The sequence below is a fragment of the Kitasatospora sp. NPDC057940 genome, from assembly GCF_042887425.1.
GTDB lineage: Bacteria > Actinomycetota > Actinomycetes > Streptomycetales > Streptomycetaceae > Kitasatospora.
In genome coordinates, this window is sequence record NZ_JBHVPH010000021.1 from 57672 (window position 1) to 101426 (window position 43755).

Annotated in this window: 30 protein-coding genes, 2 tRNA genes and 1 pseudogene (1 of these 33 cut by a window edge); 20 read left to right on the forward strand and 13 right to left on the reverse strand. The window is 73.2% G+C overall.

The window, feature by feature from the left end:
• From ACFVTF_RS27235 to ACFVTF_RS27290, 12 genes and pseudogenes are all read left to right on the forward strand, one after another.
• Positions 1 to 979 carry the 3' end of an amino acid adenylation domain-containing protein gene (locus ACFVTF_RS27235; RefSeq protein WP_387817076.1) on the forward strand. The gene continues 7646 nt to the left of window position 1, outside the view, so only the last 979 of its 8625 coding nucleotides appear in the window; the start codon falls outside the window, past its left edge; its stop codon occupies positions 977 to 979.
• 100 nt (positions 980 to 1079) lie between these two features.
• A complete protein-coding gene (locus tag ACFVTF_RS27240; protein ID WP_387817077.1) occupies positions 1080 to 6605 on the forward strand; it encodes an SDR family NAD(P)-dependent oxidoreductase in 5526 nt (1841 codons plus the stop codon).
• Entirely contained in the window at positions 6602 to 9763 is a 3162-nt protein-coding gene (locus ACFVTF_RS27245; RefSeq protein ID WP_387817078.1) for an amino acid adenylation domain-containing protein, read from the forward strand. Before ACFVTF_RS27240 ends, ACFVTF_RS27245 begins: the two co-directional genes overlap by 4 nt.
• A 74-nt stretch (positions 9764 to 9837) precedes the next feature.
• A complete protein-coding gene (locus ACFVTF_RS27250; RefSeq protein WP_387817079.1) occupies positions 9838 to 11658 on the forward strand; it encodes a non-ribosomal peptide synthetase in 1821 nt (606 codons plus the stop codon).
• A complete protein-coding gene (locus ACFVTF_RS27255) occupies positions 11655 to 12857 on the forward strand; it encodes an argininosuccinate synthase-related protein (RefSeq protein WP_387817080.1) in 1203 nt (400 codons plus the stop codon). The genes ACFVTF_RS27250 and ACFVTF_RS27255 overlap by 4 nt, the downstream gene beginning before the upstream one ends.
• 1 nt (position 12858) lies before the next feature.
• Entirely contained in the window at positions 12859 to 14175 is a 1317-nt protein-coding gene (locus ACFVTF_RS27260) for an acetyl-CoA carboxylase biotin carboxylase subunit family protein (protein WP_387817081.1), read from the forward strand.
• A 99-nt stretch (positions 14176 to 14274) separates the two neighbouring features.
• On the forward strand, positions 14275 to 16812 hold the full coding sequence (locus ACFVTF_RS27265) for a penicillin acylase family protein (protein ID WP_387817082.1): 2538 nt from the start codon (positions 14275 to 14277) through the stop codon (positions 16810 to 16812).
• A 5-nt stretch (positions 16813 to 16817) separates the two neighbouring features.
• Positions 16818 to 17225: a hypothetical protein gene (locus ACFVTF_RS27270; protein ID WP_387817083.1), complete on the forward strand. Its 408-nt coding sequence runs from the start codon at positions 16818 to 16820 to the stop codon at positions 17223 to 17225.
• A gap of 342 nt (positions 17226 to 17567) precedes the next feature.
• A complete protein-coding gene (gene alaS, locus ACFVTF_RS27275) occupies positions 17568 to 20231 on the forward strand; it encodes an alanine--tRNA ligase (RefSeq protein ID WP_387817084.1) in 2664 nt (887 codons plus the stop codon).
• A gap of 550 nt (positions 20232 to 20781) precedes the next feature.
• Complete coding sequence (locus ACFVTF_RS27280; protein WP_387817085.1) at positions 20782 to 21513, forward strand: SMI1/KNR4 family protein; 732 nt, start codon at positions 20782 to 20784, stop codon at positions 21511 to 21513.
• Between the two features lie 90 nt (positions 21514 to 21603).
• Positions 21604 to 21870: pseudogene (locus ACFVTF_RS27285) on the forward strand (DUF6193 family natural product biosynthesis protein); the annotation flags it as partial.
• Between the two features lie 114 nt (positions 21871 to 21984).
• Complete coding sequence (locus ACFVTF_RS27290; protein ID WP_387817086.1) at positions 21985 to 22401, forward strand: hypothetical protein; 417 nt, start codon at positions 21985 to 21987, stop codon at positions 22399 to 22401.
• A 21-nt stretch (positions 22402 to 22422) separates the two neighbouring features.
• On the opposite strand, the gene ACFVTF_RS27295 is transcribed toward ACFVTF_RS27290, so the two are convergent.
• The 3 genes from ACFVTF_RS27295 to ACFVTF_RS27305 form a co-directional block, all read right to left on the reverse strand.
• Positions 22423 to 23061 (reverse strand): flavin reductase family protein, encoded by a 639-nt coding sequence (locus tag ACFVTF_RS27295; RefSeq protein ID WP_387817087.1) that lies wholly within the window; start codon positions 23059 to 23061, stop codon positions 22423 to 22425.
• Between the two features lie 158 nt (positions 23062 to 23219).
• On the reverse strand, positions 23220 to 24152 hold the full coding sequence (locus ACFVTF_RS27300) for a hypothetical protein (RefSeq protein ID WP_387817088.1): 933 nt from the start codon (positions 24150 to 24152) through the stop codon (positions 23220 to 23222).
• 74 nt (positions 24153 to 24226) lie between these two features.
• Positions 24227 to 24655: a hypothetical protein gene (locus tag ACFVTF_RS27305; RefSeq protein WP_387817089.1), complete on the reverse strand. Its 429-nt coding sequence runs from the start codon at positions 24653 to 24655 to the stop codon at positions 24227 to 24229.
• 350 nt (positions 24656 to 25005) lie between these two features.
• Between ACFVTF_RS27305 and ACFVTF_RS27310 the strand changes: the two genes are divergently transcribed.
• Positions 25006 to 26931, forward strand: coding sequence for an RICIN domain-containing protein (locus ACFVTF_RS27310; protein ID WP_387817090.1), 1926 nt, complete (start codon positions 25006 to 25008; stop codon positions 26929 to 26931).
• Positions 26932 to 27255: 324 nt separating this feature from the next.
• On the opposite strand, the gene ACFVTF_RS27315 is transcribed toward ACFVTF_RS27310, so the two are convergent.
• A complete protein-coding gene (locus ACFVTF_RS27315) occupies positions 27256 to 28155 on the reverse strand; it encodes an alpha/beta fold hydrolase (protein ID WP_363622745.1) in 900 nt (299 codons plus the stop codon).
• Between the two features lie 82 nt (positions 28156 to 28237).
• Between ACFVTF_RS27315 and ACFVTF_RS27320 the strand changes: the two genes are divergently transcribed.
• On the forward strand, positions 28238 to 28918 hold the full coding sequence (locus tag ACFVTF_RS27320) for a TetR/AcrR family transcriptional regulator (RefSeq protein ID WP_387817091.1): 681 nt from the start codon (positions 28238 to 28240) through the stop codon (positions 28916 to 28918).
• 40 nt (positions 28919 to 28958) lie between these two features.
• Here the strand turns inward: ACFVTF_RS27320 and ACFVTF_RS27325 are convergent, their stop codons facing one another.
• The 3 genes from ACFVTF_RS27325 to ACFVTF_RS27335 are packed head-to-tail and all read right to left on the reverse strand — an operon-like array spanning position 28959 to position 31648.
• Entirely contained in the window at positions 28959 to 30416 is a 1458-nt protein-coding gene (locus ACFVTF_RS27325) for an MFS transporter (RefSeq protein ID WP_387817092.1), read from the reverse strand.
• Positions 30413 to 31240 carry a glycerophosphodiester phosphodiesterase gene (locus ACFVTF_RS27330; protein WP_387817093.1) on the reverse strand — a complete coding sequence of 276 codons (828 nt, stop codon included), beginning with the start codon at positions 31238 to 31240 and terminating at the stop codon, positions 30413 to 30415. Before ACFVTF_RS27330 ends, ACFVTF_RS27325 begins: the two co-directional genes overlap by 4 nt.
• Positions 31241 to 31288: 48 nt before the next feature.
• Positions 31289 to 31648, reverse strand: a complete 360-nt coding sequence (locus tag ACFVTF_RS27335) for a hypothetical protein (RefSeq protein WP_387817094.1) — start codon at positions 31646 to 31648, stop codon at positions 31289 to 31291.
• Between the two features lie 110 nt (positions 31649 to 31758).
• On the opposite strand from ACFVTF_RS27335, the gene ACFVTF_RS27340 reads away from it, so the two are divergent.
• The 3 genes from ACFVTF_RS27340 (at position 31759) to ACFVTF_RS27350 (ending at position 35204) form a co-directional block, all read left to right on the forward strand.
• Positions 31759 to 31830: transfer RNA gene (locus tag ACFVTF_RS27340), tRNA-Gln, on the forward strand.
• Positions 31831 to 31833: 3 nt separating this feature from the next.
• Positions 31834 to 34248, forward strand: a complete 2415-nt coding sequence (locus ACFVTF_RS27345) for a hypothetical protein (protein ID WP_387817095.1) — start codon at positions 31834 to 31836, stop codon at positions 34246 to 34248.
• Positions 34249 to 34520: 272 nt separating this feature from the next.
• On the forward strand, positions 34521 to 35204 hold the full coding sequence (locus ACFVTF_RS27350) for an esterase/lipase family protein (protein WP_387817096.1): 684 nt from the start codon (positions 34521 to 34523) through the stop codon (positions 35202 to 35204).
• Positions 35205 to 35333: 129 nt separating this feature from the next.
• On the opposite strand, the gene ACFVTF_RS27355 is transcribed toward ACFVTF_RS27350, so the two are convergent.
• The 3 genes from ACFVTF_RS27355 to ACFVTF_RS27365 all read right to left on the reverse strand — a co-directional run bounded on the left by ACFVTF_RS27355 (position 35334) and on the right by ACFVTF_RS27365 (position 36844).
• Positions 35334 to 35882, reverse strand: coding sequence for a GNAT family N-acetyltransferase (locus ACFVTF_RS27355; protein ID WP_387817098.1), 549 nt, complete (start codon positions 35880 to 35882; stop codon positions 35334 to 35336).
• An 84-nt stretch (positions 35883 to 35966) separates the two neighbouring features.
• Positions 35967 to 36566 carry an SMI1/KNR4 family protein gene (locus tag ACFVTF_RS27360; RefSeq protein WP_387817099.1) on the reverse strand — a complete coding sequence of 200 codons (600 nt, stop codon included), beginning with the start codon at positions 36564 to 36566 and terminating at the stop codon, positions 35967 to 35969.
• A gap of 207 nt (positions 36567 to 36773) precedes the next feature.
• A tRNA-Cys gene (locus ACFVTF_RS27365) sits at positions 36774 to 36844 on the reverse strand.
• A 194-nt stretch (positions 36845 to 37038) separates the two neighbouring features.
• On the opposite strand from ACFVTF_RS27365, the gene ACFVTF_RS27370 reads away from it, so the two are divergent.
• Positions 37039 to 37851: a hypothetical protein gene (locus ACFVTF_RS27370; protein WP_387817100.1), complete on the forward strand. Its 813-nt coding sequence runs from the start codon at positions 37039 to 37041 to the stop codon at positions 37849 to 37851.
• 93 nt (positions 37852 to 37944) lie between these two features.
• Here ACFVTF_RS27370 and ACFVTF_RS27375 read toward each other — a convergent pair whose 3' ends face one another.
• Together ACFVTF_RS27375 and ACFVTF_RS27380 are read right to left on the reverse strand one after the other, a co-directional pair.
• Positions 37945 to 38604, reverse strand: coding sequence for a polysaccharide deacetylase family protein (locus ACFVTF_RS27375; protein WP_387817101.1), 660 nt, complete (start codon positions 38602 to 38604; stop codon positions 37945 to 37947).
• A 290-nt stretch (positions 38605 to 38894) separates the two neighbouring features.
• Positions 38895 to 39827: a hypothetical protein gene (locus tag ACFVTF_RS27380; RefSeq protein WP_387817102.1), complete on the reverse strand. Its 933-nt coding sequence runs from the start codon at positions 39825 to 39827 to the stop codon at positions 38895 to 38897.
• Between the two features lie 421 nt (positions 39828 to 40248).
• On the opposite strand from ACFVTF_RS27380, the gene ACFVTF_RS27385 reads away from it, so the two are divergent.
• Entirely contained in the window at positions 40249 to 41364 is a 1116-nt protein-coding gene (locus ACFVTF_RS27385) for a serine hydrolase domain-containing protein (RefSeq protein ID WP_387817103.1), read from the forward strand.
• Positions 41365 to 41582: 218 nt separating this feature from the next.
• On the opposite strand, the gene ACFVTF_RS27390 is transcribed toward ACFVTF_RS27385, so the two are convergent.
• Entirely contained in the window at positions 41583 to 42380 is a 798-nt protein-coding gene (locus ACFVTF_RS27390) for a DUF2785 domain-containing protein (RefSeq protein ID WP_387817104.1), read from the reverse strand.
• Positions 42381 to 42635: 255 nt separating this feature from the next.
• Between ACFVTF_RS27390 and ACFVTF_RS27395 the strand changes: the two genes are divergently transcribed.
• The gene (locus ACFVTF_RS27395) at positions 42636 to 43631 is read left to right on the forward strand and encodes a hypothetical protein (RefSeq protein WP_331744827.1); all 996 of its coding nucleotides are present in this window, start codon (positions 42636 to 42638) and stop codon (positions 43629 to 43631) included.
• Positions 43632 to 43755: the final 124 nt, after the last annotated feature.

Sequence of the window (43755 nt, forward strand, 5' to 3'; positions counted from 1 at the left end):
GGGCTCGGCCCGGGCGCTGGACCGGGCGCTCTACAGCGAGGCCAACGGACCGCTGCTCGACCAGGCCGGCTTCGCCGTCTTCCTGGTCTCCCGGACCGCCGCGATCGCCCCGGTGTACGGCGAACTCGCCGACCGCTTCTGCCTGTTGGAGGCCGGGGCGATGGCGCAGCTGCTGCGTCACCGCGCCGCCGACTGCGCGGTGGCGCTCTGCCCGATCGGCGACGTCTTCCCGGAGCCGCTGCACGAGGCGCTGCGGCTGGAGGACGGCCAGCGCGTGCTGCACACGCTCGTCGGCGGCCGGCCGCTGAACGCGGCCGCCGAGGAGCCCGGCTCCGGCACCGACTGGACGGCCGCGCTGCGCGACGCGCTCGCCGAGCGGCTGCCCGGCTACATGGTTCCGCAGCAGGTGCGGGCGGTGGAGGCGCTGCCGCTGTCCGCCAACGGCAAGGTCGACCGGGCGGCGCTCGCCCGGCTGGGCGCCGCGGTGCCCGCCCCCGCCGTCGTCTCCGCCGTCCCCGTCGCCCCCGCCCTCGCGGCGGCCCCTGCGGCCCCGGCGGCACGACCGGCGGCGCACGGGCCGGGCGCGCTCGGCGCGATGGAGCGGCTCACCGAGCTGTGGCGGGAGGTGATGGACGGGGCGGAGGTCGGCGTCGACACCAACTTCTTCGAGGCCGGTGCCAACTCCATCCACCTCGTCCGGGTCCAGCGGCGGATCGCCGAGGACTTCGGGCAGGAGCTCTCGGTGGTCGAGATGTTCGACCGGCCGACCATCCGCCACCTGGCCGAGCTGCTGGACCGCCCGGCCGCCGCCCCGGCGCCGCAGGCCGCACCGGCCGCACCGGCCGCGTCAGCACCCGCGCCCGCCCCGGACACCACCGCACCCGACACCGCGCAGCCCGCCGGCGGCGACCGCCGGCAGCACCACGAACGGCGCCGCGCCGCCCGCCGGGGCGGCTCCGGCACCGGCCCGACCGGCTGACCCCGACGGCCGGCGGCCGACACCCCGCACCCCGTGCCGGGCGTCGGCCGCCGGACCCCCGCGAGCCGCGTCGCATCACCACCCATGAGGAGAAAGCCCGATGACCACCCACGCCCCCGGGGGCCCGGCCGCCGCACCGCCGGACCTGCCGGACGCGATCGCCGTGACCGGCCTCGCCTGCCGGTTCCCCGGAGCTCCCGACACCGGGGCCTTCTGGGCCAACCTGGTCGCGGGCCGCGAGAGCGTCACCTTCCGGAGCCCCGAGGAGCTGGCGGCCCTGGGCGTCCCCGCCGAACGGCTGGCCGACCCCCGGTTCGTCGGGGCGGGCGGCGTGCTGGAGGGCCTCGCGGAGTTCGACGCCGAGTACTTCGGCATCCCGCCCCGCGACGCCGAGCTGATGGACCCCCAGCACCGGCTGTTCCTGCAGTGCGCGGTCACCGCGCTGGAGGACGCCGGGCAGCTGACCGACGGCGTCGAGGGCGGCGTGGGCGTCTACGCCTCGGCCGGCTTCAACTCCTACCTGACGCACCACCTGCTGCCCAACGCGGCCCACCTGGCCGACCGGGCCGACGTCCAGTGGCTGGCCGCCGGGGACAAGGACTACCTCGCCACCCAGACCTCGTACCGGCTGGGCCTGACCGGCCCGAGCCTGAGCGTGCAGAGCGCCTGCTCCTCCGCCCTGCTCGCGGTCCACCTGGCCGCCGAGGCGCTGCTCAGCGGCGAGTGCGACGTGGCGCTGGCCGGCGCCGTCTCCGCCGGCATCGGCCAGGGGCTCGGCTACCTGCACGCCGAGGGCGGCATCCTCTCCGCCGACGGGCACTGCCGCCCCTTCGACGCCGACGCGACCGGCACGGTCTTCGGCAGCGGCGTCGGCGTGGTGGTGCTGAAGCGGCTGGCCGACGCGGTCGCCGACGGCGACACCGTGCGGGCCGTGCTGCTCGGCTCGGCGGTCAACAACGACGGGAACCGCAAGGTCGGCTTCACCGCCCCGAGCCTGGACGGACAGGTCCGGGTCGTCTCGGCGGCCCAGTCCGTGGCCGGGGTCACGCCCGGCGAGGTCTCCTGCATCGAGGCGCACGGCACCGGCACCGCGCTCGGCGACCGGATCGAACTCGCCGCGCTGGGGCGGGTGTTCGCGGACGCCCCGGACTCCCGCCGGGTGCTCGGCGCGGTCAAGTCGAACGTCGGCCACCTGGACACCTGCGCCGGGATGGCCGGGCTGATCAAGACGGTGCTCGCGCTCCAGCACCGCACGCTGCTGCCGACCGTGCACTTCGAGAGCCCCAGCCCCGAGCTGGCCCCCGGCCTGTTCCGGGTGCTGACCGAGGCCGAGCCGTGGACCGGCCGCGACGGCGCCCGGATCGCGGGCGTCAGCTCCTTCGGCATCGGCGGCACCAACGCCCACCTGATCCTCCAGGACGCGCCGTCGCTGCCCGCCGAGCCCGCCGCCGAGCCCGCGCAGTGGGAGCTGCTGCCGCTGTCCGCCAAGAGCGAGCGGGCGCTCGACCGGGCCGCCGAGCGGATCGGCGCGGCGCTGGCCGCCCCCGGTGCGCCCGGCGCGGGCGACGCCGCGTTCACCCTCCAGACCAGGCGGCGCCACCACCCGTGGCGGCGCGCCGTCCTGACCGGGCGCTCGGGCGAGGCGTCCCCCGCCGCCCAGGCCGTCCAGGCCGCCGGGACCGGCCGGAAGGTGGCCTTCCTCTACCCCGGGCAGGGGGCCGGCCACCCCGGCATGGCGGCCGAGCCGTACCGCGCCGAGCCGCTCTTCCGCGCCGCGCTCGACCGTTGCCTGGAGGCCCTGCGGCCGTGGACCACGGCGCCGCTGCGCGAACTGCTGCTCGACCCGGCCCACCCGGACCTCTTCGACCGGACCGAGACCGCCCAGCCGGCCCTGTTCGCGGTGGAGTACGCGCTCACCGCGTGGTGGACGGGGCTCGGCATCCGGCCGGTCGCACTCGCCGGGCACAGCGTCGGCGAGTTCGCGGCCGCCTGCGCCGCCGGGGTCTTCGACCTGCCCGGCGCCGCCCGGCTGGTGGCCGAACGCGGCCGGCTGATGGGCACCATGGCGCCCGGCGCGATGCTCAGCGTCCCGCTGCCCGAGCCGGAGCTGCGCGCCCTGCTGGACGACCCGGCCGGGCCGGAGCTGGCCGCCGTCAACGCGCCCGACCGCTGTGTGGTGGCCGGCGCCCCCGAGGCGGTGGCCCGGCTCGCCGAGCGGCTGGCCGCGCGCGGTGTGGCCGCCCGGCAGCTGGCCGTGCGCCACGCCTTCCACTCCCGGGACGCCGAACCGCTGCTGGAGGAGTTCGCCCGGCTGGTCGCCACCGTCCCGGTCCAGGCGCCCGCCGTGCCGCTCGTCTCCGGCCTGACCGGGCGTGAGCTCACCGCCGAGGAGGCCGCGTCGCCGCAGTACTGGGCGCGCCAGCTGCGGCACACCGTCCGCTTCGCCGACGCGCTCGCCGCGCTGCCGGGCGACGGCCCGCTGCTGGAGCTCGGCCCCGGCCGGGGGCTGAGCGGCTTCGCCGTGCGGACCCTGGGCGCCGGACGCCCCGCGCTGCCCACCCTCGGCGGCGCCGCCCCCGCCCCGGAGCAGCCGCCGGCCCGGCTCACCGCGCTGGCCCGGCTGTGGGAGCGGGGCGCCGAGGTCGACTGGTCCGCCCTCGGCGAGCGCGCCGGGCGCCGGCACGTCCCGCTGCCGGGCTACCCGTTCGAGCCCACCCGGCACTGGTTCGAGCCCGCCGCCGAGCCCACCACCGCCGCGCCCGCCGCCGTCACCGTCCCGGGCCCCGCCGGGCCCGCCCAGGTCTCCGACGGCGCGAGCGGCGTGGACGACTGGCTGCACGTCGTGTCCTGGACGCAGGCCCTGCCGCCGTCCGGCACCGGGCCGCTCCCGCCGTCGGTGCTCCTGCTCGCCGACGAGTCCGGCCTCGCCGAGGCCGTCGCCGGGGAGCTCGCCGCCGCCGGCGCCCGGGTCAGCCTGGTCCGCGCCGAGACCTCCACCGCACTCGACACCCCCTTCACGCTCGACGCCGACGACCCCGCCGCCTTCCCCGCGCTGGCCGCCGCCCTGGCCGCGCGCGGCACCGCGCCGGACGCCGTCCTCTCCTGCTGGGCCCTGGACACCCCGCCGCTGCACCGGGCCACCCCGGGCGAGGCGGCCGACGGCGCGCTGCGCGCCCTCACCGTCCCGGTCCAGCTGGCCCGGGCCCTGGGCGAGGCGTTCCCCGGCCGTCCGCTGCGGATGCTGCTGGTCACCGACGCCGCCCACGGGGTGCACGGGCAGCCCGCCCGCACCCCGCAGGCCGCCGCCGGGCTGGGCGCGGTGCGGGTGCTGCCGCAGGAGCTGCCCGGCGTCACCGTCCAGGCCCTCGACCTGGACTGCCCGACCCGGGAGCCCGAGGAACTGGCCCTGGCGGCGCAGACCGTGGTGGCGCAGCTGCGCGCCGGGCAGGCTGCGGCGCCGCTGACCGCCGTCCGCGGCCGGGCGCACCTGGTGCCGGCCCCGGAGCGGCCCGTCCTCACCGACCCGGCCGGGCCGCAGCCCGCCGCGCCGTCCGGCGTGTGGCTGGTCACCGGCGGCCTGGGCGGGATCGGTCTGGCCGTGGCCGGCCACCTCGCCGGGGACGCCGACCGGACGCTCGTCCTGCTCACCCGCCGCGCCGTCCCCGACGGCGCCGGCTGGCGGAGCCTGCGCCCCGAGGGTGCGGCGCCCGCCGCGAGCTGCCCGCCGGAGCTGGCCGAGGCCCTCGCCGGGCTGACCGCGCACGGCGCCCGGCTCTGCCTCGTCCAGGCGGACGTCACCGACGAGGCCGCGCTCGGCGCCGCGCTCGACCTGGTCCGGGCCGCGTACGGCCCGATCGCCGGGGTGGTGCACGCCGCCGGGGTGCCCGGCGGCGGTGTCACCGCCCTGCGCAGCGCCGGGGAGATGGCGCGGGTGCTCGCCCCCAAGGTGCTCGGCACCGTCCTGCTGGAGCGGCTGACGGCCGTGGACCGGCCGGTGCTGGTGCTCTGCTCCTCGGTGCTGGCGGTCACCGGCGCGGTCGGCCAGGCCGACTACACCGGCGCCAACGCCTTCCTGGACAGCTTCGCCTCCTGCTCCCGGGCCGCCGTGTCGATCGGCTGGGACCGCTGGTCGCAGACCGGCATGGCGCTGCGGTCCGGCCGGCGCGACTGGCTCGACGGCGGCGAGGCGCTCGACCACGCCCTGTTCGACGCCCGCCGGGCGGAACCGGACGGGACGGTGGAGCTGCGGCTGCGCCGCACCGGGCAGAGCCTCTGGCCGGCCGAGGAGCACCGGATCGGCGACGTCCCGGTCCTGCCCGGCACCGCGCTGCTCGAACTCGCCGTCGCCGGGCACCGGTTGGCGGTCGGGGACGGGCCGGTCGAGCTGGACGCGGTCTTCACCCACCCGCTGCGGATGCCCGCCGACGCCCCGCCCGAGGTCACCCTACGGCTGCGCCCGGCGCCCGACGGCGGGCACCTGTGGGAGGTGCACTCCACCGCCGCGCCGTCCAGGCCGCACGCCCAGGGCCGGATCGCGCCGTACGGGGGCGACTCCCCCGAGCGCCTGGACCTCGACGGCCTCGCGGCCCGCTGCGCCCCGGTGCCGCAGGTCGCGGTGGCCTCCGCCGCCGGGGAGCGGCCCGGCGGCGCCAGCGGGCTGCGCACCGGGCCGCGCTGGGAGAGCGTCACCGAGGTCCGCGAGGACGGGAGCGGCCAGGCGATGCTGCGGCTGCGCCTGCCCGAGGCGTTCCACGGCGACCTGGCCGCGCACCCGCTGCACCCCGCGCTGCTGGACACCGCCACCGGCGCCGTCACCGCCCGCACCGGCAGCCACCTGCCGGTCGCCTACCGCCGTCTGGTGGTGCTCGGCCCGCTCGGCCCCGAGGCCGTGGTGCGGGTCGACCGCCGCTCCGGTGACGCCGGGGCGGGCGACACGCTGGTCGTCGACGTGGTCGTCGCCGGGCCGGACGGCACTGCGGCCGTGCTCGTCGAGGGCTTCGTGCTGCGCCCGGCCCCGGCCGCCCCCGGCCCGAACGCTCCCGGCCCGAACGCTCCTGGCCCGGACATGGAGGGCGGCATCCCGACCCGGCAGGGCCTGCTGGCCTTCGACCGGATCCTGGCCAACCGTCACCTCCCGCACGTGCTGGTCAGCCCCCGCGCGGCCGGGCCGGCCGCGCCCGTCCCGTTCGCGTCGCAGGCCGCGCCGTCCGCGCCGCAGGCCGCCCCGGCGACCGGCCCCGAGGGGCTGGAGGAGCAGATCGCCGCAGTCTGGTCCCGGCTGCTGGGCGTCCCCCGGATCGGCCCCGAGGACAGCATCTTCGAACTCGGCGGCGACTCCCTGCTGATCGTCCAGATCACCGCCGAACTCCAGCGGCAGGGCCTGACCGTCTCCCCCGGCGACCTCTTCGCCCACCCCACCGTCGGCCGGCTCGCCGCCCGGCTGCGCGCGGACCGCGCGCCCGCCGCCGCACCGGCGTCCGACACCCCCGCCCCGCCCACCGCTCCCACCGAGCCCGATCCGGCCCCCGCGAAGGGGTCGGGCGAGGCGTTCTCGGACGCGGACCTCAGCGAAGACGACCTGGCCCGGGTATTCGCCCTGTTCCGGTCAGGAGAGGACACCAAGTGAACGACATCGAGGACATCTACCCGCTCTCGCCGACCCAGGAGGGGATGCTCTTCCACAGCACCACCTCCCCCGAGCACGGCCTGTACGTCGAGCTGACCACCTTCCGGGTGCGCGGCGAGCTGGACCTGACGGAGCTGGGAGCCGCCTGGCAGCGGGCGATCGCCCGGCACCCGGTGCTGCGCACGGCCTTCGTCCGCGAGCGGATCCGCACCCCGCACCAGGTGGTGCTGCCCAAGGCGGACCTGCCGATCGAGTTCCGCGACCTGTCCGGGCTGGACGAGCCGGCCCGGGAGCGCGCCGTCGCCGAGGAGCTGGAGCAGCGCGCCCGCGAGCGCTTCGACCTGGCCCGGCCGCCGCTGATGCGGCTGCTGGTGCTGCGCCTGCCCGACGAGCACCTGGTGGTGTGGACGTACCACCACCTGCTGCTGGACGGCTGGTCCGCCGCGCTGCTGCTGGCCGAGGTCACCGCCGGACTGTCCGGTGACGCCGCCGAGCGGCCCGCGCCGCCCGCCTTCCGCGAGTACATCGCCTGGCTGGGCCGTCAGGAGGCCGAGCGCGACCGTGCGTTCTGGACCGGCTACCTGGCGGGCTACCGCGAGCCGGCGACGCTGAGCCTGCCGGGCGTGCGCCCGGGCGCCAAGCCGTCGGGCGACTTCCGCACGGTGCGCGCCGAGCTGCCCGCCGGGACCGTCACCGCGCTGCGGCGGCTGGCCGCCGGCAGGGCGACCACGCTCAGCAGCCTGGTCGAGGCCGCCTGGGCGGGGACGGTCGCGCGCCACAGCGGCCGCGACGACGTGGTGGTCGGCGTGACCGTCTCGGGCCGCCCCGTCGACCTGGACCGGGCGGACCAGATGCTCGGGATGTTCATCAACACCGTCCCGGTGCGGGTGCGGATCGACCGGGAGCTGTCCGGCGACGAGTGGCTGGCCCGCCACGCCGCGACCCGCCACCCGCTGCTGGACCACCAGCACACCCCGCTGACGGACATCCAGCGCTGGGCCGACACCGCGCCCGGCGTGCCGCTGTTCGACACCGTCGTGGTGGTCGAGAACTACCCGGACCGCACCGAGGCGGTGCTCTCCCACGGCGCCGTCACGGTCAGCGACGTCCGCTACGAGACCCGGACCAACTACCCGGTCACCCTGGTCGTGCGGGCCGCCGCCGAGATGCAGCTCCAGGCGGTGGTGGACGCCGGACGGATCACCCCGGAGGAGACCGGCGCGCTGCTCGACCACGTCGTCGCGGTGCTGACCCGCATCGCCGAGCAGCCCGGCCGCCCGGTCCGCGAGCTGCTCGCCGTCCCCGAGGCGGCCCGCGCCCGCCAGCTCGACACCTGGAACGGCAGCGAGATCGACCGCGGCGAGCCGTCGGCCCTGCTGTCCGGGCTGATCGACGACGCGGTCCGCAGCCGCCCGGACCACCCGGCGGTGGTCGACCAGCAGACCCGGTACAGCTACCGGGAACTCGACCGGCGGGCCGACGCCCTGGCCCGGCAGCTGGCCGCGCGCGGCGTGCGCCCCGGCGACCGGGTGGGCGTCTGCCTGGGCCGCAGCGCCGACCTGGTGACGGCGATGCTGGCCGTCGCCCGGGCCGGGGCCGCGTTCGTCCCGCTGGACCCGGCCCACCCGGTGGAGCGGATCGGCCTGGTCCTGGCGGACGCCGCCCCGGCCGTGGTGCTCACCGACGCGACCGGCGCGCCCGCGCTGGCCGGCTGGGACGGCACCGCCGTCGACCTGGCCTCCCTGGACCTGACCGCCTCCGATCCGACCGCCGCCGAACTGCCGGGCGCCGCCCCCGACAGCCTCGCCTACCTGATGTTCACCTCCGGCTCCACCGGCCGCCCCAAGGGCGTCGCCGTCGGCCACCGCGCGCTGGCGAACCTGGTGGACAGCCTGGCCCGCCGGCACCCCGGCCTCGACGGCGACACCCGCTTCCTCGCCCTCACCACGCTCAGCTTCGACACCTCGCTGGCCGAGCTGCTGGTGCCGCTCGCCGTCGGCGCGACGGTGCACGTGGGCGGCCAGGCGCTCGGGCTGAGCGGCCGCGAACTCGACCGCTACGGCGTCGAGCACGGCATCACCGCGCTCCAGGCCACCCCGTCCCGCTACCGGGCGCTGCTGGACTCCGACTGGCAGGGCGCCGGCCGCCCCCGGCTCTACAGCTGCGGCGAGGCCTTCCCCGCGGACCTGGCGGCGCCGCTGGCCGAGCGCGGCGAGTCGGTGTGGAACATGTACGGGCCGACCGAGACCACCGTGTACTCCAGCGTCGAGCGGATCACCGCCGACACCACCCGGGTCACCGTCGGCCGCCCGATCGCCAACACCGTGCTGCACGTGCTGGACACCGTGGACGGCGAGCTGCTGCCGGTCGGCTGCGTCGGCGAGCTGTGCATCGGCGGCGACGGCGTGGCCCAGGGCTACTGGCAGCGGCCCGAGCTGACGGCCGAGCGGTTCGTCACCGACCCGTTCACGGGCGGCCGGATGTACCGCACCGGCGACCACGCCCGCCGCCTGCCCGACGGGCGGATCGAACTGCTCGGCCGGATGGACCGCCAGCTCAAGCTGCGCGGCTACCGGATCGAGCCCGGCGAGATCGAGCAGGTCCTGCTGGCCCTGCCCGAGGTGGCGGCCGCCGCGGTCGCCGTCCGGGAGGGCCGCCTGGTCGCCTGGGTGGTGCCCGCCGAGCGGGGCGCCCCGCTCGACGCCCCCGGCGTCCAGGCCGGGCTGCGGCGCTCGCTGCCCTCGTACATGGTCCCCGAGGCGGTCACCGTCCTCGCCGAGCTGCCGCTCACCCCGGCCGGCAAGACCGACCTGCTCGCCCTGCCCACCCCGGGCGGGTTCGCCGACGAGGCCGCGCCGACCGGCGGGCCGGGCGGCACGGCGGACCACGAGGCGCTGGTGGCCCGGCTGTTCCGCGAGGTCCTGGCACTGCCGGAGGTCGGTCCGGACGACGACTTCTTCGAGCTGGGCGGCGACTCGCTGCGCGCCCTGCGACTGGTCTCCCGGCTGGAGGCGGAACTCGGCTGCTCGCTCGACATCGAGCTGCTCTTCGACTCCTCCACGGTCCGCGACCTCACCGCGGCCATCGGCCCCGCCCTGGCCGAAGCCGACGCAGACGCCCCGGGCTCCGACACTCCGGGCTCCGACACCGACCAGTGAACCAACCGGCGTCCCGGCCGGCCCCGGCCGCCGGGACGCCCCTGCACCGACCACACCGATTGGACACAACCCTCATGGCTAGCCCTACGGCCACGATTCTCGACGACGGCGAACGACGGCTCGACACCCTGCTCCTCTCCCGCTGGGAAGCCGACCCGGCGCACCCCGCCGTGGTCGACGGCGACCGGGTCCTGCTCGCGGGCGAGCTCAGGGACCGCACCGTGCGGGTCGCCTCGCTGCTGCGCGAGCGGGGCGTGCGCCCGGGCGAGCGGGTCGCCGTCTACCTGGAGCGCTCGGCCGACTTCGTGGTCGCCGTGGCCGGGGTGGTCCTGGCCGGCGCCGCCCAGGTCGCCTTCGACGTCAACGACCCGGTCGCCCGCACCCTCGACATGCTGGCCGACTGCACACCCCGGCTGCTGATCACCACCCCCGAACTGCGCTCCCGCTTCCCCGAGTTGCCGGGCACCGAGGTCGTCACCGTCGACGAGTGCGCGGCGGCGGACCCGGCCGTCCCGTTCGAGCCGGCGGCCGACCTCGCCGAACAGCCCGCGGTCGTCATCTACACCTCCGGCTCCACCGGCCGGCCCAAGGCCTCGCTGATCCCGCACCGCGCGGTGACCACCCGCCTGCGGGCGCTCCAGCGCAGCCACGGACTCGGCCCGGACGACCGGATGCTGCACCACACCGCGTGCAGCTTCGACATGTTCCTGATCGAGGTGTACTGGCCGCTGATCACCGGCACCACCGTCGTCATCGCCGCCCCCGGCCGCCAGCGCGACGCCGACTACCTCGCCGAGACCATCCGCGCGGCCGACATCACCATCTTCTACTGCGTGGTCTCGCTGCTGGAGCTGTTCCTGCTGGCCCGCGGGCCCGAGGAGCGCTTCGACGGCCTGCGGCGCGTGCTCACCGGCGGCGAGCCGCTCGCGCCCGAGCTGGTCCGCCGCTTCCACGCCCAGTCCACCGCGCCGCTCACCAACCTCTACGGGCCGAGCGAGTGCACCATCTACTGCACCGCCTGGGTGCCCCCGCGCGACCCCGGCCTGGACACCGTCTACATCGGCCCGGCCATCGAGGACACCACCCTGTGGATCCTCGACGAGGACGGCAAGCCCGTACCGGACGGCGAGCCCGGCGAGCTCTACATCGGCGGCGAGGGCCTCGCCCTCGGCTACCTCAACCGGCCCGAGCTCACCGCGGAGCGCTTCGTCCCGGACCACCTCGGCGACGGCTCCGGCCCGCTCTACCGCTCGGGCGACCTCGTCCGCACCCACCCGGTGGGCGGCCTGGAGTTCCTGGGCCGGGTCGACCTCCAGGTGAAGATCCGCGGCTACCGGATCGAACTGGGCGAGATCGAGTCCGCCGCCCTGCGGGTGCCCGAGGTCCGGCAGGCCGCCGTGGTGGCCCACGGCCGCGGCAGCGACGCCCGGCTGGTCGGCTTCCTGGTGCTCGCACCCGGCGCCGAGTCCGCGAGCGTCACCGCCGCCGTGCGCGAGACGCTGCGCGGCGCCCTGCCCTCGTACATGGTCCCGGCGTCGCTGGCCACCGTCGACTCGATGCCGCTGACCGCCAACGGCAAGCTGGACCGCGCCCTGCTGACCGAGCGGGCCGGAGCCGTCCTGCCCGCCGTCACCGACGAACCGCAAGCACCGCCCGGCGACGGCGTGGCCGCCACCGTCAGCACGGTCTGGTGCGAGGTCCTCGGACTGCCCGCCATCGGCCCGGACGACGACTTCTTCGAGATCGGCGGGGACTCCTTCAAGGTGGTCCGCGCCACCCGCAAGCTGGAGGCGCTGCTCGGCGTCGAGGTCCCGATGCACCTGATGTACGACGAGCCCACCGTGACGGCCTTCACCGCCGCCCTGGCCGAGCAGGGAACGGAGGGATCGCGGTGACTCCCCAGGTCGTCCGTTCCTTCGGCGAGCTCGACGCGATCGCCCGCGATCCGTCGGCCCCCGTCGTCACCCTGTTCAGCGGCGGGCTGGACAGCAGCTACCTGCTGCACCGCCTGGCCCGGGCCGGCGCCCGCAACGTCCACGCCGTCAGCGTCGACCTCGGCGAGGACGAGAGCAGCGAGCACAAGCAGCGGATCGCCGACCGGCTCGGCATCCGGCTGCACCTGGTCGACGGCCGGCAGGAGTTCGCCGAGGACTACGTCCGCCCGGCCATCGCCGCGCACGCCGTCTACCTCGACACCCACCCGGTCAGCTCCTCGCTCAGCCGCCCGCTGATCGCCAAGGTCGCCGTCGACACCGCCCGCGAACTCGGCGCCACCACCGTGCTGCACACCGCCAACCGCTCCCAGAACACCCTGCGCCGGCTCAACGGCGCCCTCGAACTGCTCGGCTTCGCCGGGCGCTACGGCAGCCCGTACGACCTGGACCCGGTGGACCGGGACCAGAAGATGCGCGAGCTCAAGGAAGCCGGCCTGGAGCAGCTGAGCGAGCGGCTGGTCAGCGGCGACTCCAACCTGTGGTGCCGGGAGTTCGAGTCCGGGATCCTCGACGACCCCGAGGACCACGCCGTGCCCGAGCGGCTCTACCAGTGGAGCGCGCTGCGCCCCGCCGAGGCCCCGGAGGCCGTCGAGGTCGCCTTCGAGGCCGGCCGTCCGGTCGCGGTGGACGGCCGCCGGCTGCCGCTGACCGAGCTGATCGACACCCTCAACCACCTGGTCGGCGCGCACGGCCTCGGCCGGTACAGCGGGCTCGAACACCTGGGCCACGGGCCGAAGGTGCTGGAGATCCGCGAGATGCCCGCCGCCTGGCTGCTGCTGCGCTCGCGCCGCCACCTGGAGACGGCCACCCTCTCCGCCGAGCTGCTGCGGGAGAAGCTGAACCAGGAGCAGCTGTGGGTCCGCGAGGCGCTGGAGGGCCGCTGGTTCGGCGAACTGCGCCGGGCCAGCCAGGCGTTCATCGAGGTCTGCTCGGCCCACGTCACCGGCTCGGTGCGGTGGCGGCTCTCGGCGGGCTCGGCCGAGACCCGGGCCGTCGTCGCCGACCGGCCGCTCTACCTGCGCGACCGGGAGGCCTGGGAGCACCGGTCCGTCGCCGCCGAGCGCGCGGCGTTCGGCCCGAGCCGGCCGCAGGAGCGCTGACATGGGCGGCTCGAACCCGACCGACCACCCGGCGCCCCCTTCGTCCCCTTTGACTCCTTCGCCTCCGGTGCTGCTGGTCGTCTACGGCCGGGGCTCGGCGACCGCGCGCGGGGTCCTGACCGCCGGGCGGCGGCTGTGCACGGCGGTCTTCCTCGGCGACCTCGGCGACCCGAAGGTGGCCGCCGACCTGGCCCAGCTGCCGAAGTCGGCCACCGTGGTGGACACGGCCGGCCTGACCGAGGAGCAACTGTGCGACCGGGCCGCCGAGTTCGGCGCCGCCGGAGTGATCACCTTCAGCGACCACCTGCTCCGGACGGCGGCCGCCGTGGCCGAGCGCTGCGGCGTGCCGTTCCACGACCGCGCCACCGTCGAGGTCCTGGTCGACAAGTTCCGCCAGCGCGAGGCCCTGGCGGCGGCGGGCGTGCAGGCCACCGCCTGCCGGACGGTCCGCTCCGCCGCCGACCTCGGCCCGGCCCTCGCCGCGACCGGGCTGCCCGCCGTCCTCAAGCCCCGCTCGGGGGCCGGCAGCGTGGACACCTGCCTGGTCCGCAGCGCTACCGAACTGGCCGACCGGTACGCCGAGTTCACCGAGGGCGTGGCGAGCCCGGCGGTGTTCGTGCTGGAGGAGTACCTGGTGAGCGACCCCACCGTGGTGGGGGAGTTCTGGGGCGACTACGTCTCGGTCGAGTCCGCGATCCGCGACGGCGAGATCCGCACCGTCGCGGTCACCGGCAAGCTGCCGCTGGCTCCCCCGTTCCGGGAGACCGGCTACTTCACCCCGGCCCTGCTCCCCGCCGGCCTGGCCGACGAGGTCGTGGCCCTGGAGCAGCGCGCGCTGCGGGCGCTCGGCATCCGCGAGGGCGTCACCCACACCGAGATCAAGTTCACCCCCGACGGGCCGCGGCTGATCGAGGTCAACGGCCGTCTGGGCGGACACGTCTCGGACGTCCTCAAGCGCTCCGCCGGGACGGACCTGCTCGCCCTCGCCCTGCGGCTGGCACTCGGCGCACTCGGCGCCTTCGACCCGCCCGAGCCGGTGCTCGCCCTGGGCGCGGACTGCCCGAAGGTGGCGTTCCAGTACTTCATCTCCCCGCCCGCCGACGGCCTCGCCCCCGGCTCCGGCGAGGTGCTCGACGGCCTCCACCACCTCCCCGGGGTGGACCTGGTGGACGCCCGGATCGACCCGTCCTGGCGGGCCGACTGGCGGGCCGGCACCGAGTGGCTGATCGGCACGGTCTACGGCTCCGCCCCCGGGCACCCCGAGCTCCGGGCCACCGTCGAGGGCATCCACCGCACGATGGCCGACTTCTGGTCCTGACGGCCCCACCTCCCCTCACCTCTCCCCACCGCACCCGCCCAACCTCGCACCCCTGGAGTCAACTTGCCGCGGCGCATACGCACAGCCACCCACGCGGCGGTGGCAGCCGTAGTCTCCGGCCTGGTCCTCGCGCTGCTCGCGCTGGGCATCGGGCCCGTCCCGGCCCTCGGAACCGCCCTCGTCCCCGGGGCCGGTGCCTGGGACTCCGCCGCCGGCGCCGAACTCCCGCACACCGAGACCCTCACCCTGGCAGGCCTGAACGCGCCGGTGACGGTCGCCTTCGACGACAACGGCGTCCCCACCGTCAAGGCCGCCTCCGACACCGACCTGTTCCAGGCCCAGGGCTACCTGCACGCCCGCTTCCGGCTCGCCCAGCTCGACCTGGAGCGGCGCGCCGGACGCGGACGCCTGGCCGAACTCAACGGGCCCGGGAGCGTCGAGTCCGACCGCTTCGAACTCCAGATGGGACTCCTGCGCACCGCCGAGGCCACCTGGGCCGCCACGCCGCCCGACAGCCCGGCGGGCCGCGCCCTCACCAGCTACACCCGGGGGATCAACGCCTGGATCTCCGAGCTGCGCCACAACGGGCAGTGGCCGGCCGTCTTCTCCCTCACCGGGGTCTACCCGGCCGACTGGACGCCGGTCGACAGCCTGGTCATCCAGGAACTCCTCACCCAGAGCATGGACTTCACCAGCACCCCGCTGGACTACGCGATCTTCCGGGAGTCCCTCGGCGAGGAGCGCACCATGGACTGGTTCCCGGTCCACGCGCCCAACGACCAGCGGCCGTACGACGTCGGGCCCTACCGCGACCTCGGCATCGCGCCGCTGCCCGCCAACGTCAACACCGCCGGGCCCGACACCCCCGCCGCCGCCAACCGGTCGGAGCCGCGCCCCGCGCCCGTCGCCCCCACCGGGAAGCCCGACACCGCCGGGGAGGCGACCGCGGCCCACGCCCTGCTGGACACCATCCGCGCACTCCCGGCCACCCAGGTCCACACCTTCCCCGACAGCAACGCCTGGGCGGCGAACGGCCCGGCCGTCGCGGGCGGCAACGCGATGCTCGCCGGCGACCCGCACCTGCCGATGACCCTGCCCTCGTACTGGTACCAGATCGCGCTGTCCTCGCCGGAGACCGACGTCACCGGCGCCAGCATGGCCGGCATGCCCGGCGTGCTGATCGGCCGCAACGCCAACATCTCCTGGTCCCTGACGGACGGGCAGAACCAGTCGACGGTCTTCTACAGCGAGCAGACCAGCCCCGACCACCCCGGCCAGTACTTCTGGAACAACGCGTGGCACCCGATGCAGCGGGTGGAGTACACCATCCCGGTCCGGGGCGGCGACACCGAACACCTCGCCGTGGACCTCACCGTGCACGGACCGGTCCTGACCCGGGCCGGGCAGACCACCTCGGTCAGCTGGATGGGCAACATCCCCTCCCCCGACCTGGCCGTCCTGCTCTCCGTCAACAAGGCCCGCGACTACCAGGAGTTCCGCACCGCGCTCGCCGACTGGCACGCCCCCACGCTCAACTTCGCCTACGCCGACGGCGGCGGCAACATCGGCGTGGTCGCCGCCGGGTACTTCCCCCTCACCAAGGGCGGCAACCCCTGGTTCCCGCTGCCCGGCACCGGCGAGTACGACGTGGTCGGCGCCATCCCCTTCGACGCCACCCCGCAGGTCTACAACCCGCCGAACCACGTGGTCGCGACGGCCAACCAGCGCCCCGTCTCCGCCGACTACCCGTACTACATCGGCACCACGCTCAACGCCTTCGACAACGGCTACCGGGCCAACCGGATCTACCAGTACCTGGAGAGCCACCAGGCGATGACCAGCGCGGACTTCACCACCCTGCAGAACGACGTCACCGACTACCTCGCCACCGTCATCCTGCCCCACCTGAAGACCGCCCTGGCCGACCAGCAGCTCGACCCCCGCCAACAGGCCGCCCTCGACGTCCTGAACCGCTGGGACCACACCATGAAGCCCGGCGTCGCCGGCGGCCCGATCTGGTGGACCTTCTGGAACGACTACCTGGAGACCACCTTCCAGCCCTGGTGGGACCACGCCAAGGTGCCGGTCGAACGCGACCGCCTGTACCTCAGGGTCTCCAGCGCCCTGCCCAGCCTCGACGAGAACCTCGAAGCCTGGACCCTGCACGACCCGACCAACCCGGCCTTCACCTCCCCCGGCGGCCCGACCCGCACCGCGACGGACGCCATGCGCACCGCGTTCGCCCAGGCCGTCTCCGAACTCTCCCAGGACCTCGGCACCGACCCCGCCACCTGGACCTGGGACCGCGTCCACACCCGGCAGATCCCCTCCCTCACCGGCACCGAAGCCCTCGGCTACGGCCCCAAGCCCGCCGAGGGCGACCGCTGGACCGTCAACGCGGCCGACGGCGGCATGAACTCCACCTTCGGCCCGAGCTGGCGCATGGTCGTCGACTGGAAGGGCCCGAACACCGCCACCGCGCAGGCCGTCTACCCCGGCGGCCAGAGCGAGAACCCGGCCTCACCCTGGTACCGGAACTTCATCCCGTACTGGTGGGAGGGCCGGAACCCGCCGCTCCTGATGGCCGCCGACCAACCCGCCTCCACCAAGGTGTGGACCCTGCGACCGGGAGCCTGACCACCATGACGACCCCCCAGCACCCCTCCCCCGCCCCCTTCCTCTCTCCCCTCCTCCTCACCCTCCTCGCCACCGTGGCCATAGCCCTCGGCTCCCTCTGGTCCCTCTGGTACCTCCCCTTCCTCTGCGGCCTCGCCCTCGGCACCACCACGGCCCTGCGCGGCCAACGAGCCCGCACCGCCGTCCTCACCGCCACCACAGCCGCCCTCGCCGGCTGGGCCGCCCCCCTCCTCTGGCGCACCGCCACCGGCGAAGCCGTGGCCGGCACCGCCCGCACCCTCGCCGCCCTCGCCGGCCTCCCACCCCTCGCCTCCCTGATGATCACCGCCACCCTCCTGATCAGCCTCCTCCAAGCCCTCCTGGGCGTCTGGCTCGCCCGCACCACCACCGCCGCCCTCCGCCCCACCCCCTGACCCCACACGCCTGGAAGGCCAAACGGTGGCCCGGCCCGCCCCGCGGCCCGGGCCACCGTCGTCTCGTGGTCTCGGTTCTGGTTCGAGGAACAACTCCGAGCGAACACACCCCCGGAGCCGCTACCGTTGGCAGCGCAGTCGCAGCGCGCCGTTGCGCCGTTGTCGGCTGCGCCACCTCAGAGCGATGGATACCGGAACCGGAGTCATGGTCTACACCGTGGGGGCGCGAGCTATCTGCGCCGAGCTGGAGAACTGAGAACCACTCAGTCCTCGTTCTCGGCCCGGCTCGGCGTGTGATCACCCCCCACCTCTCCACGAATCTTCCGTGAGGGCCCTACCGCCATGCGCTCGACGCAGATCCGCTCCACCTTCCTGGACTTCTTCACCTCGCGCGGCCACCGCCACGTCCCGTCCAGCCCGCTCATCCCCTCCGACCCGACCCTGCTGCTGGCCAACGCCGGCATGAACCAGTTCAAGCCCTACTTCCTGGGCAAGGCCACCCCGGAGTACCCCCGCGCCACCACCATCCAGAAGTGCGCCCGCACCTCCGACATCGACAACGTCGGCCGCACCAACCGGCACGCCACGTTCTTCGAGATGATGGGCAACTTCTCCTTCGGCGACTACTTCAAGGCCGACGCCATCGCCTACGCCTGGGAACTCCTCACCCAGGGCTACCACCTGGAGAAGGACCGCCTCTGGATCACCGTCCACCAGGACGACGACGAGGCCGAACAGCTCTGGCGCAGGATCGGCGTCCCCGCCGAGCGCATCCAGCGCCTCGGCGCGGACAACTTCTGGGACATGGGCGTCCCCGGCCCCTGCGGCCCCTCCTCCGAACTCAACTACGACCGGGGCCCGGCCTTCGGCCGCGAAGGCGGCCCGGCCGTCGACGGCGAACGCTACGTCGAGATCTGGAACCTCGTCTTCATGCAGTCCATGCGCGGCGAGGACGACGACAACGGCACCTTCCCGATCCTCGGCGACCTCGCCCAGCAGAGCATCGACACCGGCCTCGGCCTCGACCGCCTCGCCGCCATCCTCCAGGACGCCGAGAACGTCTGCGGCACCGACCTGCTGCTGCCCACTCTCACCACCGTCCAGGAACTCGCCGGCCGCGACTACCCCGGCAGCGGCTCCGACGGCGAGGAGAAGGTCTCCTTCCAGGTCGTCACCGAGCACGCCCGCTCCATCGCCTACCTGATCGCGGACGGCGTGCTGCCCGCCAAGGACGGCCGCGGCTACGTCCTGCGCCGCCTGATGCGCCGCGCGATCCGCCACGCCCGCATGCTCGGCATCGACCAGCCCGTCCTCGCCCCGGCCACCACCAGCGTCATCACCAACCTCGGCGACATCTGGCCCGAACTCACCCACCAGGCCAGCCTGATCGAGCAGGTCGTCACCGCCGAGGAGGAATCCTTCACCCGCACCCTCACCCAGGGCACCCGGCTCCTCAACGCCGCCATCACCCGCAACCGCGACAGCCGCTCCACCACGCTCACCGGCGAGACCGCCTTCGAACTGCACGACACCTACGGCTTCCCCGTCGAGCTCACCATCGAGGCCGCCCGCGACGCCGGCCTCACCGTCGACGAGGACCGCTTCACCACCCTGCTCGCCGAACAGCAGAAGCGTGCCAAGGCCGGCGGCAAGGCCAGGACCGCCGAGGCCCTGCGCCGACAGGACACCTACCGCGAACTGTCCTCCCGCCACGGCCGCACCGACTTCACCGGCTACGACCGCCTCGACACCGAGGCCACCGTCCTCGGCCTCATCTCCGACGGCACCGTCGTGCCCGGCGCCGACCAGGGCAGCACGCTCGAACTCGTCCTGGACCGCAGCCCGTTCTACGCCGAGTCCGGCGGCCAGGTCGGCGACACCGGCACCATCCGCACCACCGACGGCGCGCTCCTGGAGGTGCTGGACACCAGGCTCGGCCTGGAGGGCTTCCACGTCCACACCGTCCGCATCCGCGAAGGCGAGATCCGCACCGGCGAGCAGGCCGAAGCCGTCGTCAACGGCCCGCGCCGCGACGCCGTCGCCCGCTCCCACTCCGCCACCCACGTCCTGCACGCCGTGCTCCGCCGCACCCTCGGCGACCACGCCCGCCAGCACGGCTCCCTCGTCGACGCCGGCCGCCTGCGCTTCGACTTCGCCCACTTCTCCGCCGTCGACCCCACCCAGCTCGCCACCATCCAGGCCCTCGTCAACGACCACCTCCTCGACGACCCCGAAGTCCGCATCTGGCACGCCACCCGCTCCGAAGCCGAGGCCGCCGGAGCCACCGCCCTCTTCGGCGAGAAGTACGGCGACCACGTCCGCATCGTCGACATCGGCGACTTCTCCCGCGAACTCTGCGGCGGCACCCACGTCCCCCACGGCTCCAACGCCGGACCCGTCCGGATCCTCGGCGAAGCCTCCATCGGCTCCAACCTGCGCCGCATCGAAGCCCTCACCGGCCGCGACGCCCTCACCTACCACGACACCGAACGCCGCCTCCTCGAAGAACTCTCCACCCTCCTCGGCACCCGCCCCCAGGACGCCCCCGACACCCTCCGCAAGCGCCTCGAAGCCCTCACCACCGCCCAACAGGAACTCGCCCGCCTCCGCGACGCCGAGCTACGCACCCGCGCCCAGCAACTCGCCGCCTCCGCCCGCACCGTCCCCGGCGGCCGGATCGTCACCGAGAAGGTCACCGGCCTCGGCCCCGACGAACTCCGCACGCTGGCCACCAACACCGCCGACGTCCTCACCGGCAACCACGCCGTCGTCGTCCTCGGCACCGAGCACAACGGCAAGGCCCTCCTCGCCGCCGCCATCACCCGCAGCCTCCACGACACCGGCCTCCCGGCCAGCCGACTCCTCACCGCCGCCGCCCGCGCCGTCGGCGGCGGCGGAGCCGGCGGCAAGGGCCCCGTCGCCAACGCCGGCGGACGTAACACCGAAGCCCTCGACGAGGCCCTCGCCCTCGCCGCCCAGGACGCGACCCGAGTCCTCGGGCAGTAGAACCAGGCCACCCGGCACGGGCTGTCGGCCCCCTTCACCAGGGGGCCGACAGCCCACACCCTCGTCCTTGGTCACACCCCGCCCCCGAGTCCCGACTCACACATACCCCCGCCTGCACCACCGACCGACCAACTCGACGGCCTCGTCCGACGTATCGATAACAGCTCGGCTTCACACCGTCACCGTCTCAGCCACCCGGCTCCGAGCACGACCACCCAACAGCTCAACGCATCCAGCCAGGTGTGTCGACACCTGTGAAGTCATTCCAGAAACGGCAGTAGGCACGGCACTCCGGGCCCACGTTCCAAGAGTTCCAGTACCCGCCGACTCTGCTCCGGAGTGAACTCGGCCGACGTCGGCACGGTCAGCATCCGCCAGGGCCTCGCTGACGCCGATCAGTTCTTCCCACCACGGCGGGGTCGTCACCTGTGACCTCCCTGTATCTGCACTGATTCAGGTCACAGCATCCCTCACCACCTGGATCACACCTTCAGTGGCGCCCCCCTGCCGCCAGGTCCCTTGGAACACCAAGGTCATATCCTGGCCGATCATGCGGAGCATTGACTGGGACGGCGTCCGGGAGCGGACATGCGCGGTGCGCGAGGAGCAGGGGTGGAGCGGGGCGGGGGCTGAGCTGGCTGCGCCGCTGACCGAGATCCAGGTGGTGGAGGCGGAGCGGCAGTTCGGGATCACGTTTCCGGCGGACTACCGGGAGTTCCTGCTACGGGTGAGTGCGGGTGGACGGTGGCCCAGGGAATTGCGTCGGGGACCCCACGGGTGGCACTGGACTGAGGACCCGGACACCCAACTGGAGCGGCTGCACGTGCCGTTCCCCGATCACGACACCGCGCTGGCGGCGAGTGACGAGGTGTGGGAGAAGTTCGTACGGGAAGAGGATTACGCCGACCCTGCCGACTTCGAGGCCGCCCGGGACGCCCGGAACGAGGCCGTGGAGGCGGCGGAGCGGGACCGGGTCACGGGCGGTGTGTTTCTGGCGGGCCATGGCCACAACTTCAGCACCCTGCTCATCGTCAGCGGTCCAGACCGCGGCAGTATGTGGTTCGACGGGCGGCCGACGTGCGAGCGCCTCAACCCGCTGCTGACGGATGCGGGACGACCGGCCGGCTTCGGTGAGTGGTACATCGACTGGCTGGAACACGAGGAGGGTCTGACGACCCCGGAGCTGGAGAAGGCCGCACGCGACCAGTGGCACCGCGGGGTCGGCACGCCCATCTGGCTCCGCTGGTTCGACGACTGGGAGGACAACCGTCGCAATCGGTAGCCCACCTGTCACGAAGGCGCCCGTCATCGCCGAGGCCATGGCAGTGGTGATCGTCAAGAAACGGTCACCAGGTGGCACCGGCACCCGCGCGTCCACGCGCTGCTGGCGGCGGCGTACGCCCAACCGGTGCTCCGGCGGCTGATGCCGGTCAACAGCCACTTCAACCTCTGGTTCTCCACCAGTGTCGAGGAGTTCTGGAAAGGGGAGGCGCGGACCGGGTTCGTCATCTGCCCGTACGACGAGGGGCTGTACGGGGTGCGGAAAGACGGCGAGTTGCTCGCACGCACCGAGACGCCGGAGGAAGCCGTCGCCCTCGTGGTGGCCGCCCTCCCGGAGGGGATCGGGCCGGCGCGCTGAAGCGGCGCCAAGAACCGCGGGCGGCGCACGGGGCTTTCGCAGCACGGGAAGTCGGACCGGCCGACTTCCCGTGCTGCGAGCGGGATCCGCAAGGCGCTCCCTTAAGATCCCACGGTGAAGATCTGGACGGAGCGCCCTGCCAAAGCGGACGTCGAAGCGGTCGTCCGTCGCTACTTCAGTCTGCTTCGAGCGGGCCGGATCCCCGAGGCCGAAGAACTCGTTGATCACACCTCGGTCCGGCATGTGCTCAAGTCGCTGTGGACCGGCTCGGTCAAGGCGAACGCCGACGCGGACGAGAACGAGAACGCCGACGAGAACGAGGCGAGCGCCAGCCCTGCTACCGACGCGTGGGAACGAGACTCGTCCTGGCTCCGCGAACTCGATCTCGCGGACTTCCACTGGGGCCACGAGGGCACCGGCTTCTACGTCGAGTTCACCTACCGCGCGCGGATCATCGAGGTGTCATTGAGCTTCTGGGTCAAGCCCACCGACGCCGGCTGGGTCCTCGCGGGGCCGGCCACCCTCTGGTAGGAGGGCGAACGAAAGAGCAGTTCAGACGGTCGTCGACTGGAGCTGGTGCGGCATGTTCCAGCTCTCGGCGAGCCTCGACGGGTGAACGTTGCCTCCCCCGCCGAAGAACTCGCAGAACTTCATGATCAGCGGGTCCCAGCCGAGCGGGTCCACGTAGTGCGTCCCGGGGATGACGAGGCTCTCCTCGACATGGGCGCGAAGGACCTCGACCTCGAAGGCGGTGGCGTGCGGCTCGGGGCCGCCGAAGGGGTGGGCCGAGATGACCTTGCACTCCAGCTGCACCGGGCACTCCGCGACCCTGGGGGGCCGGACCAGGTCCGACGCCTGCTCGGTCAGCTGCGCGACCGAGAACTTGTCCGGCTCGTACCGGTAGCCCTGCTTCGCCTTGTAGTCCGCCACGACCGGCTTCCCGGTGGTGAGCGCGATCCGGTCGACGGCGTCGACCATCGCCGACGAGGGCAGGTTGAGCACGCACTCGCCTTCCCGCAGCAGGTTCGCGGTGGTCTGACCGTTGTTGCCGAGCCCGAGCATGCAGGACTGGCCCAGCCACCAGACCGAGGACATCGGCGCGAGGTTCGCCGTGCCGTCCTCGTTGAGTGAGCTGATCAGCACCACCGGAGTTCCGAAGTACAGGACCTTGAGCCCGGGGACGACGTGCATGCGCTGTGCCTTTCGAGAAATACCGGACGAACAGGTCCGCGATCAGGAACACGAACCGTCGCCGACTCTCTCGCGAGCTGGACGCCGGCACTGGCGGAAACGCGACACCGCGTTTCCGCCGAGTGCGGTCGAAAACGGCAGCGACGGCGGCAGCGACGCTACGGTCCGGGTTCGGGGCGGCCGAGGACGGCGTCCGCTTCCCTGAGCATGCGCCGCCGTTCGGCCAGAACCCCGTCGAACGCGGTGGCGTTCTGCTGGATCAGGGTGCGCTGGACGACGGTCTCGGCCTCGTTCCAGATCCGGACGAGCCCGGTCTCCTGTTTGCAGGCGACGTCCGCGAGGGCGGTCGTCCGTTCCTCGCCGGTGGCTCGTTCGGACGGCCAGGTGCCGGTCTGCAGCGGCGTCGCGTAGTCGTACCCCGCCCGCTTCATGCATCGGGACCACGCGGTGACGACGGCCACGACCTCCGGCGCCTTCGCCGACTGCTCGAAGGACTCCTGGTTGGCCGACCGGACCACGTAGGCGTCTCCCGGGTAGCCGGTGGTGCCGGTGATCCGCCGCGCGGCGGACTCCTGGCAGCCCTGCGGGCCGGTGAGCGCCTTCATCTGTGCCGGGGAGAGCGGTGCCTGCGTCGGGGCCGGGTGGTCGGGCAGGTGGTAGCCGACGGTGCGGGCGCCGGTGGCGCTGGTCAGACCGTAGCGCCGTTCGTACCGGCCCAGTAGGGGGGCCTGGACGCCGGCCGGGGCGGGCGGTTGGAGGCCGACGCTTCGCAGGCAGTCGGCGACCAGTCGGTCCAGGGCGGTGTGCAGCCGGGCCTCGTCGGCGGGCGGGAGGAAGTACGGGTCCAGCGGCAGGGAGATGACGGCGGGGCCGTCGGTGGCTGCCCCGGGTGTGGCACCGGATGTGACCTCAGGTGTGACTCCAGATGTGGCCTCGGGTGTGACCCCGGGTACGGCCTCCGACGTGCCGGCGGCGGAGGCGGACGGCGTACCGGCGGCGCCCCCTCCGCTCGTGGAAGTGGAGCAGGAGGCGAGCAACAGGCAGCAGGTGACGACAGCTACGAGCGGGGCGGCGAGCCGTGGTGCGTTCATGGTGACGTGGCCTCGAATCTCTGCGCCGCCGGGCCGTCCGACCAGTCGGACGGCCCGGCGGGGTGCTGCTGCGGTCAGCCGTTGACGAGGAACGAGGCGTCCTCGTTCTTCGTCTTCACCAGGTTGGCGTTGCCGCAGGCCACGATGAGGTCCGAGGGCCCGGACCAGTTCTCGTTGTAGAACACCTGGACGCTGCCGTTGCAGTGGCCCGGGTACTGGTAGGTGGCGGAGGCCGCGTTGTTCTTCACCGCGGTGCCCTGCCCGGGGCCGGCCGTCAGGAACGCGCCGGCGTTCGCGAGGTTGTCGAAGCCCTTGAACCCGGTGCTCAGGTCCCAACCGGCCACCGAGCCGCTCTGGTTGGCGTTGTACCAGAGGCAGAAGGCCCTGGCGCCGAGGCAGTTCGGGTTGTTCGGCGCGGCCTGCGCGGCGGGCGACACGGCCAGCGTCGCGGTGGCCATCGTCCCCGCGAGCAGCAGGGTGGTGAGGATGCGTCGAGTCTTCATGGTCTTCCTCCTGAAGTATGAACGCCCCGGGGCGGGACGGATCCCGGTCCGGCTGCGTTTCGGTGCGATGGGATACGAGGGACCGCTCCACCGGTGTCGCCACGTTCCCCGTTCGTGGCGGTGGTGCCGTCGGCCCCCGGCTCCGTCTTCGGGTCCCGGCCCGGAACGCCGCCGTGGGGAGCCGCGTCACGGGACCTTGAAGTGTCCGAAGATCCGATGGAGACTCCACCGTGCGGGCTTATTTGATTGTCCATCAACAAAAAACCGATACGGCCCAGGTGAGCGGCGGACAATCCCGCTTCGGCCGCCGGACAGGACCGGACAAAGGGTCGGACAGGACAGGAGGCACGGTGGGTAGTGCTGGACGACCGCAAGGACAGCTCAAGGGAGAGACGGAACAGGCGAACGCCCTGGCCCGGTTCGTACGGGAGGTGACGGGCGGGGCCACGGTCCGCGAGCTCGCTCAGCGGTACCCGGCCGGCAAGACCAGCTGGAGCGAGTACCGCTCCGCGGAGAAGGACATTCCGTGGCACCTGCTCGAACGGCTGGTCCACGACTGCCCGGTGGACCCGCAGGCCCGAGCGGTGTTGCTCGTCCGCGCCCGCGCCCTGCACGAGCAGGCCGGCCGGGCGGCGGCCGGGACGGCCCCCTCGCCCGCGGAAGGGCGGTCGGCCGCGCGGCAGGCCCTGGAACGGGCCCGGCAGGCGCAGCGCCAGGCCGAGGCGGGCGTGGCCCAGGCCGAGGAACTGATCCGCGTGCTGGTGGCGATCGTGGCCGAACTGCGGGGTGAGCTGAGCGCCGGCACCGAGGACGGGGAGGATCCCGGCGGACCGGTTTCGGACGGCGGGTACGCGGCGCAGTCGCGACGCTCCCGGCTGCGGGAGGCGACGCGTTGCCTGGCCGAGGTGCGGCGCATCAGGGAGGACGCGCGCCAGGCGCAGCAGACGGCGGGCTGGGAGGAGGACACCGTCGGACTCCTGGTCGACCAGGAGCGGGCACGGATCCAGGAGGACGGTGGTCAGCAGCCGGGAGCGGAGCTGGTGGTGGACGGCGGGGTCCAGGCGCACCTGCCGGTGCTGCGCCGCTTGGAAGCCGACCTCGTGGAGGTGCGGGAGGCACTGGCCGACCAGTGCCGGGAGGTGAGCCGGATGGTCCGGCCCACCGCGGCCGGGTCCGGGATTGTCCGCGGCGAACTGGTCCGGGCCCCGGACAATCCGCCGACCAGCCCGCTCACGCTCGGCCCCCCGCCCGCCGGCCCCGCGGTCATCGGCCCCACGGTCATCGGACCGCCACTCGTGGGGCCACTGCGGGGAGAGCCCTCCGACGCGCGGCGGCGTACGGCCCGGACCGGTGCGGCCATGGGGGCGACGGCGGCACTCCTGGCCGTGGCACTGGTGTTGGCCGGGGTGCTGGTGGGCATACGGCTGGGCGCGGCGCCCGCCCCCGTCGACGCGCTCGCCCGGGCGGCCGGCGCGGGCGCAGCCCCCTCGGCACCGGCGGGGGACAGCCCCCCGCCGTCGGCACCCAGTACGCCGCCGACCGCCTCACCGCCCATCTCACCGACCGCCTCACCCGCCGTCCCACCGACCGCCCCGCCGCCCGCCTCACCGGCCGACCCTCGGACCGCCGGACCGGGGATCGCGCCGCTGGTACCCGCACCGGCCGGCACGCCGACCCCCACCGTGGGATCCAGCACCCCGCCGGAATCCGTCGCCCCCTCCCCTTCGGACGGGAACCGCACGCCCATGAAGTCCTCGCCGCCGCCCAGCGCCGCACCGCCGCCGACGACGGAACCCTGGACGCCCGACCGCCTCGGCGGCGCCCCGATGGTCCCGCCGACGGGGCCCGTCGCGATCAAGAACGGCAACAGCCTGCAGTGCGTGTCCACATCCGGCGGCACCCGGGAGGAAGGCCAGGAAGCCCAGCAGTTCCCCTGCGGGGACTACCCCGACCACTTCTGGGAGAGCCAGAAGACCTTCACGGACGCCGAAGGCAACACCTACTACCGGCTCGTCAGCTACAACAGTGCCCTGTGCCTCTCCGTCAAGGACTCCAGCACCGAAGCCGCCGCCCAGGTGATCCAGTCCGCGTGCAGCAGCGACCCCGGGCAGTCCTGGAGAATCGAGAAGTGGCCGAAAGGCATCCGCCTCGTCAACGGCAACAGCCACCAGTGTCTCGCCGTCTCCTACGGCAGCACCGCCCCGCGCGCCCCACTGATGCAGTACCCGTGCGGAAACTACCCGGACCACTACTGGAGCTACGGCCCACGCCGGTAGCGGAGCAGCCCTCGCCGACCCACACGACAAGCAGCAGACCGCCCGGGCGACCCCGCCTCCCCCCGGCCACGGCCGCAGGTCGGCGAACACCGTGCTCAGACCCCTCCCACAAGCAGAAGGGCCGCCCCGACGAGGGCAGCCCTTCTGCGAGTCCTGCAGATCCTGCGGGTCCTGCGGCTTTCGCGGCGTGTGTCAGCGGGTGAGCAACTCGCGTACGGCGTCGCTCACCTCGGGCAACTCGCCCAGGTGAGCCCGCGAAAGGACTCGCGGGCTCAGCCGCGACGGCCCGCCGTCACGCACCAACCCGGCGGTGGAGGCCGCCGGTCAGCTCCGGGTTTCCTGCCGGGAGGAGGTGATGAACTGCAGCAGGTGTTCGTTGACCAGGTCGGGGCGTTCGAGGTTGAGGCCGTGGCCGGCTCGTTGCACGATCTCGGCCCGGACTCCCGGGATCAGCGCGGTGACCCGCTGGAGGACGTGGCGCGGGCGGAGCAGGGCGCTGCGCCTGCCCAGCAGGACGAGGGTGGGCAGGCGGATGGAGCTCAGTTCCTCGTCGGTGAACGGCCTGGCGGCGGGGCGGGTGTTCGGCTTGTAGCTGCGCATGCCGAGCATCAGGGGGGCGATCATCTCGGGCGGCGAGCTGAGTGCGGGGTTGGCGAGCAGACGCCCGAGCGCGGGGCGCAGCGGGCGCGGGGCGAGCATGCCGAACAGGCCGCCGATCATGTGGGCGTAGAACCGGGCGGGGACCTTCTCGATGCCGCCGGGGTCCATCGGTGCGATCGACGCGAGGCGTTCGGGTGCGTGGATGGCCTGGTTGAGGGTCAGCCAGCCGCCGTAGGAGAGGCCGACCAGGTGGATGCGGTCGAGTCCGAGGCCGGCGAAGACCTCGCCGAGCCAGGCCGCGTTCTCCTCGGAGCCGGCCGCGACAGCGCGTTGGACGCTGCGGCCGGGGTCGTCGAGCGTGTCGATCGCGTAGACCGGGTGGTGTTCGCCCAGGGCGGCGATCTGCGGGTACCAGTTGGACGGGTGTCCGGCGTGGCCGTGCAGCAGCACGATCGGTTCGCCGGTCTCGGGTCCGTAGTGGTGGACGTGGACGGTGCCGTAGCTGGTTTCGACATCGAGTTCCCGGCGGGGGGCCGGCCACAGCTCCATCGCGCGGTCGTAGGCCTCAAGGAACTTCGTTCGGGCTTTCTCGCTGACGAAGTGTCCGACGCTGGTCCTGGTCATGGTCCCTCCCGGTGCTCGGAATGCACGAAACAGCAGCACTTGATGGTATGTTTGTACCATAAAAACGTCTGGAAGGAACCCGATGCCGAAGCTGGTGGATCACGAGGAGCGGCGGGCCCACATCATCGACGCCCTGCTGCGCACGGCGGCGGACACCGGGCTGCACGCCGTCACCATGCGGTCCGTCGCGATCGAGGCGGGTGTCTCGGTGCGGCTCGTGCAGTACTACTTCGACACCAAGGAGCAGCTGCTGCTCGCGGCGCTCACCCGCCTGGCCGCACGGATGGGCGAGCGAATCCAGGAGCGGGTCCAGGAACGGATCCAGGAGCGGATCCAGGAACGGGCCCAGGAACAGACCCCGGAACGGGTCCGCGACCGCGCCGGGGCGGCGGCCGGGCCCTCGGCCTCACCGCGCGACATCGTCGAGGCGGTCCTGCTGGAGTCCGTGCCGACGGACGAGGAGAGCCGGACCTTCCACCTCGTCTACACCGAGTACGCGGTGCTCTCCATCACCGACCCCGCGCTCGCCGGGCAGTCGTTCCTCGCGGCGCCCAACGAGATGGAGGACTTCCTGGTCGGCCAGTTGACCGCCGCCCGGCAGGCCGGGGACACCGATCCGCGCACGGACGCCCGCCAGGAGGCCGTCGTCCTCCTGGCGGTCTCCGCCGGCCTGGGCCTGAGCGTCCTCCTCGGCCAGCGGACGGCGGACGACGCGGTGGCGGTCCTGCACTACCACCTCGGCCGGCTCTTCCCCGGCTCGTGAACCCTCCACGGCGACCGGGTGAGCGCCGCCGGCCGGGGCGTCAGAGCCGTTCGGGGACGGGGTTGCCGACGGCCTCGATGGCGCGACGGACGGGGACCTTCAGCAGGAGGACGAAGCCGATGAGGAAGAACACCAGCAGGGAGATGATCGCCGAGCGGTAGCTGCCGGTGATCTGGTAGGCGAGGCCGAAGACCAGCGGGCCCATCCAACTGGTGCCGCGGTCACTGACCTTGTAGACGCTGAAGTACTCGGCTTCCCGGCCCGCCGGGATGAGGTGGGAGAACAGCGAGCGGGAGAGCGCCTGGCTGCCGCCGAGCACCAGCCCGATCATGCAGGCCAGGGCGAAGAACCAGACGGGCTGGTGGGCGGGCATCAGGTACCCGAGGGCGAGGGTGGCCACCCAGCCGACCAGGGATCCGAGGACGGTCCGCTTGGCGCCGTAGCGGCGGGCGATCCGGCCGAGGAGCAGCGCGCCGCCGATCGCCACGATCTGGACCAGGAGCACGGCGGCGACCAGCGAGGTCTGGTCCATGCCGAGTTCCTCGCTGCCGTAGAGCGAGGCCTGGGAGACGACGGTCTGGATGCCGTCGTTGTAGCAGAGGAAGGCGCCCAGGTAGAGCAGCGTGAGCGGGTACTGACGCATCCCGCGCAGGGTGCGGGCGAGTTCACGCAGGCTGCCGGCGGCGGGCCGGTCCGGCGTGGCGGTGGGTCGGTCCGGCGCAGCCGGGGCAGGGCCGGACACGACCGGGGTACGGCCGGGGGCCGCGCCCGCCCGGGAGGGCAGTCGCAGCATCGGGACGATCGTGAACAACGCCCACCACAGGCCGGCCGAGGCCAGACAGATCCGCACGGCGGTGCCGGAGGACAGGCCGAGCGCGTCGTGGCCCTGGAACAGCGCCAGGTTGGCGATCAGCAGCAGTCCGCCGCCCGCGTAGCCGTAGGCCCAGCCCTTGGAGGAGACCGCGTCGCGCTCGTCGGGGGTGGCCAGGCCGGGGAGGTAGGCGTAGGAGAGGGCGACCGACACCGCGTACGCGATGTTGGCGACCACCAGCAGTGCGCCGCCGAGGAGGTAGCGGTCGCCGTCGAGGAGGAACATCCCCATCGTGGCGACCGCGCCGACGTAGGCGAAGCCGCACATCAGCTCCTTGTGCCGCCCGGTGCGGTCCGCGACCGTGCCGGTCAGCAGCATCGCCGCGACCGAGAGCAGCACGGAGAAGGAGACCGTGTACGGGAAGAACGACCCGGCGCGCACCGTCAGTCCGAGCGGGTGCACGTCGCCGGCCGCGTCGGCGGCGTTCTTGGCGACGGTCGTCAGGTACGGGCCGAGGAACACCGTCAGGACGGTGGCCGAGAAGGCGGCGTTGGCCCAGTCGTTGATGTACCAGCCGAACCGTATCCGGCGCAGGGCGCTGTCGTCGGCGGCGGCCGCGCGCTCCGGCGGGCCGTCCGGCAGATCGTCCGGGAGGCGGTCCGGCAGGTTGTCCGTGGTGCTCGTCATGGGGATCCCATCACCGTGCTGGAGCCGGTGCTGCCGTCGCTCCAGCAGCCGCGCTCGCCGAGGACGTCCCGCAGGACGTCTATGCGATCGGCCATGATGCCATCCACACCGAGGCCGAGGAGAGCCCTGATCCGTGTGGGATCGTCCACAGTCCAGACGTGAACCTGGAGGCCGAGGTGGTGGGCGGCGCGCACGAAGGCCCGGTCGACGACCCGGACGCCCCGGTGCCGCTCGGGCACCTGCGCGCACACCCCGGCGAACGGCGCCCCGGACCGCGCCCCGTCCCGCGACCCACGCCCCCTCAGCAGCGGCCCGGCCAGCGAACGCAGCCGCAGCCGGGCCACCTCGCGCGGGCCGAGCGAGGTGGCCAGCCGGGGGCCCGCGGCGGCGCGGACGGCGGCGAGGCGGCTGTCGGAGAAGCCGCCGACGCAGACCCGGTCCCAGGCGCCGGTCCGGCGGATCGTCTCGACCAGCGGCCCGACGGCGGCCGCCGCCTTGACGTCGACGTTGAAGCGGGCCCGGGGGAACGCGTCGAGCAGGTCCTCCAGCAGCGGCACGGGCTCGCTGCCGCCGATCCGGGCCTGCCTGACGGTGTCCCAGGGCAGTTCGGCCACCGCCCCGGTGCGGTCGGTGACCCGGTCGAGGCGGGTGTCGTGAAAGGCCACCAGCACGCCGTCGCGGGTGGCGTGCACGTCCGTTTCGAGGTAGCGGTACCCGAGGGCGACGGCGGCCGCGAAGGCGGCGAGCGAGTTCTCGGGGTGGCCGAGGTCACCGCCCCGGTGCGCGAAGGCGAGCGGCCCGGGGTGGTCGAGGAAGGGGTGCATGTGGTGCTCCGAGCTGCTGGGATGCGCGTTACAGTATGACGCACCCTGTCAAGCAGTAACGCCGGCGCCGCCAGCAGTCCCATCAGTGCCATCAGTGCCATCAGTGCCAGCGGTACCGCTACCGCCCGGATCGTCGACGCGGCGCAGATCGTAGAGGTACGACTTGCCGGCCTTCCAACTGCGCCAAGGGCCGAGTGGAGGCAGCGGCTCCTGGTCGTCCGTCCGCCCCGCCAGCGGCCCGGAGTTGGCGGCCCCGTCGGCGCCGACGGTGCACCAGCCCCGCTCCGGCAGCCACCGGCACCACACGTCCAGGTCCACCCGCCGGTACGACGGCCTGCCGTTGAACACGCCGTCCGGCCGGAAGTGGTACACCAGACCGTCCAGGCGGCGAACGAACTCGATCGACACGGCGACTCCCCCCGTCGGACACCCGAAGCGCCAGGCTACGCCGCGAGCCCGGCGGAGGCGGCGAAAGTGCATTGCACGGCCGCCGACCTGACACATAGGCTCACGCCCATCGACGTGTAGCTCAGCAGCAGAGCACCGGGCTCTGGACCCGGAGGGCGCAGGGGCGGCACCTGCCACGTCGGCCTATGGACGATGACGCTGACCAGCAGCACCCCACCGGGGCCGCGATATCCGCGCACTACCCGCAGCGCCAACTGACCCTGGCCCGCGCGTTCCTGACCTCGACGGCCCACTCCGACGACAACACCGACTCCCGCACCGACGACCACCCCGGCGCCGAGACCCGGCGCAGCGCCGAGGCCCGGGTCGCCCGCTGGCGCGCCGTGCTCGCCGGGATCGCCGACGGCCGGCTGGCCATCGGCTCGCGCACCCCGGTGGCCGGACTGCCCGCCTGGGTGACGCCGGAGGTCGTACGGGGCGGCTTCGCCACGTCCGCCGCGAGCGCCGAGGGCCCGCTCCAGCCGTACGAGCGCGAGGCCGCGGCCCTGGCCGGGGTCGCGGCCGAGCGCGGGGCACTCTTCGCGTACTGCCTCACCGAGCCCGGCCTGTCCCGGCTGTACGACCTGCTCGACAGCGGCCGCTACGAAGCCGCCGTGCCCGAGGAGGCGGCGCTGCTGACGGTGGCGTGGCTGGTACGGGCCGGGGACGCGGCCGGCGCGCTCGAACTCGTCGACGCCCTGGAGCCGTTCGCCGACCGGCTGCGCTTCACTCCCCGACCGTCCGCGCTGCCCGCGCCGGACGCCGAGTCGGTGCACCGGCGCACGGTCGGCGACGCCGTCACGACCCTCACGGGCCGGCGGCCGAACGCCGCCGTGGAAGCGCAGCGCGAGGCGCTCACCGTCTGGCAGCCCTTCGGCGACCAACTGCTGGCCCACTGGCTGGAGACCGCCGAGGCCGACCGGGTGCTGGAGCGCACGCCCGACAGCACCTGGACGGAGCGCGGCGCGATGCTGCTCCGCCGCTACGAGGAACTCGCCGCGGCCCACACCCGCTGCACCAAGCACCGCGACCCGAAGGAGAACCTCGGCATCCTGCGCGGCGCCCTGGCGGAGACCGCCGCGGGCCGGCCGCTGGACGCGCGCCGTCTCGGACTGCTGCGGCACGCGGTGGCATCCATGGTGCGCCGACGCGGCCGACCGGGCTCCGACCGGCACACCGAACTGCGCACCCGCCAGGCCGTGCAGGGGGCCCGGCCCTCGCACCACGACCTCGCCCAGCTGGTGCTGCGCCGCCTCTCCGGGCTGCCCCAGGAGACGGGCGTGACCGACGTGGCCCCGCTGGTCGCCGACGTCTCGGCGCGCGAGGCGCACGAGGCGCGCGGGACCTCTGCCGCCCACACCACCCGTCTCCCCGCAGGCACCCCGGTGCCCGCAGCGATCCGACAGGTGGTGGAAGCCGCGCTCAGCGCCCCGATCGACACGCTCGTGGAGCGCGGCATGGTGCCCTCGGCCGAGGTCCTGGCCGAACTGGTCCCGCAGCTCGTCGCCGTGGTCGGCGCCCAGTCCTACCCGGACGAGGCGCTGCGCACCCTGATGGCGGCGAACTACCGGGCGTTCCGCCACCGCCGCTCGCTGCTCCTGAGCGACCTCACCGGGCAGGTGCGGGTCGACGAACTGCCCTGGGTACGGGCGGTGGCCGGACACCGCGTCGGCGAGGACGGCCGCGCACCCGCGCGTACCGCGCTGCGCCGGCTCGGCGAACTGGCCGTGCAGGCGTTCCCCGGCACGCTCCTGCCGAACGCGCTGGTGCGCGAACTCGGCGTGCTCGCCCGGCAGGCCGAACTCGACGCGCCGTTCGTGGAGGAACTGGCAGCGGACATCTTCACGGGCACCTTCACCCCGAAGTACCTGGCGGCGGCCCGGGCCGCCGCGGAACTGCTCGGCGGCACGCTGTACGAGCGCTACTACGCCATCGACTACGCGGCCGTCCACGCCCTCGCGACCGCCGAGTCGGGCGAGGCAGACAAGGCGGGCAGGGCAAACAAGGCGAGCAAGGCGGGTAAAGCGGGCAAGACCCCGGCGCGAGGCCGACGCCCCCGCTCCTCCCCCGGGTTCACCGAGCTGTGCGCGCAGCGCGCCGAGGTGTCCGGAGGATGGTCGATCGCGTCCAACGGGAAGATCATCGAGCAGGCCCAGATCCTCACCACCCACAACCTGGCGACCCTGGTCACCCGGGTCGGCATCAGCCCCGAGCCGGGCTGGGACGACCTGGCCTGGCGCAGCTTCACCGCTGTGTGCCGCGCGACGGCCCGGATCCACGACAACCCGCGGCCGCTGTCCACCATCAAGGACGTGGCGTACGCGTGGCGTCAGCTGGTGTTCCACCTCTCCCTGTGCGAGCCCGCCGCTCAGGCCCGGGTCATCGCCGGACTGCACGGGGAAGCCACCCGCCACCCCGCCCACGTCGCGGCCCGTCTCGCCCCCGCCCTGGCCGGCCTGCGCCAGGCCGCCCGAGGCGGCGCCGCGGACGCGGACGCCGGCCGCCGCCTCCTGGGCTGGACCACAGGACCGCACTGGCTCCACCCGACCCCCAGGACCTGACCACCCGCGCACCGCCCAGGCCGAACGAGCTCCAACAGGTCAGCCGTCCGGTGGGGTGATCGTCGTCGGTGGGTGGCCGCTGATCGAGGACGGTCCTCGAACGAGTGCGACCCGCGCCCGCAATTCACCCGATCGAGTGAAGGTCGAACGCTCTCCGCCGATTCGGCACCCCGTCACCGATGATGCGCTTGGCGCGACACGGGGGCACCCGCCGTCCTGCGGGCGCCCCCGCGATCCGTGCCGTCCATCCGCCGACGAACCCCGGAGCACACATGCGTCGCCCCACCGCCGCCGCAACCGCCCTGACCGCCGCCATAACCGCGGCCCTGCTGACCGGACCGGTGGCCGCCGTCCCGGCCCACGCGGACAGCGCACACATCCCCGTCATCCTCATCCACGGCCGCAACGCGGACCCCGGAGTCTGGGGCACCCTGATGACCGGCCTCCGTTCGAAGGACGTCCCGGCCTTCGCCTGGGGCTACGACACCTCCCGGTCGACCAACGAGGTCCTGGCCGGCGAACTGACCCGGTACGTCGACAACGTGCTGAGCCAGACGGGCGCGGACAAGGTGAACATCGTCGCCCACAGCCTGGGCAGCCTGCCGAGCCGCTGGTACATCAAGTTCGACGGCGGCAACCAGAAGGTCGCGAACTGGATCTCCCTGGCCGGCCCCAACCACGGCACCTCCCTCGGCTACCTCTGTGCCCTCTGGGACCAGGGATGCAAGGACATGACGCCCAACTCGTGGGTCATCAGCCACCTCAACCAGGACACCGAGACCCCGGGCCCCACCCGGTACACGACCTTCTGGTCCCCCAAGGACGAGCAGATCTCCCCCACCACCAGCACCAGGCTGAACGGCGCCACCAACATCGAGACGGCCGGCCTCAAGCACAACGACTTCCTGACGAACCCCGACGTCCTCGACAAGGTCACCGCCATCCTGACCAGCTGACACACAGCCACACCAGTCACACCACCGCCCGGCACCACCGGCCACCCGCCGTGTACGGATCCTCGGCGCGGTGGCCGGCCCTGCCGCCACAACGACGCGACGAGCGGGCACATCTGCGCCGCCTGCCGGTCAAACCCGCGTTCGGTCCGGGTGTTCGCCGTCCAGCGCACGGCCGACCGATCGTTGCATCAGCACGGTGTCGACCCAGCGGCCGTGCTTGTAGCCGATGGCGGCCAACCGGCCCACGTCGGTGAAGCCGAAACGGCGGTGCAGCGCGACGGAGGCATCGGTGCCGGCGTCGGCGATGACGGCGATCACCTGGCGCACCTGGGTCTGGGCGCAGGCGGCCAGCAGGGCGTCCAACAGGGCACCGCCGAGGCCCCGGCCCGTCCGGTCGGGAGCGAGGTAGATCGAGTTCTCGACGGTGTGCCGATAGGCGGGCTTGGGACGCCAGGGGGCCGCGTAGGCATAGCCCACGACCTCACCGGACAGTTCGGCGACCAGGAACGGCAGACCCTGGCCGGCCAGGTCCTCGAACCGCTGGTGCCAGGCGGCCGCCGGCGGCGGGGCCTCCTCGAAGGTGACCACGGTGTGGCGGACGTAGTGCGCGAAGATCTCGGCCACGGCGTCCAGGTCGGCCGGTACCGCCGGGCGGATCACTGACTCCACGGCTTCCACAACGGGAGAGTGTAGGCCGCGCTACGCAACACCTTCCCCCGGAGCCCACGATCCGCCCACTTCCCACTGCCCGCCGCCACCGTTTCAGAAGGTCGTCGTCCGCGGCTCTCCACTGTCGGGGTCGAGGCCGGCCTTCCACTGGCGCTGCTGCTCGAACCAGTGCACATAGCGGAGTGAGGCGTCGCGCAGGTCGATGCTGAGCGGGTAGGGGTCGAACTCGTCGAGGAGCAGCTTACGGAGGAACTCGACCATGCCGCACGGGAACAGGGTGAAGTCGTCGCGGGTGTGGCGGCCGCAGACCAGGACGGGCCACTTGTCGGGGTCCGGGTCGGTGGTCAGCCAGCACAGGATGTCCGGGCCCGAGGTGACCCCCCAGGCGAGGATGTGGTCCGGGTCGATGTCGAGGCCTTCCTGGCCGTCCACCATCTCCCAGGTGTAGCGGGCGTTCTCCGTCTCCTCCTCGAAGGTGCCAGGGTCCCACTGGATGTACTCCTTGGGGAGCGGCATCAGAACGCAGACATCGTTGAAGGAACCACCCCCGTACACCGACATGAAGGCCTTGTAGTCCTGCGGAAGCCGCGTGCCCCAACGCGCCTCGGCCGCCGCCCAGTCGACCTGCTCATCGACGCCGGGATCTGCGGGGAGGATCTCGGCCAACGCTGCGATACCCGTCGGGTCTTCCACGGCCGTCCCCTTCGCTGTCTCTCAAGTCACCGAGAGCCTAGGGGACGGCACCGACATGCCCGGCAACCAGCGCCCGGCAACTGGCAGCCGGCACGCCCGCGGAAGAAGACGGGTGCACCCTCCGCATGAATCAGAGCGCGAACCCGGACAATCCACGGGCCATGAAATACGGGCGAAATCGCCAGAAACGAAATCGCCAGAAAGAAGAGGTGGAGATAGGAATCGAACCCATCTAAACGGCCCTGCAAGCCGTCGCCTCGCCACTCAGCCACTCCACCGCGGCAACGAGGGAAACATTACACGCACATGAACGGGGATTCCTCGGCGACGCCGATCTTTCACTCCATAAGACCCTTAATGCGTCTAGTGCTATTTCTCTCGACATGGTGTCGACAGGGTCCGGCGGGCCAGCGCGGAAAAGTCGCTGTGCGCTAGCCTGTGCCGATATCTCCGACCCGATGGGATTTCACTGATGGCCGTCGAGGAATCACGGTTCACCCGCACCACGGAGCTGCGCTGCGGAACCGCTGCGAACCGGTGCCAGTACAAGAGCCTCCCCCTGCGCGACCTTCCCCCGCTCGGTGTCGTGCGCCGCGCCCGGATCGTCCGCGAAGGCCTGCGTGAGCGCCGCGCCGCCGTCCCGACGCCCGGCCGGCCCTCCCGCTTCACCGAGGGGGACTGGGTCCGGGTGAAGGACGAGGCCACGGTGCGCGCCACCCTCGACGCCAAGGACCGTCACCGCGGCCTGTGGTTCACCCGCAGCCAGTGGTCGTTCTGCGGCGGCGTCTACCAGGTCGAACGCATCGTGCGCCGCATGATCGACGACCACTACCGCGTTCGGCGCCTGTCCGGCACCGTCGCCCTGGCCGGCGCCACCTGCCACGGCGCCGACGGGGCCCAGGGCTGCGGGCTGGACTGCGCCCTGCTGTTCCGCGACGAATGGCTGGAGCCCGCCCCCGCGCCGGTCCCCGCCGCCCGGCCCGCCACCCTCTGGGCGACCGTGCGCAGCCTCCCGGAGATCCACGCCACCCTCGACCCCGACGGGCGGCTGGACGGCGTCCCCTTCCAGCCGGGCATGGAGCTCCACGCCGACACCCGCCACAGCGCCACCGAACTGCGCCACCGCTCCCTCGCCTGGTGGCAGCACCCCGCCAAGGGCCGCTGGTTCATCCTCAACGGCCTGCGCTGCGGCGGCGAGCCGCTCGCCACCGGCTGCGACCGCCGCTGCGCCCTGCTGTGGCACGAGTCCTGGCTGCACCTGGAACCCGCCGCCACCTCCCACTGACCTTCCGCCACCGCCTCCCGACCACCGACCTGCCGGGCACCGCCCTCCGCGGTGCCCGGCAGGTTTTCGTCGCCGACAGATCCTGGCCGGCCGTCAGCGCCGCCAGCGGTCGCGCACCAGCTTCGCGGCCAGGTGCAGCGGCCCGTCCCGGTCACCGACGTAGCAGCGGGGAAGCGCGTACACCCCGCTGTGGACCCCGGGGCTGACCGCGCACCCGTACCCGTAGCCGGCTTGCGCCACCGCCTCCACCGCGGCCGCGTCGAGCGAACCGTACGGGTAGCAGAACCCTTCGACCTCCTGCCCCGTCAGGTCCTCCAGCACGCGACGGCTGTCGGCGACCTGGGCCGCCAGCTCCCGCGCGCCCAGGCCCGCCAGCCGCCGGTGCGTCAGCCCGTGCGAGCCGATCTCCAGCCCGGCGGCGGCGGCCTCGTGGACCTGGCACGCCGTCATCAGCGGCTTGCGCGGACCCTGCTGGTCCCAGTCGTTGTATCCGCCCAGCCGGTCGGCCACGACGTAGACCGTCGCCGTGAAGCCGTACTCGGCCAGCGCGGGCATGGCCTCCTCCACGAAGTCGCGGTACCCGTCGTCGAAACTCAGCCCCACCATGCCCGCCGCGCTGCCGCCCCGGTGCGAGCGCATCAGGGTGCCGACCGACACCCCGCGCAGCCCGCGGGCGGACAGCCAGCGCAGCTGGCGGCGAAAGCGCGCAGGGTCGACGGTAATCAGATAGGGATCCTCACTCGTCGACGCCACCGAGTGGTACATCAGCGTCCACGGAAAACGCCCCGCACCTCCACGGGCCGCTTCTTCCGGACTGTTGCGTGGTCGAATGATTCGCATGTTCTGCTCCAGCTGTCCGGCGGCACCGCCTGTGCAGGTGGCCTTCAGGGAAATTGCATTCTGGCAGCGTCGTACCCGGCTTCCATTCGCGCCAGGCGACTCCGCCCCATTTCACCCGGATGCCAGCCCAGAAGTCGCCCGACGAGTGCCCGGCCCGCACGGCCCGAATACCGGTTCCGCCCCGTCCGGAACCGGCCGGCGTTTCACCTGGCCGCGACGGCGGCCGGTGCCCGTGCGGCGGCTCTGGCGGCATCGAGCGCGGCCCGGACCCGCGCTGCTCCTGCGGCGGCGATTCCCGTCGTGCTGCGGTCGCCCGCAGGGCGGCTGACGAGGCCCGCACACGCGCGACAGATGCCGGGTCGGACCACCGGGTCGTGGCACTGGCCGCACTCGGCGTAGCGGGCCGCTGCGGGCCGTGCAGCGGCCCGGGCGGGCGGCATCTTGCGCTCCAGGCGGTAGCGGAGCACCGCGACCGCCGAGTGCACGGGGGCGGGCAGGCCCGGCAGCAGGGCCCGGGCGAGGTCGGCGGCCGTGCTGCCGCGCTCCAGCCACTGGGCGACCAGGGGCGCGAGTTCACGTGCTTCGGCCTCGCCCAGGCGCAGGCGCGGTTCGGGGCGGATGACCCGGAACAGGGTGGCGACCGCCTCACGGAGCTGTTCGTCCGGCGCGTCCTCTTCGGAGTCCCCCTCCCCCCTCGCCGTCCCCGGGGCGGCGCCGGGCTCTCGGGACTGCAGGGAGGGGAGGGAGGGGAGGGAGGGTTCTTTCACCGGGTTCTTTACCAGGGCGTCAGCTCCGCCGGTGGTCCCTTCGCCGGGGGCCGGACGGTTGGCACCCGGCGGCATCGGCTGCGGGGTGTCGTGGACGTGGGTCTCGGTGATGATCGTGCCGTCGGGCAACCGGATCTTCTCGACCCGGTAGAAGCCCGCCGCGGCCAGCTCCTTCAGCGCCTTGCGAATGGCGCTGCGCCCCTGGGGGCTGGTGTCGGCCATGTGCCGGCCGTCCTCGCGCCAGCCGTCCGGGCGGGAGAGGAGATCGGCGAGCAGACCGCGAGCGGTGTAGGACAGCCGCCGGTACTGCAGCATGGTGTTGGGCAGCACGGTGAAATCGCGCACGTGGGCGCTACGATGGACGCGCATCGGGAGGTTCGCTCCTGTTGCCGGACCCCGGAGCGTTGGCGCGCTGCCGGGGTCACCTATTTGTGGTTAGGTCACGGAACGTACCACAACTATCCGACACACCAGGCGCGTTGACGTCGGCGGCAGGATCATATTTAAATCCTCCCGCCAACCGCCGGCGCGAAGTGCGGCCAGGACCACCGAGGCCTTCCACAGCTGGACCCGAAAAGGAGGTCCATCAGGTCCCGACCGGGGGTTATCCCCCTCACCCATGGGCCTGCTGCCCGGATGGATCGGTGGATCTCGAACGCCCAGGCTGGGGGCATACGAATTACCGATGCACCCGGCAGGGTGCACAAGGAGGGTTCCCCCCATGACCGATCGTTCTCACTCGTTTCGACGTGCCCGCACTTCGTCGTCCGGGCCGCGGCGAGGGATCGCGATGATGGTGGTCATTGCCGCCACCGGTCTGGCCGTGGGAGGCGCTCTGCCCGCGTCCGCGGCGCAGCCCCGCAACCCCGGTGAGGCCGTGCGGCAAGGCCTGGAGCGCCTGGTGCACGACGACAAGTACCCCGCCGCCCTGGCCTCCGACCTCGGCCGCGACGGGCGCACCCGCAACTACGCCACTGGCGTCGCAGACTTGAGCACCGGGAAGAAGGTGCCGGTCGACGGACAGGTACGGGCGGGGAGCAACACCAAGACGTTCACCGCCACGGTCGTCCTGCAACTGGTCGGCGAAGGCAAGGTCGCCCTCGACGCCCCGGTCGAGCAGTACCTGCCGAACCTGGTCCGCGGCGAGGGCATCGACGGCCGCAACATCACGGTACGTCAGCTGCTGCAGCACACCAGCGGACTGCCCGACTACGTCGACTACCTGGGCGACTTCGTCGGCGCGGAGCGCCACACCTACCTCCAGCCCCGCACCCTGATCGACCTGGCGCTGGCGCACAAGGCGGTGTTCGCCCCCGGGACCAGCTGGATGTACAGCAACACCAACTACATCCTGGCCGGCCTGATCGTCGAGAAGGTCACCGGCCGTCCGCTGGCCGAGCAGATCACCCACCGGATCATCGAACGCATCGGACTGCGCCACACCTACTTCCCCGGTGCGGGCGACGAGAGCATCCGGGAGGCACACCCCCAGGGCTACTTCGCGCAGCCCGGGGGGCCGTTGGACAACGTCACCGAGTTGGACCCCTCCTGGGCCTGGGCCGCCGGGCAGGTGATCGCCACCCCGAGCGATCTGAACCGATTCTTCTCCGCCCTCTTCGGCGGCAAGCTCCTGGAGCCCGCAGAGCTCGCCCAGATGCGGACCACCGTCGAGGTCCCCCGCGGATTGTGGACCGGTGCCCGGTACGGGCTGGGAGTGATCAGCACGCCGCTGAGTTGCGGCGGTCTGATGTGGGGGCACGGCGGTGACATCCCCGGGTACATGTCGCGCACCGGCGTCGCCGATGACGGCCATGCCGTCACGGTTGCCGTCACCTCCGACAGGGAGCCCACCAAGCAGGGCCCCTCCGATGCCCTGGCTCTCGTCGACTCCACCCTGTGCAAGTGACGCCCGACGCTCCGTAGCGAGAGTGGCCGCGGTCGGCGTCGCCCGGTTCCAGAACGGCGTCGGCGGCCGCGGCCATTCTCCGGACCCCCTGCACGCGCCTGCCCTCCTGCTTGGAAGCCTTCCCCGACCACGCGATCGTCGAGAAGACGATCCGGTAGCGGGGCGAGGGCAGCACGGGCGACGGCGCGGAAGGCCGGGCGGCTCGCGGCGCGGGGCTGTCAGCCGACGGACTTCGCGTCGTCCGCCAGCACTTCGACGAGCCGCCGCTTGACCGCGTCGCGATGCGGGACCTGGCGACGCGGCTGCCCCGGCTGCGGCGGGACGCCGAGGTCGGTGAGGAGGTAGAGCATCCGCAGGGTGCGCAGCGCGTTGGACACGTACGTCGGGGTGGTGCCCCGGGGCACGGCCCGGAAGTCGGCGCCGATGCCGTCGAGCCAGGCGACGGACTGGTCCGCGGTGAGCTTCGGGTTGGTGAGGGTCAGCGCGATCGCACGGGCGAGCCGGTCGTCCTCCCGTTCGGCGTACAGGTGGTCGGTGGGCGCGAGGAGCCGCGCGGTCGCGAGGTCCAGCATCTCGACCGGTTCGACCTCGCGGTGGCGGCCGAGGGCACCGAGCAGGTCGGCGCCGTGCGCCACGGCGTGCAGCCAGCCCAACTGCGCGTCGTGGCCGCGCAGATCGCCCTCCGCCGGGTACCAGCGGACGAAGGCGTCCAGCCATTCCTGCCGGAGGTCCCCGCGGCTGACGATCATGTCCAGGACCAGCGGCGCGAACGTGCGGGCCTGAATCGGCGAACCGGCCGCGAAGCGGGCCGCCATGTCATCGCCCAGGCGGAGCCGCCGGTCGCCGTCGATGACGTCGCGCTCGATCCAGGTCCGCAGCACGACGTACGGGTAGCCGTCGCGCACCTCCGGGTCCGGATCCCGCAGACACTCCGCCAGTTCTGCGGTGAGCTCGTCCAGATCGCCGCCCGGGGGCACCGCACATGCGTCGGAGCAGATCTTGTACCAGTCAGTCACGAGCAGCGAGGCTAGCCCGCCACGGACGGTGTGACCAGCGATTATCCGGATCCGCCCGCCGCTGTGACCGACAGTGCCGCGGGACGTCGGCGGCCATGCTTCCCACTCATGACTGTTGAACAGTTGACAGTCAGATGACTGATGCTGCGCATGCGCCGAGTGGATCACTGTGGTTTCGACGGCCGGGACGCCCATCGCCCCGGCCTCCCGTCCCCACTCCCCCGTCCCCACGGGTCGATCCTCCGAGGAATCCCCATGAACTCCATACGTACCAAGTGGCGCCTGGCCGCCGTCACCGTGACGACCGCGCTCGCCGTCCTGATGTTCTCGAACTCCTCGGCGTACGCCGTGGCGCCCGGCGAGAGCACCAGGTGGGCCAACGAGATCGAGGACAACGTCCCCGTCGCGGCGAGCGGCATCATGGGCGAGGCGCGCGCCGACAACAGTGACCTCATCCAGGTGTGGCGCGGGGCCGACAACGCCAACATGTACCTGTCGCTCGACCACGGGCGGCCGATGACGCTCGCCGGCCAGACCAACGCCAGCCCGCAGGTCGTCTACGTGGGCGGGACCCAGTTCATGCTGTTCCACACCGGCACGAACGGGTTCATCTTCTTCAGCATCCTCCGGGTGAACGTGGGGAACAACGGCCAGCGGTACCTGCAGATCGGCGACTGGCGCCAGGTCGGGAACGACGCCCGGACGAACGACGGCCGCCCCGTGGCCGCCGTCGCCCTGCCCCACAACAACGTGTACATGGCCTACCACGGTGCCAACAGCAACGAGATCTGGGGCATGACCTTCAACATCCCGGGCAACTACTGGGACGTCCCGCTCCGCACCTTCGGCGCCACCAGCGACTCCTCGCCGTCACTGGCCTTCAGCCCCAACAACAACCACATCCTGCTGGCCTACCGGGGCACGGACAACCGGGTGAACGTCATCCGCGCGAACTACCAGTCCCAGCAGTGGTACGGGCGTTCGATCCTCGACGGCGTCCTCACCGACTCGCAGCCGGCCATCGGCATCACGCCCAACGGCTGGGGCCAGGTCGCCATCCGGGAGCAGGGAACGGGCCTGCTGCACATGGAGGACATCTCGGACGCCGGCGCGCGCGGCAGCTGGGTGCGCGAGTCCAACAGCTTCACCTCGCCGTACGGCCCGCGGCTCATCATGGACGCCTACCGCGCCTACCTGGTCGCGACGGCCTGGGGCGGCTACGTCTTCTGGAAGCAGTCCCGCCAGTACTGAGGCCCTACCGGAGCCCGTGGAGTGGGGATTCGGCCCGGGCGACATACCACTCCGGGTCCCCGTGCAACGGGGGCGCCCCAGGCCCCGCCCCCCCGACTGCTCGTGCGCCCCCATACACCCCCGC

What these genes read in the sequence shown, in the direction of transcription:
- ACFVTF_RS27240 (WP_387817077.1), top strand. Translation starts at nt 1,080, where the DNA reads ATGACCACCCACGCCCCCGGGGGCCCGGCCGCCGCACCGCCGGACCTG.
- ACFVTF_RS27250 (WP_387817079.1), top strand. Translation starts at nt 9,838, where the DNA reads ATGGCTAGCCCTACGGCCACGATTCTCGACGACGGCGAACGACGGCTC.
- ACFVTF_RS27260 (WP_387817081.1), top strand. Translation starts at nt 12,859, where the DNA reads ATGGGCGGCTCGAACCCGACCGACCACCCGGCGCCCCCTTCGTCCCCT.
- ACFVTF_RS27270 (WP_387817083.1), top strand. Translation starts at nt 16,818, where the DNA reads ATGACGACCCCCCAGCACCCCTCCCCCGCCCCCTTCCTCTCTCCCCTC.
- alaS (WP_387817084.1), top strand. Translation starts at nt 17,568, where the DNA reads ATGCGCTCGACGCAGATCCGCTCCACCTTCCTGGACTTCTTCACCTCG.
- ACFVTF_RS27280 (WP_387817085.1), top strand. Translation starts at nt 20,782, where the DNA reads ATGCGGAGCATTGACTGGGACGGCGTCCGGGAGCGGACATGCGCGGTG.
- ACFVTF_RS27295 (WP_387817087.1), bottom strand. Translation starts at nt 23,061, where the DNA reads ATGCACGTCGTCCCCGGGCTCAAGGTCCTGTACTTCGGAACTCCGGTG.
- ACFVTF_RS27300 (WP_387817088.1), bottom strand. Translation starts at nt 24,152, where the DNA reads ATGAACGCACCACGGCTCGCCGCCCCGCTCGTAGCTGTCGTCACCTGC.
- ACFVTF_RS27305 (WP_387817089.1), bottom strand. Translation starts at nt 24,655, where the DNA reads ATGAAGACTCGACGCATCCTCACCACCCTGCTGCTCGCGGGGACGATG.
- ACFVTF_RS27315 (WP_363622745.1), bottom strand. Translation starts at nt 28,155, where the DNA reads ATGACCAGGACCAGCGTCGGACACTTCGTCAGCGAGAAAGCCCGAACG.
- ACFVTF_RS27320 (WP_387817091.1), top strand. Translation starts at nt 28,238, where the DNA reads ATGCCGAAGCTGGTGGATCACGAGGAGCGGCGGGCCCACATCATCGAC.
- ACFVTF_RS27325 (WP_387817092.1), bottom strand. Translation starts at nt 30,416, where the DNA reads ATGACGAGCACCACGGACAACCTGCCGGACCGCCTCCCGGACGATCTG.
- ACFVTF_RS27330 (WP_387817093.1), bottom strand. Translation starts at nt 31,240, where the DNA reads ATGCACCCCTTCCTCGACCACCCCGGGCCGCTCGCCTTCGCGCACCGG.
- ACFVTF_RS27345 (WP_387817095.1), top strand. Translation starts at nt 31,834, where the DNA reads ATGGACGATGACGCTGACCAGCAGCACCCCACCGGGGCCGCGATATCC.
- ACFVTF_RS27350 (WP_387817096.1), top strand. Translation starts at nt 34,521, where the DNA reads ATGCGTCGCCCCACCGCCGCCGCAACCGCCCTGACCGCCGCCATAACC.
- ACFVTF_RS27370 (WP_387817100.1), top strand. Translation starts at nt 37,039, where the DNA reads ATGGCCGTCGAGGAATCACGGTTCACCCGCACCACGGAGCTGCGCTGC.
- ACFVTF_RS27380 (WP_387817102.1), bottom strand. Translation starts at nt 39,827, where the DNA reads ATGCGCGTCCATCGTAGCGCCCACGTGCGCGATTTCACCGTGCTGCCC.
- ACFVTF_RS27385 (WP_387817103.1), top strand. Translation starts at nt 40,249, where the DNA reads ATGATGGTGGTCATTGCCGCCACCGGTCTGGCCGTGGGAGGCGCTCTG.
- ACFVTF_RS27395 (WP_331744827.1), top strand. Translation starts at nt 42,636, where the DNA reads ATGAACTCCATACGTACCAAGTGGCGCCTGGCCGCCGTCACCGTGACG.